Genomic DNA, 56,207 nt, shown 5'->3' with positions numbered 1-56,207 from the left:
CTCGTCGCGCGCCGGATCCTGATTCCGCAGGTGCTGCGCTTCGCGCTGCCGGGCATCGGCAACGTGTGGCAGCTGAGCCTCAAGGACTCGGCGCTGATCTCCGTCACGGGGCTCGCCGAACTGCTGCGCACGAGCCAGATCGCGGCGGGATCGACACATCAATACTTCACGTTCTTCGTCGTGGGCGGCGCGCTGTATCTGCTGATGACGGGCATCTCGAACCGTGTCTTCAACCGTGCGGAAGCGCGGGTCGGCCGGTCGTTCAAGCGCAATTTCGCGCGTAACTGACAGGAACGCCGCCATCATGCATTTCGACTTCGATTTCCTTTTCGACACGCTGCGCCAGCTGCTCGGGGCGGTTCCGGTCACGCTCGGCCTGTTCTTCGCGTCGCTCATCCTGGGCGGGCTCCTTTCGCTCGTGATCGTCACGATGCGCGTGTCGTCACACTGGCTGCCGAACCGCTTCGCGCGTGGCTATATCCTCGTGTTTCGCGGCTCGCCGCTCCTGATCCAGATGTTCCTCGTGTACTACGGGCTCGGCCAGTTCGGCGTGATCCGCGAGAGTTTCATGTGGCCGCTGCTGCGTGAGCCGTACATGTGCGCGGTGCTGTCGCTCGCGCTGTGTACCGCGGGCTATACGGCGGAAATCATTCGCGGCGGCCTGATGGCCGTGCCGGTCGGACAGATCGAGGCGGGTTATTCGATTGGCCTTTCGGGGTTCGCGCTGCTGCGCCGGGTGATCGGCCCGATCGCGCTGCGTCAGTGCCTGCCGGCGTATTCGACCGAAGCAGTGCTGCTCGTGAAATCGACCGCGCTTGCGAGTCTCGTCACCGTGTGGGAAGTGACGGGCGTCGCGCAGCAGATCATCCAGCAGACCTATCGCACGACTGAAGTCTTCATCTGCGCCGCGCTGATCTACCTGTTTCTGAACTTCGTCATCGTGCGACTGCTGGGTCTGCTCGAACGCCGCCTGTCGCACCATCTGCGCGAGGCGCCGGCCGCAGCCGCGCCGCGTCCGGTATCCGCCACCAGCGAAGCTCGTCGCGCTGCGCCCTGAACGGCAGTCATTCTGGAGAATCACATGAACGCTACGGCACCCGTTGCATTGTCGGTCAAGAACATTCACAAGTCGTTTGGCGAGCATCACGTACTGAAGGGCATCTCGCTCGACGCGCACGAAGGCGACGTGATCTCGATCCTCGGCGCAAGCGGTTCGGGCAAGAGCACGTTCCTGCGCTGCCTGAACCTGCTGGAAACACCGGACGACGGCTCGGTCTCGCTCGCGGGCGAAGAGCTGGAAATGAAGCGTCGCGGCGACGGCAAACTGCAGCCGCGCGACCGCCGCCAAGTGGACCGCATCCGTTCGCAGCTCGGCATGGTGTTCCAGAACTTCAACCTCTGGTCGCACATGACGGTGCTCGAAAACCTGATTGAAGGGCCGATGCGTGTGTTGAAGCGCACGCGCGCCGAATCGATCGAAGAAGCCGAAGCGCTGCTCGCGAAGGTGGGTCTCGCGGAAAAACGCAGCCACTATCCGGCGCATCTGTCGGGCGGCCAGCAGCAGCGCGTCGCGATCGCACGCGCGCTCGCCATGCATCCGAAGGTCATGCTGTTCGACGAACCGACTTCCGCGCTCGATCCGGAACTGGTCGGCGAAGTGCTGCGCGTGATGCGTTCGCTCGCCGAGGAGGGCCGCACGATGCTGGTCGTCACGCATGAAATGGGTTTCGCGCGACACGTGTCGAATCGCGTGATGTTCCTGCATCAAGGGCAGGTCGAAGCCGACGGCACGCCGGACGAAGTCTTCGGCGAACTCAAGTCCGAGCGCTTCAGGCAGTTCGTTTCGAGCCACCACCACCGTACCGCAAACTGAGCACTATCATGGCCGTCATCCGTTCCGACCGTCCTCTTGACTGGCGTCAGGTCGCCGCGATTGCCGCCGGCGAGCCACTGGAACTCTCCGCTGCCGCGCGCGGGCGCATCGCTGCCGCGCGGGTGCTCGTCGAGCAGATCGTCGAGCGCGGGATTCGCGCGTATGGCGTGAATACCGGCGTCGGCGCGTTGTGCGATGTGATCGTTTCGCCCTCCGAGCAGCGCACGCTGTCGCGCAATATCCTGATGAGCCACGCGGTGGGCGTGGGCGCGCCGCTGGGCGCCGCCGAAACGCGCGCGATCATCGCAGCCGCCGTCAACAATTTTGCGCACGGACATTCCGGCATTCGCCTTGAGGTCGCCGACCAGCTCGTCGCACTGCTCGACGCCGATTGCCTGCCTGAAGTGCCGGCGTTCGGTTCTGTCGGCTATCTGAGCCACATGGCGCACATCGCGCTGGTGTGTATCGGGGAAGGGCATGCGCGACATCGTGGCGAACGCATCAGCGGCCGCGAAGCGTTGCGCCGGCTTGGGCGCGAACCGCTCGTGCTCGAAGCGAAGGAAGGCTTATGCCTCGTCAACGGCACGCCGTGCGTCACCGGTCTCGCTGCGCTTGCGCTCGCTAGAGCCGAACGTCTGCTCGACTGGACCGACGCCGTCGCGGCAATGAGCTTCGAAAACCTGCGTGGCCAGCTCGCCGCGTTCGACGCCGATTCGCTCGCATTGCGCGTGTCGCCGGGGTTGAACGTGGTCGGCGAACGGATGCGTAACGCACTTGCCGACAGCGGCATTCTCGCGTCGGTCATCGGCCAGCGCACGCAGGACCCGCTTAGCATGCGCACGATTCCGCACGTGCACGGCGCGGCGCGCGACGTGCTCGCAGGTACGGCGGAGGTCGTCAACCGCGAACTCGCTTCGATCACCGACAACCCGATCGTCGCGGGCACGCCCGAAGCGCCGCGCGTGTATTCGCAGGCGCACGCGGTCGGCGCATCGATTGCGCTCGCGATGGACAGCCTCGCCACCGCGATCGCACAGGTCGCGGCAATGGCCGAGCGCCGCCTCGACCGCCTCGTCAACCCGCTCGTGAGCGGCCTGCCGGCGTTCCTCGCGGAGCCGGGTGGCACGTGTTCCGGTTTCATGATCGCGCAGTACACGGCGGCTTCGCTTGTTGCGCAGAACCGCCGGCTTGCGGCGCCCGCGAGTCTCGATGGCGGCATAACGTCGGGGCTGCAGGAAGATCATCTGTGTCATGCGACGCCCGCTGCGCTGAAGGCGCTGGAGATCGTCGACAACGCGGGCCGTATCGTCGCGATCGAACTGCTGGCCGCGGCGCAGGCCTACGACCTGCAAACCATCGACGCCGCCCGTGCGCCGCATACCGATGCGCTATGGCGACGGGTGCGCAGCCTCGTGCCGACGTACCGCGACGATCGCCCGCTTGCAGGCGATATGGCCGCAGCGTTCCGCCTGATTGCGGAAGCGGCGCCCCCGCTTTTTCCGTCACCGGGCAAACCCGCCACGCCGCCCGCGGACGAAACGACGCTCACGCGTGCCAGCAATTCGAACATCGCCGCGACCGACGCTGCTAACATCGCGGCCAACGATCCTCATTCGGTCGCGAGCGCCGGTTGACGGAGCGGCCCAGGCGAGCTCGATGAGTGACTCGATTAGCCCGGCGGCGGCCTGACCGGCCCGTCTGCCGGCACCTTGCGTACAACCCACGAGGTCGACGTGAATCTGAACGAGAGCACAGAACTAAAACAGGATCGGACGGACAGCGCGCCCCCGGCCGTCACGATGAAGGCGCTGCCGGCCTATGAGCAGATCAAGCGCTACGTGGTGAAGCGCATCGCGGAAGGCGTATGGAAACCCGGCGGGCTGATTCCGTCGGAAACGGAACTGGTGAAGGAATTCGGCGTCGCGCGCATGACGGTTTCGCGCGCGCTGCGGGAACTCACGACCGAGCGCGTGCTGACGCGCGTGCAGGGCTCGGGCACGTTCGTCGCGCCGCAGCGCTACGAATCGACCGTGCTGGAGATCCGCAGTATTGCCGACGAGATCGCCGCGCGCGGCCACCGTCACACGGCGCGCCTTCTGACGCTCGAACCGAGCGACGATCCGCTGTCACTCGAAGCGCTCGGGCTCGAATCAGGCCCCGCGTTTCATTCGTGCATCGTGCACGCCGAGGAAGGCGAGCCGATCCAGTACGAAGACCGTTTCGTGAATCCCAAGGTGTTCCCCGCGTATCTCGAACAGGACTTCACGGTCGAAACGCCGAACCATTACATGGTGCGTGTCGCGCCGATCCAGCGCGCCGAGTTTCGCATCTACGCGCAAAAGCCGGACGCCAACGTGCGACGTCATCTGATGATGGACATCGGTGAGCCGTGCCTGATGCTGTGGCGCAGAACGTGGGTCGGCGACGATGTCGCGACGTCGGTGCGCCTGTGGCATCCGGCTTCGCGTTTCCATCTGGCCGGACACGTGTGAGCCTTTTGACGGCGTCTATCCCTGGCGCAGCGACGTATCGGGCGTGAACCGGCAACCCAGCCGGTAACGCGACCCCGGATGCACGAAGCGCGCGAACGTGACCGCGATTCCGCTCGTCCACGTGCGCCGCACGAGCGTCAGGCACGGTTCTTCCGCTGCGATTTCGAGTAGACCGGCTTCGGCACGCGTCGGCAGTCCGGCGTCGACGATATGTTCCACATCGTGTGCCGGGACGATCGCGTATAGATATTCCGAAGGGCGCACCGCGGAGAAATCCTGCTGGATAAAGTCGGGCGCGATTGCCGGATTGACGTACCGGTCTTCGAGCTGCACGGGCAGGCCGTTCTCGCGATGCACGCAGATCACATGAAACACCGACGCGCCCGGTGCAAGCCCAAGTGCGTTCGATACGCCGGCCGGCGCGGTCTCGCGTTGCGTGAGCAACGTATCGCACGTGTATTCGTGGCCGCGCGAGCGGATTTCGTCGCCAATGTGCGCGATCATGAGGAGCGTCGACTGCGGCTTCGCTTCGGCGACGAACGTGCCAACGCCCGACACACGGGTGAGCAGCCCTTCGCTGGTGAGTTCGCGCAGCGCGCGATTGACCGTCATCCGCGACACACCGAGCGAAGCGACGAGATCGAGTTCCGAAGGAATGCGGTCGCCCGGCCGGCGCGCGCCGGATTCGATCGTGTCGCGGATATGGCGCTTCACCTGCTCGTAGCGCGTGGCCCCTGGCGCCGTGGCGAGCTGCGGCGCCGCGCGTGCCGGGGCGCTTCTGCCACCAGTACCGCTTCCGCCACGCGAGGCGCCGCTCGTCACGCGGGTTCTCCGTCGGCGCCGCTGCGCGTCCAGAACGCATTGCGATCGATGTAGTTCTGCAGGAACTGCCGCAGACGCGGCTGCTGCGCGTCATGAAAAACATCGCGCGGATTGCCTTCGACGGCAATGCGGCCCTGATCGATAAAGACGACCTTGTCCGCCACCTGCGCGGCGAAGCCCATTTCGTGTGTGACGACCGCCATCGTCATGCCGTCGCGCGCGAGCTGCTTCATCACCTGCAGCACTTCGCCGACGAGTTCCGGATCGAGGGCCGACGTCGGTTCGTCGAACAGCATGATGTGCGGTTCCATCGCGAGCGCACGCGCGATCGCTACACGCTGCTGCTGGCCGCCCGAGAGCTTCGCCGGATACGCGTCGCCCTTGTGCGCGAGACCGACCGTGTCGAGCATCGCGAGCGCGCGCTTGCGGGCGTCGTCACCCGACAGGTTGCGCACGCGCCGAAGCGCTTCCATGACGTTGCCGAGCGCGGTCATGTGCGGCCACAGGTTGAACTGCTGGAACACCATGCCGACGTTGCGCCGCACGCGATTGATCTCGCTCTGCGAAGCGCGCACGCGTTTGCCGTTTCGTTCGCTATAGCCGAGCAGTTCGCCTTCGATACGCACGTCGCCCTGATCGTACGTTTCGAGCGCGGCGAGGCAGCGCAGCAGCGTGCTCTTGCCCGAACCCGACGGCCCGATGATGCAGACCACTTCGGATTTCCCGATGTCGAGATCGACGCCGCGCAGCACTTCGTTATCGCCGAAGCGCTTCTTCAGGTCGCGCACTTCGACGAGCGGCGCGGCGGCGCGTGAAGAACCTGACGAAGAAAGGGAAGAGGGCATGTCGGTCATTGCATTCATGTTCACGTCCGGTGTCGGGCTTCAGATCACGCCATGAAACGGGAGAGACGGTGCTCGGCCCACATGCCCGCACGCGATGTCAGTTCGACGAGCGCGAGATAGCAGACGCACAGCACCAGCAATGTCTCGACGAATGCGAACGTGGCCGAGCCGATGCCGGTCAGCACAAACGTAAGTTCGGGCACGGTCACGATCGACAGCACCGCAGTTTCCTTGCTGAGCACGATGATCAGATTCGTGAGCGCGGGCACGATCAGCACGAGCATTTGCGGCACCTGGATACGCACAACCGCTTGCCAGCGCGAAAGCCCGAGACATGACGCCGCTTCGAGATGGCCGCGCGGAATGGATTGAAACCCCGAGCGGAAAACCTCTGCAAAATAGGCACTTCCATAAAGGCCGAGCCCCAGCACGCCAGCGGTCATCGGTTCGAGCGTCAGGCCAAACGACGGGCCGCCGTAATAGAGCAGGAACAGTTGCACGAGAAACGGCGTGCCACGAAAGAGTTCGATATACGCGCGCAGCACGCCACGCATCCAGCGCCCGCCAAAGAGTTGCAGCACGGCAATCACGAATCCGAGCGCGAGGCCGATCAGCACGCCTGCGATCCACGTGCCGAGCGTCGTGACGAGGCCTGCTGCGATTGGCTGGAGATTGTGCGTGATGACGGTGGGATCGAACTGCTGCATTTCGACGGCCTCAGGCGTGTTGCAAGCGGTATTCGGCGGCGTGCGCGACAAGCGACAGCACGCCACAGATCACAAAGTAGATGAGCCCCGCGGCCACATAGGCTTCGAGTGGCCGGTACGTGCTCGCTGCAATGTTCTGGGCAGTCCGCGTGATTTCAGCGACGCCGACCACCGAGATCAACGAGGACGCCTTGATGAGCAGCACCATTTCGTTCACAAGCGAAGGCAGCGTCAGGCGGAATGCCTGCGGCACCTGAATCCGGCGCAGCATGTCGAGCGGCGAGAGGCCGAGCATCCGTGCGGCTTCAATCTGTCCGGGGGGAATGCTGAGAAAACCGCCTCGCAGAATCTCCGCGATGTACGAGGCCGAACAGAGCGACACCGTGCTGATTGCAGCGACAAGCGGCGACACGTTGATGCCCACGAACGGCAGCAGGTAAAAGACGAGCAGCAACTGCACCAGCATCGGCACGCCGCGAAAGAAGAACACGTAGGCGCCGCCGGACATGCGTGCAGCGCGATGCGGGGAGAGCCGCGCCGAACACACACCTACACCGACAAAGAAGCCGATCAGAAGCCCGGTCAGCGAGATGCCGACGGTGGCGAGCGCCGCATGAAGCAGCAGCGGCAGGCCCTGTGCAAAGATGGTTGTGCTGAACATGGCACCTGCAGACGAAGTCGGGTTACGCGATGCGTGGGGTGTCGCGGTGTCGCTCGACACGGACACGTATCGCCTGCTGCGTCAGCGCATCAGTAGTTCGGGGTGGGCATCGTGGTCGGTGCATCCATCGCGACACCGAACCACTTTTTCTGCAGCGTGGCGAGACGACCGTCGCCGTGCATCTTCACGAGTGCCGCGTTGAACGCATCGGCGAGCGGCTTGCTGTCGGCGTCCTTGCGCATGCAGTACGCAAAATAAACCTTCGCGCCGAACGGCGGCGTGACGACGGCGAAGGCTTCCGGACGCTGCTTCGCGACGTACGCGATATTCGTCATCGAGTTCGCGACCGCGGCGATGCGGCCGGCGGCGAGGTCAGCGTAAGCCTGGTTGTTGTCGACGTACTCGCGGATTTCTGGCGGCTTCGGCAACGTCGCGACATACGCCTTCAGCTGGTCGAGCTGCGCGGAGCCCTTGCCCGCGCCGACGGTCTTGCCGGCGATATCGGACGACTGCTTGAGGCTTGTATCGTTCGCGCGCTTGAGGAGCGCGTCGGTGGCGTCGGCGACGGGCAGGGTATACGTGTAGCGTTCCATGCGCGCTTTCGTGACCGTCAGCGGGCCGCCCACCATGTCGAACTTGCCGGCTTCGAGGCCAGGCAGCACGCTCGGCCAGGGCAGGTCGATGAAGCGGACCTTCACGCCCAGTTCCTTGCCGACTTCCGCGAAGAGGTCTTTGTTGAAGCCTGCCTGCTGGCCGTTCTCGAGGAAATCGAACGGCGCGAACTGCATTTCCGTGCCGACGACGAGTTCGCCGGCCTTCTTCACTTTCGCGAGTTGATCGTCCGCATACGCGCTGCCGACGCTCGCGGCACACAACGTCAACGCCATCAGACGACACTTCCAGCCTGCAAGGATGCTCATGAGATTCTCCAGTGGGCAAAGCGGTGTCGCGCGAATGAGGGTCGACGCGAGCCATGCGGGGCAGTATATACCGCAGTTCCGGCGCGAAAGAAATAAAGCGTGTGCGGGCGCGAACAGTCTGATCATTGGCCGCTGCAAGGCATTGCGCTGCACCTTGCGAACACGCTTTTGGCGGTATATACAACGTGAGATCCCGCAATCTTTCAGCGCCTGGGCGTCAGCCTTTGCGCGCAGGGCCAAACACGGAGCGTTGCGATGCCACCTGTCACCCGCATTCCGATCATCGACCTCGCCGGGCTGCACGGCGGCGAGGATCCGCAGGCACTCGCGCGCGTGGGCCGCGAGATTTACGACGCGTGCACGACGATCGGCTTCTTCTACATCGTGAATCACGGTGTGCCGCAGTCCGTGATCGACGCGGCGGAACATGCCGCGCGTACATTCTTCGCGTTTCCTGTCGAAACGAAGCGGCGGGCCGCGGTGAACGCGCGTCATCGCGGTTTCAATGCGCTGGGCGACGCCACGATGTATCAGGCGAAACGGCCCGACTACAAGGAGTTTTTCAGCATCGGGCTGGAGTTGCCGGAGGACGATCCGGACGTGCGCGCGGGACAGGCGTTGCGCGGTCCGAACAACTGGCCGGACTTCATGCCTGAACTGCGTCCTTCGCTGTACGGCTATTACGAGGCGGTGGCCGCGTGCGGCGCGGAGCTGTTGCGCGCGGTGGCAGCCGGCCTTGGGATCAGCGAGGATTTTTTCGCTTCGCGCTATACGAAGCGGATGCAGCGCACACAGATGGTGTATTACCCGCCCCAGCCGCCGCAATCCGACGCCGACCAGTTCGGCGTTGCGCCGCACACCGACTACGGCTGCATCACGCTGCTGTGGCAGGATCAGGTGGGCGGCCTGCAGGTGCGCGAGATTGCGAACGACACCTGGGTCGATGCGCCGCCGGTGCCCGGCAGCTTCGTCGTGAATGTCGGCGATCTGCTTGCGCGCTGGACCAACGACCGCTTTCGTTCGACACTGCATCGCGTGATCAACGCGTCAGGCCGCGAGCGCTATTCGATCGCGACGTTCTATGATCCGACGTATGGCGCGCAGGTCGATCCGCGCGATCTGGGTGTGAGCGACGCCGAACGGCGTTATGAACCGGTCGCCGCGGGCGACTACATCCTTGGGCGCATCAACGATTCGATGGGCTACCGTAAAAAACACGCAACCCAGGGAACAGCGGCATGACGAAGGAACACGACGCAACGCTGGCCGCAACCCTCAATGCGCTGCGCGAAGCTATCGGCGACGACGCGGTACGCACGGGCGACGCGATCGGCGAACGGTCGATGACGGACTACACGCGCCACGCGCCGATGCGGCCCGCTGCGCTCCTGCTGCCGCGCACGACGCAGGAGGTGGCGCGCGCGATGATGATCTGCAACGACGCGCATCAGAGCGTCGTGCCGCAAGGCGGCATGACAGGTCTCGCGGGCGGCGCGGTTCCCCGCGCGACCGATATCGCGATCGCGCTCGACCGGATGAGCGGCGTCGAGGACATCGATGTCGCGTCGGCGACGATGAGCGTGCTTGCCGGCACGACGCTGCAGGTCGCGCAGGATGCCGCCGCGCAGGCGGGTTTCGAGCTGACGCTCGATCTCGGCGCGCGCGGTTCATGCCAGATCGGCGGCAATCTCGCGACGAACGCGGGCGGCAATCGCGTGATCCAGTCGGGTACCGCGCGCGACCAGGTACTCGGGCTCGAAGCGGTGCTGGCAACGGGCGCGGTCCTGACTTCGATGAGCCGCGTGATCAAGAACAACACGGGCTATGACCTCAAGCATCTGTTCATCGGATCGGAAGGCACGCTGGGCATCATCACGCGTGCGGTGCTGAAACTGCATCCGCAGCGTGCGTCGCGTCATACGGCGCTCGTCGCGCTCGACGGTTACGATGCGGCGGTCAACCTTTTGCGCAGTCTGGCAAGGCGCTTCGGCAACGATATCGGCGCATTCGAGATCATGTGGCCGGACTTTTTCGACTTCGGTGTGTCGCTAACCACTGAGGCCCGTTCTCCGTTCGAACACGCGCATCCGCTGTACGCGCTGATCGAACACGCGAGTTTCGATGCCCGCGATGACGGCGAGCGCTTCGCATCGGCGCTTGGAGATGCGCTCGACTCGCGGGCGATTCGCGATGCGGTGATCGCGCAATCGGTCGCCGATGCGCGCGCGTTGTGGGCGATCCGCGAATGCACGGCGGAGTTTCCCTCGCGGCTCGATCCGGTGAATTTCGACGTGAGCCTTTCGATTGGCGAGATCGGCCGCTTTGTCGATCAGTGCCGTGCCGCGCTCGATAAAAAGTGGCCGGGCAACCGGTCATATTTCTTCGGCCATATCGGCGATTCGAATCTGCATGTCACCGTCGATGGCCATTCGGTGCCGGGCGTCGAACACCATGCGATTTACGCGTTCGTCTACGCGATGCTGGGGCCGCTGAACGGATCGGTGTCGGCGGAGCACGGCGTCGGACTGCTAAAGCGCGAGTTTCTGCCGATCTCGCGCTCGCCGGAAGAACTCGCGGCGATGCGCGCGATCAAGCATGCGCTCGACCCGAACGGCATCCTGAATCCGGGCAAGCTGCTCTAGACGCGAATGCCGCCTGCGCATCAAGCGCGTCAATGCGCAAGCAGATGCCTCGCGATGGTCGGGTAAACGTCGATCGCGGCCCGCTTGCCGAATACGCAATCGATGTGGCCGTATCCCTTGATGATGTGCCGCTCGAATTTATCCGCCCCGAACGTGTCGACGAGCAGGTTGTACGTCTTTTCCGTGCTCTCGGGCAGATAAACGCGATTCTCCGAACCGTGGATGAACGCAATCGGCAGGTTCATGCCGGCGATATTCGGCATGTAGACGTCGTCGCCGTCGACGTTGACCAGATGCCCCTTGCGGACGATTTCGGCCAGCTGGTCGAAGAGTTCCACGTCGTGTACGCCGAACAGTTCCTGCAGATTCGAATGCAGGATTTCATCGAGTTGCGCGTGTTCGTAGGGCAGGCCATACAGGAACGTCGCGCGATGACACACGGCGTTCGTGCAGTGCTCGTCGTCTTCCACAGGATAGAACTTCAGCGCGTCGTCAATCAGGTTCTTCGGCCACGTGTCGCGCTGTGTGTACGCTGTCATGTCCTTGATACCGAGGTGCTTGAGAAGGTCGGGGACGTGCAGGCCCGCCTTGATCCGCGCGAGCAATGGCGGCACCAGATGCGCGGAGACCTGCGACAGCACCACGGAGCGCACGCCGTTCAGGCCTGACAGCAGCGACATCGTGCAGGCCACGGCGCCGAAGCAGTGCGCGAAGATCTGGATGCTGTCCGCGCCCGACAGCTCGCGTACTTTCGCGACGGCTGCCGGAATGTCGTAGCGCGCGACGGCGTCGGCGGTCGTCGGGTCGGGCGCGCCCGGCAGTTCGATGCTCACCCTCAGATCGACGAGCCATACATCGTGCTGCGTGGCGCACAGGAATTCGACGAGGTTCGTATCGATGAGGTCCGTCGAATAGATGCGGCTCGATACACCGGAACCGTGAATCAGCAGCACAGGTCCCTTGTTGCCGCCGTGAAAGCGTGTGAGCCGCAGCGTCTTGCCGTCTTCGGTCTTGAAGAAAGAGACTTGCGGCACCGGCGCGCGCAACGCGCGTTTCCTGCGCGGCGTGGCGTCGGGATCGAAATACTGCAACGGCGCCGCGACGCCGCCATATTCGTTGAACAGCACGCCGCTGAAGAACTTGCCGAATTTCGCCGCCAGCTCAAGCCGCGTCTTGATGTCGGGCGCGTTGGTGATGTCGTACGTGCGCGATTGCCTCAGGAAATTTTCGAACGTGATGATGAGCGTCGCCGTGCCGATGACGGGTGCGTCTGCCGCGGACGACTCGCGCATCTGGCCGTAGAGCGTATTGGTCTCTTTCCACAGTTCGAGCACCGACGTGTGGGTGATGATCTTTTGTCCGAAGAAATAATACTTTTTGCCTTCTACGGACTGAAGCGTCATCCGGTAGTTCATGTCACGCCGGTCGACGTTGTTCTCGTCGACCACGAAGAGGTTGAAGCGCCCGTCGCTGATCGTGAGCGGTTGCGCCGACAGCGCAAGGCACGTCATCGTGCCGGCCATGCCCGCCTGATGCTGCGGATTCTTCATCATGTCTTCGAGATCATCCGACGTGATGGTCGCCGTGAACTGCATCTTGACGGCATCCTTCGCGCCGGTCGGCGTGTAGTCGCCGATCATCGTTTCCGTAAAGCGGATGCCCGGTTTCGGCTGGGGCGGCGGCGCGGAAGTGCCCGCCGCATCGTAGTCGATGGTCCAGCCCTGGGACGCCGCCAGTTGCGCGCAATTGCGCTCGGCCAGCGCCGAAATTGTCAGGAGCGGATTGACGCCGAGCGACATCGGCATCACGGCGCCATCCATCACGTAGAGCCCGTCGTGCACCGCGTTGCCCGCCGCGCCGCTGAACACGCGGCCCGCCTGATCGACAACGCCGTTAGCGGCATCGTCGGCCATGCCGCAGCCGCCCAGCGGGTGCACGGTCACGAGCCGGTCCTTGAACGCATCGAGCGAAATGGGGTTGCGGATGTATTCGCCGCCCAGCCCGACGGTCGCACGTTCGAGCGTTTTTTCTACTGTGTCGAAAATCGGCTGCTTGCCCGCTTTCGGCCAGCTGATGCGGGGCCGGCCATTTTCGACTGATATTTCTCCGCTTTCGTCGTCGTGAGCCATCACGAGGTACGTCTGCGTGTTGCGCATTGCGCCGCGATACGGCCCGCGCAACACGCTTTCCAGAATGCGCGCTTCGTCCTCGAGCGGACCTTCGCCGGGCAGATCCGGCACGCGCACGCCAGCGAAGGCGCCCGTCGGAGCGAGCACGCCCAGCAGTGCGCCGCCGATTGGTGCTGCGAGCGATCCCTCCTCGATTACAAAGCCATCTTTCACGTTGGGCGTATCGCGATGGTCGATGATGCCGCAGATCGTCGGACCTACCGGCGGGATGTCGCCCGGCTTGTGCGTGCCCCAGCCGACACCGTTGATTTCGGTGTCGGTGTTGAACGCGAACGCGAGTACGTCGCCATTGCCGGTGAAATGATGGCCGAGTTGCGGCGACACAGTGAGTCCCGCTTCCTTCGAGCGCAGCAGGATCGCAGTCGACCCGATCGTGCCGGCCGACAGGATCACGTGATCGGCCAGCACGAAAAGATCGGGCGCGTCGTAGATTTCGCGGCCCACGTCGACGATCTGATATCGCACCCTCCATTTCTGCGTGGCTTCATCGCGCACGACGGAATGCACGGCAGCGCCCGTGAAAATCTGCGCGCCGTGCGCGACGGCATCGGGCAGATAGTTCATGTGCGTCGAATTCTTCGCTTCGTGATTGCAGCCGGAATTGCAGTCGCCGCAACCGATGCACCGTTCCTGATGCACGCCGGCCGCATTCGGTCCGGTGGTGAACGTGACGGTGATCGGTGGCCGGTAAAAGCGGTCTTCCATGCCGAGCGCCTTCGCTGACAGTTCGAGCGCATCGAGCTTCGGCAGGCGCGGATAATCCGCCGGCACGGGCGAAGGGCTCAGCATGGTGAAGGCGCGGGCGTAGCCCTTGTCGAGTCCGTCCTTGTCGTTGCGCACGGCGGCGGGCCAGCGCGGATCGTCCCACAGGCGCGGATCGGGATGCAGCGCGACGTTCGCGTTGATGAGTGACGTGCCACCCAGGCCGCAGCCGACCACCGCGTTCACTTCCGCGTTCAGATGCACTTCCAGCAGCGCGAGCGGCGAGCCGATCCGCTTGAACGCGGTGTTGTACTGCACCTGCTCCACCCCTTCCAGGGGCGTCGCCGGAAACTCGCCCGCCATGAATTCGCGTCCTCGCTCGAGCAGACACACCTTGCGTTTCGCACGCGCCATGCGCGACGCGGCAATGGCGCCGCCGTAACCTGACCCGATGACAACGACCTCGTAATGCGGCTCTATCGACTGAATAGCGCTGGACAAGCGGTTCATACGACCACCTCGCATGCTCGTGCGCAGGGCAGGGAAACCCTGGCAGGACTGGACGGAACGGACGGGAACGCGCAGCGCGGGGGATACGCGGCGCGCCTGTTTATCTTAGACGGCACACGTCAGAACAATTAAAAAAAACGCAGTCCCCCGTGCGGCCGGTCCGCACACGGAAGGACTGCGTCCAGCTGCGCTTCAGTTATGCGGCTGCTTCATTCATTTCCTGCGCGTTCGATTCGGCGGCGAGCAGGTTCAGCGCGACAAGGATTGCGTCGCGGTTGTCGAGACAGATTTCGATGCCGAGCACGTCCACAAGCCAGCGGCCGATCTTCGTGTTGGAAAAATCGCCGGCGTCGGCCGTCTTTTTCATGGTGACGCCGAGTTTGACGGCCCGATAGTGGTACGACGGCACGCTGAACTGCGTGGCAACCGCTGAAAGACCGCCTTTGCATTCGGAACACCAGCCGAGGCTGCCGGCCAGCACGATCTGCTCCGGTTCGTCGAGGCTCGCGATAAAGGCCCGGGCGGCTCGGCGCACGCAGTGCTCGTTGAGACCGTAATCGGTCAGTACGCTGTTGACCGGGTCTTCGAGCGCCTGCGCGTGAAGGTCGATTTCCTGTTCCATGCCGTCGTTTTCCATGGAGACGTTACGTTGATGACTTGCACTGCGCAGACAGTCGATCAGATAACGGCGGAAGTACGCACAGAGCGCGTAGCTGCTCGACGGCGCGCTTTCCGGGCAGGACTGCGATTCGGTGTGGCCCGGTGCGAGACGCAGCACCTTCGTGTAGATGAACTGCGCGACGAGTTCTTCCTTGTCCTCGCCGAGCGCCTGCAGCTCGACGGGATGGTAGGTCCGCAGCGCGCGGCGGACAAGGTCGTACATCGATGCCATTTCGTCGTGCGACAGTTGGGTACGGCGCCGCCACAGGTCGGGCAGGATAGCGTCGTCGAGATGTCGTGCCAGTTCGCGGCCCGCAATGGCGCCCATGAAAGCCTCCGTCGATTTTTGGGGCATGGAGCGCGGGGTGGCGGATAATCCGCCGGGAAGCCTTGAAGCTGGCTGTCAGAAAAGCCCCGAAAGGCTTTGGCCGCGCTGGTAAGTTGGAACCAGTATCGTTTTTGCGGGCGGCTTCGCCTATATGGATTAAGTGGTAGCTGATGGGTAAACTCCCGGGTAAACCATCGGCGCATAACGGGCATGTAACGGGCACAAACGGTAAAACGGGACGTGCAACCCGCACGGTTCGCCATCCAGACCGCCGGCTTCCGGCAAGGAGACCGCACGATGCGGGCCGATCCCATCCAGCGCGCCATTGACGACGATCTCGTACCGGTCCTGTACGCGCAGGATCCGATTGCCTTCGTATCGCACTGGTTTTCGATCGTGGTGCTGGTCGCGATCTACTGGCCCGACATCCCGTCACCGCATCTGTTCGCGCTGTGTTTCGGCTTTTACGGCGTCGCCAACTGCGCCGGGCTCGCCCTCTGGCTGTGCAACCGCCGCTGGCCCACGGGGCTTTCGCCGCGCGCCTGGATCAACCTGCACGCGCTGCGCGGCATGCTGCTCTACTCGGCGCCGGGCGCGGCCATCTGGTTCGCGTTCCAGAGTCCCCACACGGACCTGCCATTGCTGCACACGGTGATGCTTGTCACGCTCGCGGCCGGCGTGTTCATGTCGAACGGTTTCGATTTCCTCAACTTCGTCACCGCGATTCCGTTCCTGCTGCTGCCGTCCATTGCGCTCCATTTCAGCGTCCACACGTTCGACCGCACGATTCTCGCGATCGTCCTCGCGTTTTTCTTCTGTGCGATCAATGTGTATGCGCTGAGTTACCGGAAGCTGTTCCGCCGGGTGGTCGAGGCGCGCGTCGACCAGCAGTATCTGGCCGAGTCGCTGGCCGCCCAGAAGCTGGTAGCCGAAGAGGCGAGCCTCGCGAAAACACGCTTCTTTGCCGCCGCGAGCCACGATCTTCGGCAGCCGTTGCACGCGATCGGGCTGCTCGCCGCGTCGCTGAACGACGGCACCGTCGCGCCCGCGCAGCACGCGAAGACCGCCGACCACATCGTGCGCAACGTCGAGGCGCTCAACCAGCTGTTCAATCAGGTGCTCGACCTCGCGCGGCTGGAAAGCGGCGTGACGCAGGTGATCCGGCTGCATTTCCGGCTCGCCGAGCTGTTCGAGCGCGTCGGCAGCCAGTACCGGCCGCAGGCCGCCGCGAAAGGGCTGGCCTTGCGTATCGCACCGACGACCGTGGTCGTGCATGACGATCCGGTGCTGCTCGAACGCGTGCTGAGCAACCTGCTGTCCAACGCGGTGCGCTATACCGAGGAAGGCGCGATCTGGCTGGGTTACCGACGGGCGGGGCGCCGCTCGGGCGGCTATATCGAAGTGCGCGATTCGGGCATCGGGATTCCGCTGACCGAACAGGAGCGCATTTTCGAGGAGTTCTATCAGGTCGCCAATCCGCAGCGCGACGCGCGCCAGGGCCACGGCCTCGGTCTGCCGACCGTGCGCCGACTGGTGGAACTGCTCGGCGGCGAACTGCAGATGAATTCGGCGCCGGGGCGCGGCTCGACGTTCCGCTTCCTCGTGCAGGCGGGCGATCCGGCGCGAATCGTGTCGAGTCTCGGCGACACGGTTGCCAGCAGCTCGACCACCGAAGGGCGGCGCGTGCTGTGCATCGACGACGATCCGTCGATTCTCGAAGGGCTTTCTGCGTTGCTCGGACGATGGGGCTGCGTCGTGCGCGGCGTGCCGGACGAAATTCAGGCGCTGCAGGCGATCGATGAAGGATTCGTGCCGGATGCCGTGCTGTGCGATTACCAGCTGGCGAACCATCGAACCGGAGCGGAGGCGCTCTTTGCCGTGCGCGATGCGTTGCGCCACGCGGGTCACGGCGAAGTCGTCACGCTGCTGATTACCGGCGACATGGCGTCGCCGGATCTGGAGGCGCTATCGGCAAAGGGCATTCCCGTGCTGCACAAACCGGTGACGCCGGCGCGTCTGCGACGCACGCTCGAAAGCCTGTGGCAGCAGCACACGGCGAAAGGCGGCGAGTCCTCCACCGATGCCGGAACACAGCCGCCTGTCGCCATCGACGGACAGCGTTGAGCGCGCTGCAATACGTTTCGCCCCATCTGCAACAACGAAAAGCGGCTAACGGCGTTATAGCGTCTTGCCGGCTTCGAGCCACCCGTTGATCACGGCGATCGCGGTGGACCGGTTGTGCACGCCCAGCGCCCGGAAAATCACCGACAGATGCACCTTGACGGTTCCTTCCGCGACACCCAGCTCGCGCGCGATCATCTTGTTGGTCCAGCCACGATGTACGAGCCGCATGATGTCCTGCTGGCGCGGCGACAGGTTTTCCAGCAGATGCCGCTGATGCGGCTGCAACTGATGCGCGGGCGGCACGGTTTCGAGGACGGGCGTCGCGACGGCGACACCCGCTTCGGTGCCCGCAGACGAACCTGCGGCTGCCGCGCCGGCCGCGTCGCGCGTGCCGAGCAGACTGAGCGCTTCCATCGGCACATAGGCGCCACCGGACAGCACCAGTTCGATCGCCTTCAGCATCACGCTCGCGGGTTGACGCTTCGGCACGAAGCCGAGTGCGCCGGCCGCGAGCACGGCACGCATTTCGTCGGGCGATTCTTCAGCGGAAAGTACGACGACCGGCAACGCCGGATTCGCCTTGAGCAGAATTTCCAGCGATCCCGCTCCCTCCATGCCAGGCATGTGCAGATCGACAATCGCGAGGTCATGATTGGCGTCGGGCCGCGCGGCGGCGGCGAGCGTCTCCCACGTATCGGCCTCGTCGAACTGGGCATCGGGATCGAGTCCGCGCAGCAGGCCTTTGACGCCCTGGCGGATCAGTTCATGGTCGTCGGCCACAAGAAACTTCATGATGTCTCCGCGTGTGGGCCCTGCCGGTTTGTTTTACTGCTGTTGTTGTCTGACGGGCGGAACCGGTCAGCGCCGCAGTATGGTTATTCTGCCCGATGCGGCGAGCCGATGCGACCGTCTTCTCCCTGTGTCGCCTCGTTGCGTCGTGGGCAAGTGTGAACCGCTTGCAACGAACACAACAGGCCACGCAGACATCCTTGCATGGCTTACCAGGTAGACGAGTGGATTGAAGCGATTTTGAACCGTTCCACGCCTGGCATTGCAGAATATGCAGCGCGCTTCAAAGGGGCGTTTCCTGTGAGGTTTGTCGCCCGTTTTGCGGCGTTATCGTGTGACCGCGAAGAGCGTCGCGTTCATGAAGATCCGGAACACGAAACCCAGCGACACGGCCGCCGCAACGCCGCAGCCCCACAGCAGCACAAACCAGAGCCAGCCTGGCAAACGCAAGCGTGCGGTGCTCTGCTCGCGTGCGCGGAAACGGGTTAGGGCGGTGAGGCGCATAGGGTTAGCGATAGTGTGTGCAACGTGTGTTGCGGTTACGGATTTGTCGCAGATAGTCGGCGGCGGTTTCGCGTGATCAGTGATAGTGGGCGTCGCCGTGGCGAACCTTGCCGCGAAACACCCAGTAACCCATCGTCGTGTACGCGAGGATGACGGGCAGGATGACCGCGGCGCCAACGAGCGTAAACACCTGGCTCGAACGCGGCGCGGCGGCTTCCCAGAGCGTCATGCTCGACGGAATCGCGTACGGCCACAGGCTTACCAGCAGCCCGGCATAGCCGAGCAGCACGAGCCCGAGCGCGAGCGCGAACGGCGTGTTGTGATGACGCTCGCGCACGGCGCGACGCATGAAGACCGCGCAGATTGCAACAAGAAACGGTACCGGCAGCAGGCGATAAAAGAGGCCGTCATGGAACCAGCGCGTGGCGATCGACGGGTCCTGCAGCGGCGTCCACAGACTGACCACGGCGATGAAACCAAGCAGCACGACGGTGAGCGGCCAGACGACGCGATGCAGGCGCCGTTGCAGATCGCCTTCGGTCTTCGCGACGAGCCAGCAGCAGCCGAGCAGCGCGTAGGTGACGACAAGCCCGAGCCCCGTCAGCAGACTGAACGGTGTGAGCCAGCCGAACGCATCGCCCGCGAAGCTGCCGTCCACCACCGGAATGCCCTGCAGGAACGCACCAAGCACGACACCCTGAAAAAACGCCGCGCCCGCCGAGCCGCCAATGAACGCGAGGTCCCACAGATGCTTCGTGCGATTCGCCTTCGAGCGTATTTCAAACGACACGCCGCGAAAGATCAGGCACGCCAGCATGAACACGAGCGGCAGATAGAGCGCGGAAAGCACCGTCGAGTAGACCACCGGAAACACCGCGAAGAGACCGGCGCCGCCGAGCACGAGCCACGTTTCGTTGCCGTCCCACACAGGCGCGACGGTGTTCATCATCAGGTCGCGTTCCTTTTCGTCGGGGAAGAACGGAAACACAATGCCGATGCCGAGATCGAAGCCATCCAGTACGACATACATGAAGAGGCCCAGTGCGATGATCCCGGCCCACACTACGGTAACGTCCATTTCGTTTTAGCCTTGAATTACAGGGGTTTTATGCAGCGTCGATCATTGCGTCGGCGGCGGAGAGCGGCCGGCGCGCGGTGTGGTCGGGTGAGTTGCCGGGCAGGACGTCAGGCGTATGGCCCGGCGGCGTCGGGCCGTTGCGCATCAGCTTCAGCATGTAGTAGACGCCGGTGCCGAACACGAGAAAATAGACGACCACGAACGCCATCAGCGAGATGCCGACCTGCTGCGCAGTCAGGGGGGAAACCGCCTGCACGGTACGCATCACGCCGTAGACCACCCAAGGCTGGCGTCCGACTTCGGTCGTGATCCAGCCCGCGAGCAGCGTGATGAAACCCGTCGGCCCCATCGCGACGACAAAGCGCAGGAACCACTTCGATTCATAGAGGCGATCGCCGCGTCGCAATACCCACGCGACAAGCGACATCAGGATCATCAGCACACCGAGCCCCACCATCACGCGAAAACTCCAGAACACGACCGTCGAATTCGGCCGGTCCTCGCGCGGGAAGCTTTTCAGTCCCCGAATCTCGCCGTCCCAGCTATGCGTGAGGATCAGGCTGCCAAGGTGCGGAATCGATACCGCGTAGCGCGTGGTCTCCGCCTGCATGTCGGGCAGGCCGAAGAGGTTGAGCGCGGTGCCGCCTTTTTCCGTGTCCCACAGGCCTTCGATCGCGGCGATCTTCGCAGGCTGGTATTCGCGCGTGTTGATGCCGTGCTGGTCGCCGACGAACGCTTGCACCGGCGCAAGAACCAGCAGCATCCAGAGGGCCATCGAGAACATCTTTTTGATCGCCGCATCGCGCCGGCCCTTCAGCAGATGCCACGCGCCCACGGCCGCGACGACGAGCGCGCCGACGATGAACGCGGCAATAGCCATATGCGCGAGCCGGTACGGGAACGACGGGTTGAAGATGATCTTGAACCAGTCGAGCGGCACGACCTGGCCATTGACGACTTCGAAGCCTTGCGGCGTCTGCATCCAGCTATTGGACGCGAGAATCCAGAACGTCGAGATCAGTGTGCCGAGCGCGACCATCAGCGTTGCGCCGAAGTGCGCGCGCGGGCCGACGCGCTGCCAGCCGAACAGCATGATGCCGAGGAAGCCCGCTTCGAGGAAGAACGCGGTCATCACTTCGTACATCAGGAGCGGGCCGGTGACGGGGCCCGCGAAACTGGAGAAACCGGACCAGTTCGTGCCGAACTCGTAGCTCATCACGACGCCGGAGACGACGCCCATACCGAAGGCCACCGCAAAGATCTTCGACCAGAAGAGACAAAGGTCTTTGTAGTACGCCTTGCCGGTCTTGAGCCAGCGCCATTCCAGCACGGCGATGAAACTGGCGAGCCCGATGCTGAGCGCGGGAAAGATGATGTGAAAGGAAATCGTGAATGCGAACTGTAGACGGGCGAGGTCGAATGCCGTGAGTGCAGTGTTCATGGGCGGGTTGCGGATATCAGACTACGCGCATCGACCGCTGTCGAAACGCACTGCGATGTGCAGATGGCCGCAAGCGTAGGCGAATGCGCAGGGATTTGCTGCGACGCAGGATGGCCTGCGGCGACGCGCGCAGGGCAGCGTGCACGGACGTTATCGAGATAAGCCCTTGATCGGTATTGGAGTTTTGGGGCAGTGGATTTGTGCGCTGCGGCGCGCTGTCGCAGGGGCACATGCGGCAATCGACCGCGCTCGTTACGCGCGGGCCGTTGCGCTAACTCACGGTGAAGCGTGAGGTTCTGCTGCGACGGGTTTTGAGGCGGGCAAGCGCGTGTGCACACCACGCGGAGAGGACAAACGGCGCGGTCATGGCGGTCCAGCCGAGGTGGCCTGCAAGCTGTTGCAGCAGCACTGATAACGCGATGGCCGCGAGCGTTTCCGCAGCACCGCAGTCCGCTACTGCGAGCGCCGTGAGCGCGCCGTTGAAACCCAGCAGACCGGTATCGAGTGAAGAGAGCGGCGCCCAGCTCAGCAGGTGAGCGCCCGTTGCGAGCGCGGCGCCAGCGAGTGCCCAGCAGGCATGCCGCCGCGATGAGGCTGCAATCCCTGCGATGACCAGTACACCAGGTAACACGCCTCCAGCGAACGTCGTCTGTGCAACGCCAGCGAGAACACCATGCAGTACGTCCATTGACGAAACCGCGTTCGCTGTACTGGCGACGTGATGCGTGTCCGTGTGGGTGGCAGATCCGGCCAGTGCGAGCCACGCCCACGTCACGAGCAGGCAGGGGCTGGAATAGCCGCTGAGCCGAAACCGTCGCAGAAGGCGCGACCATGGATCAAGCATCCATGCGGTGGCGGTCGCGGCGAGGATCGCGATGGCGATAGCGGTCGCATTGTCGGCGATGAACGTGAACGCAGCCAGCGCGGCGAGTGCGCCGTTGAAGCCGTGCAGGCCGCCACGTGTATCCTGCTCGTCATGGCCCGCCAGCACGGCGCTGACGTTCGCGCTGACCGCACCGATGAGCGCTGCGCAGGCGAGCCGCGGATCGCAGATGACAAGCGCCGCGAGTACGCAGGCGCCCGTCGCTGCGTTCCGTTGCAGGACGATCTGCCCGAGACTGCGCAGCAGCGTGCGTAACGCGGCGAATGAGGTCGGGGTGGTCGTTGCGTGCATACGGGATGAGAAACAATCGCGCGCGACGTACCGGCGCAATTGGCAGACTGAAACCGCGAGCATAGGCGAGACGTGCCACGAGCGGCATGTCCCGGCGTTGATAGTGGCTATTTGCAGCTCAGTTGCCGAAATCGAACCACAGGAGGCATCGAAATGCGTGAAGTCCGCTGGACATCGGAAGAAGGAGACGGCATCGAGCATCTCGCGTTCGATGCGCGCAGTGACGGGTTTCGTGTCGAGAGCGCTTTGGTCGGGCAGCGTTATGGACGCCCGTACGGCCTGTTCTACAGCGTGACGTGCGACCTGCAATGGCGCGCGACGCACGCGCGGCTGAAGATCGCGGGCGGCGACGAACTCGAATTGCTCGGCGATGGCGCGGGCCACTGGCGCGACGGTAATGGCCGCACACTGGACGCAATCGAAGGCTGTGTCGACATCGACATCGCGGCCACGCCCTTCACAAATACGCTGCCCATTCGCCGGCTGAAACTTGCGAAGGGCGCACGTCGACCGATTTCCGTGGCGTATATCTCGACGCCCGATCTCGCGGTCAGCCGCGTCGAGCAGGCGTACACGTGTATCGAACCCGATCGCGAGTATCGCTACGAAGGTATCTTCCGGAATTTCTCCGCGAACATGACGATCGACGAAGACGGTCTCGTCATCGACTATCCATCGCTCTTCAAACGCCTGCCGTTGCCTGATCGCTGAACGTGGTGTTGCGCGGCGAAGCGGTCGATACGCGCTGCAATCGCGGCAGGGTCGCGCAGCACGACCCGGTGGCCAGCGTCGATGTCCTCGTGAACGGTGCCTCGGCCCAGGCAGCGCTCAGGCGCGAGCAAAAGCGCCGGCCCGACGTAGCCATCGCGTAGTGGCACGATGAACTGCACTGGCGTAACAGACGACCTCATACAGCAGCGGCAGCTAAAAGAACGCGATGTACCGTGGTTTCAGCGTCTTCTTTCACGCATGAGACGTCCACGTTCAATGCTTGCCGCCGGCGTCCAGCGGAGGCGCGTCGGCGCCCTTGCCGAGCGTGCGTTGCATGAGCGTCGTATCGAGCCACCGTCCGTGCTTGAAGCCGACGGCCCTGAGCGTGCCAGTCAGCTCGAAGCCGAGACTGCCGTGCAGCGACATCGAGCCGCCGCTACCGCCATCGGCGATGACGGCGATCATCTGCCGCCACGGTCCCGCTTCACAACGCTCGATCAGCGCCTTCAGCAGGATGCATGAAATCTGTCCTCGCATTAGCGGTACTTGCGCTTGCAATGAACGTCGGCGCGCAGACAACGGCTCCATCGCCGGCAGGTGCGGCCAGTCCCAAGGTGGCCTCGGGCGCGGTCGCCGGACAGTCGTCCGCGCGCGACAGTCACGTCGAGGAACACATCAGCGAACTCCATTCAGCGTTGAAGATCACGCCGGACCAGGAGGCGCAATGGTCGAAGGTAGCCGACTCGATGCGGGACAACGCGCGCACGATGCACGATCTTTTCGAAGCGCGTCATAACCACTTCGCGAGCGAAACCGCGGTTGAAAACCTGAAGTCGTGGGGCGACATCGCGCAGGCGCACGCCGATGGCAACAAGACGCTGCTCGCGGCGTTCCAGCCGCTCTATGACAGCATGCCCGATGCGCAGAAGAAAATCGCCGATGAGGTTTTCCGGCGTCCCGACACGCACCGGCCGGCGCGCAAGTCATCGAAGAAAAAGTGAGCGGGCGTAACGTCCCGGCCGCGTTGCCAGGCGGGACCGCCGGCGCCGCGTCACTGGCGTCCGGCGAAGCGCTTCAGGTATGCGAATACATGTCCTGATCCGGCGAGCGACGCGTGTAGTGCCGATGCTTTGACTTGTGCTTTTTCGGCGTCTTCGGTGCGGGGTTAGCGCCCTGCGGCGCGGGTTGAGGCTGCGCAGCCGGATGCGTGTTGCCCGGCTGCACGGTGGTCTGGCCTTCGCCGAAGCGGTACGTCTGTGATGTTTGCGCCTGCGCGGTAACGGATACTGCGGCAAGCGCAAGCGCGGCGAATGTCAGGGATTTCGAAAGCTTCATGAGCCCTCCGTTAAAAGCGAGGGCGACAGCATACCGCAAGGGTTTCCGTGCGCGCGCTGCAGTCAGGCCGCGCGCTGCGGCACCGGCGCGCTCTTCGCGAAGCGTCGCGCACCGCCGACGCACGCAACCACAACGACCGTCACTGCGATCATCGCAGGCGGCACCTGTTCGTGCAGCAGCAGCGCGGCGAGCAGGAGCCCGAAGAACGGCTGCAGGAGTTGCAACTGTCCGACGCCTGCGATGCCGCCCAGCGCGAGCCCGCGATACCAGAACACGAAGCCGATCAGCATGCTGAAGAGCGACACATAGGCAAGCCCGCAGAACGCCGCGGGGCTCACGTCCGCAAACGTTGCGGGCCATGCCCACCACGTGAGCGGCAGCATCACCGGTAACGCAAGCACGAGCGCCCACGAAATCACCTGCCAGCCGCCAAGATGACGCGAGAGTCGCGCGCCTTCCGCGTAGCCCAGACCGCACACGACGATCGCGGCCACCATCAACGCGTCGCCGAGCGGTGACGCCGCTACGCCGTTACGCATCGCGAATGCCACGACCGACGCACTCCCGATCGCCGAAAAAAGCCAGAACGCGGGCTGCGGCCGCTCGCCGCCGCGCAGCACGCCAAAGATCGCCGTCGAAAGCGGCAGCAGCCCGATAAACACGACGGCATGCGCAGCGGTGATGTGCTCAAGCGCAAGCGCGGTCAGAAGCGGAAAACCCACCACCACGCCGATCATGACCACGAATAGCGGCAGCAGGTCCGCCCGGACAGGGCGGGTCTGGCGAAACAGCAGGAGTAACGCCAGCGCGAGCGTGCCGGCAATCGACGCGCGCGCGACTGTCAGAAAGAAAGGATCGAGCCCCTGGATGGCGATGCGTGTCGCGGGCAGCGAGCCACTGAAGATAAGTACACCAGCGAACCCGCTAAGCCAGCCGTTGCCTGTCTTTGTCATGTGGAGTGTCCAATGCGGCATGAAAAACATCGAGCATCCTCCGTTGCACGAGGAAGAGTAAGCTACGGATCAGTACAATTCGGACAAACTGTACCGATCAAGGGGCAGTACAGATGGCAGAAGATGACAGGATCAATTCGGCAGCCGCCGGGACGCGCGTCGCGCTCGTCATGAACACGTTGCGCGAGCGCATTGCGAATCGTGCGCTGATGCCGGGCGCCCGTGTGCCGTCGATTCGCGCGATGACCGACACCCTCGGCGTGTCGAAATCGACGGTCGTCGATGCGTATGACCGGCTCGTTGCAGAAGGCGCGATCGTGTCGCGGCGCGGCTCGGGCTTTTTCGTTTCGGGACATGCGCCGCCGTTCGCGCTCGCGGATATCGGACCGCCGCGCGATCGCGATGTCGATCCGCTGTGGCTCACCCGTCAGTCGCTCGAAAGCGATGCAAAGGCGCTGCGTCCGGGCTGTGGCTGGATGCCATCGGCGTGGATGCCGGAAGAGGGCGTGCGTCGCGCGCTGCGAGCCGTCGCACGTGATGTGAACGGGCCACTCGTCGAATACGCGTCGCCGCGCGGCCTGCCTGCGCTGCGCCAGCAGATCGCATGGCGGCTGTCGCAAAATGGTGTCGACGCGCCACCCGAGCAGATCGTGCTGACCGACGGCGGCACGCATGCGCTCGATCTCGTGTGCCGCTTTCTGCTCGAACCGGGCGATACGGTATTGATCGACGATCCGTGCTACTTCAATTTTCAGGCGCTGCTGCGTGCGCACCGGGTGCAGATGGTGAGCGTGCCGTACACGTCGTCGGGGCCCGATCTCGCGCAGTTCGAGCAGGCGCTCGTCAGGCATCGTCCGCGGCTTTACGTGACGAACTCCGCGATCCACAACCCGACCGGCGCGACGCTCGCCCCGGCCATCGCGCATCGTCTGCTCAAGCTCGCGGGCGAGCACGATCTCCTGATCGTCGAAGACGATATCTTTGCCGACTTCGAAGATGAACCCGCACCGCGTCTTGCCGCATTCGACGGCCTTGCGCGCGTCGTGTCGATCGGCAGCTATTCGAAGACGCTGTCGGCGGCTGTGCGCTGCGGATATATCGCGGCGCGCGGCGACTGGATCGAGCCGCTCATCGACCTGAAGCTCGCGACGTCGTTCGGCAACGGCGAACTCGCGGCGGGCGTCGTGCATCGTCTGCTGGTGGACGGAACGTACCGGCGCCATCTCGAAACCATGCGCACACGGCTCGCCGATGCAATGGGCGACACCGCGCGGCGTCTCACGCAGGCAGGCCTCTCCATCTGGACGCGGCCACGCGGCGGCATGTTCATCTGGGCGCAGTTGCCCGATGCGCTCGATGCCGCACAGGTTGCGCGTCACGCGCTGGCGGAGAACGTCGTGTTCGCGCCGGGCAACGTGTTCAGCGCATCGCATTCGGCGACGGGATTTCTGCGCTTCAACGCCTCGCAGTGCACGCGGCCGAGAGTCTATGAAGCATTGCAGCGTGCCATGGAACAGGCGTCACGCGATACGTGACGCGATGGCGAGGCGGGCGATGCCCACGCGGGCATCGTCCATGACGGGTTACTGCTTTCCGCAGAGGAGCAGCAGGCGCTCCTGGTCGGTACACGGGCGCTTCGGCGACTTCGCCGGATCATCCGTCGTTGCCGGAGCTGCGTTGTTCGTCGCCGCTACCGCGGTCTTGTGCGCGAGACACGCGCGCAGGCGCTTTTCCACCGGCGGATAGTACTTCCATCCCTTGCCGAGATTCGGCAGTTCCATCTTCACCTGCTTCCACTTCGGATGGCCGTGTTCCTGGAGATTGTCGAAATTCGTGCACAGCGAATCCGCGAAGCGGTTGAGATTGCCAACCGTGTCGCGCAGGTTGTAGTCGTAGGTGACAAGGAACGCTTTCACCGTGAGCGTCTGCACGTCCTCCTTCAGCCAGCTCGGATAGCTCGACTGACGGATCGTCGCGGGAAAATACGTCTGTTTCGCGCGCGCCGTTTCGGGCGCGGCCGGATCGACCTTGAGCACGCGGATCTGCTGCAGCAGTTCGGGGTTCATGTCGGTGAAGAGCTTGGCCGGCTGCCCCGCGACGACAATCGCGACATCGATCTTCTTCACGATCAGTGCGGCTAGCGCATCTTCATTCGACAGATGCTGTGCGTACTGATCGGGAATCGCCGTGCCGAACATCAGCCGGTACAGCGTCGTTGCGGATTGAGCGGTGCCGCTGCCGATCAGCCCGACGCTCATGTTCTGGTTCTTGATGTCGTTAATGTTCTTCAGCGGCGAATCGGCGCGCACGACGAAATAAATTTCTTCGTCATAGAGCGGCATGATGAGACGCAGCGGACGGATGGTCGTACCTGCATCGGCGTTGCCGCTATTGGCCATGTCGACGTATGCCTGATACACATCCGACTGCACGAGCGCGAGTTTCACGCCGGCTTCGAAACGCATGCGCTGCACGTTTTCAGCCGAGCCTTTGGACGGCATCACTTCGAGGTCGATGCCCGCCTGCGGCGCGACCCATTTCGCGAGATCGGCGCCGATCTGGATGTACGTGCCGCGTTCCGGTCCTGTGACGATCTTGTAGTGCGCGTTGTCCGCGAACGCCGCCGACGACGCCAGCGCCAGTCCGACGCATCCCGCCAGAATGATCTTGAACATGGTCTCCACCTTTTGTGTGTGGTTGTAACTGACACTCGCGCAGTGTCACGCGTAGCGTCGAATCAGGTCCGTTATTTCGTCAGCGTGGTGTCCTGGCCTGTGCATGCTGGTTGAGGTGCAAGGTGTCCTGTGTCATCGCGTGATCGCGTCAACGCATGCGTCAATGTGCCGACGAGGCCGCCGCGGCCGCCGCGGCCGCCGCCGCGCCGCCCGTCGCCGGATGACTCCAGCCCGTTTCGCGGATCGCGCGTTCTCGTGCGTCGACGCTGCCCGCATCGGTTGCCGGTGTCGCTGCAGGCGCTGGCGATGCGGGCGCCGGCAACGCGGAGACCGTGGGCGCGGGTGTGGGCGCCATGGCCGGTGCGGCAGGCGCGGGCGGCGTGGCCATGGCGGTCGCGGGTGCGGGCACCTTTGCCGGTGCCGCGGCGGCCGGTGCGCGTCGCGTAACGGGTGCGCGCGGTGCGCGTGCGGGGGGCGCCGCAGCAGCAACCGCCGCACCGGGCGCAGTGGCCTGCGCACCGCCGCGCGCCGTCGGCAGCGCGGGCGCGTTCCAGCCCGCTTCGCGGATCGAGCGTTCGAGGAGCGCCTTCGCGCCGGAGCTGGATGCATCGACCTTCAGCGCATCGGATGCGTTGTGCCGGACGCAACTCCACAACTGGTCCTGCACGCAGGCATTCGCCGCGCGTACAAACGCGTCGCGCTTGAGCAGGCGGGCAAGCAGATCCTGCTGCATGAGCCGTGCGTCGGCGTTGTCGGGCTGCGCGGCGAGCGCTTCGGAAAGCGCCGCCTGCGCGCCCGCCAGGTCGTTTGTCGCGAGGCCCGCACGCGCCGCCTGCAGGCTTTCGGGCAGATCGCGATGTCGCGTGAGCGTGCGCACGGGCAACGGCGGGACTGCCGGCGTGACCACGACGGGGGCGGTGGGCGCCGCGCCCGTGCCAGGCAATGGCGGCAGCGTTGGAATCGGCGGTATCGCGGACGAAGTAGCGGCTGTCTGGCGCCGTGTCGATGGCGCCTGCGCGACGGGTGCCGCGGGTGTCGCGGGCGCGGCCGGCGGCGGCGCAATGGCGGGCGCAACGGGCGCGGCCGAAGTCACGCTTTGCGACGGCCGCGCGGTCGACGGTCCCTGATACGGCTGGATACTGCCGCTCGTGGTGCTGGTGGCGGGTTCGTCGGCAACCGTATCGGACTTGTGTTCGCTAAAGAGCGTGTATCCCGCGTAGCCGAGCGCGAAAAGAAAGAACGTCAGCACGAGCCCCTTGCTCAGAATCCAGCGGCCCACGCTGCGCCAGACGGGTTCGGGCATATCGAGAGGAGGAATCGGCGTGTCGGGCAGCATGAGCGGCTGCGCGTGTCCGGCGGGCTGCGCGATGTCGGCGGGCATGCCTGGCGGCGCCATGTCCGGTGACATCGACGCGTGGTCCTGCGCATGCGAAGCCGCCTTCAGGCGTATGCCGTAGGCGACAGCGTGACTCGCGCCGCACCACGGACATGTTTCGTCAGGCGGATACAGTGCGCCGCCGCACCGTTTGCATGGCGTCGGGAAAGTCTGGCCGGGACTCGTCTGGGTGGACATGCGTTGAACCCACCAGTTATTCGCGGTGCCCTTAAAGCGGCACGTTACGGATCGCTGTCAGGCGAACCGCAGCATCTGCGTGATTCACGGTACACATGCACGGGTCAGCGGACGTACCGAAAGCATTTCGGGGGTCGCCTGAATGCAATATGTGTCGTTTCCGCGCCAACGTCAATCGCCGTTGTCACCTAATGCACACATTGGGCCCGGACACGTCAGGAGAACGATTAATACCGACAGCTTTTGTACGCGGGGCCTCACAATATGGCGGTTTTTGACGATCTGTTCAGATGAATGTCGACTGGCCGCACGACCGGACACGTTGTGCGTCCGGTCGTGCGGAAGTCGGGGGAGGCGGCGTGCCGGCGCGGCTCAGTGATGCTTGCGCAGCGGAATGTCCTTGAGCATCCATGCGAGTACGAACGCGAGCACAACCACGCAGGCGGCAACGAAGTACACCGTATGCAACGCGCCCGCGAAAGCCTGCAGGTAATCGTCGCGAAGTGCGGCGGGCAACTGGTGGATCGTGGCTGGCCCGAGCGACTGCGGCAATTCCGTACCGGCCGGAATGAGCTCGGCGAGCCGCGAGTGAAGCTGCGTCGTGAATACCGCGCCAAATGCCGCGACGCCCACCGAGCCGCCGATGGAACGGAAGAGCGTCGCACCGGAAGTCGCCACGCCCATGTGGCGGAATTCGACTGCATTCTGCACCGCGAGGATCAGCACCTGCATCACCATGCCGAGTCCGCAGCCGAGCAGTCCCATGTACAGATACATCACATACAGCGGCGTGGAAATCTCCAGACGGGCGAGCAGGATCATCGCCACAGCAACGAGGAACGTGCCGGCAATCGGAAACATCCGGTACCGTCCGATCCTGCTGATCACGCGCCCTGTGATGACAGACATCACAAGCAGACCGCCCATCATCGGCAGCATCTGCATGCCGGCTTCGGAAGGCGTGGAATTTTTGACGACCTGCAGGTACACCGGCAGGAAGGTGACGGATCCAAACAACGAAACGCCGACGATGAACCCGATCAGGCAGCTCAGTAAAAACGTGCGCTCCCTGAAAAGTTCGAGCGGCATGATCGGCTCTTCAGCCAGACGTTCTTCATAAATGAAGCCGCCAATGCACACGAGGCCAACCGCGAGCGTGAACCACAACTGCGGCGAACTCCACGGCAGTATCGTGCCGCCCTGACTGGTGAACAGGATGATGCAGGTCAGCGCGGTGGCGAGGAATCCGGCACCCATGTAGTCGATGGCGTGTTTGATGTGCTGCGTACGCGGCTTGAAGACCGCGGCGATCACGAGCAGCGCGCCGATGCCGAGCGGCAGGTTGATGTAGAAAATCCAGCGCCACGACAGATGCTCGACGAGAAATCCGCCCAGCAGCGGGCCGATGACCGTCGCGAGACCGAACACCCCGCCGAACATGCCCTGATAACGACCACGCTCGGCCGGCGGAATCACGTCGCCGATGGCGGCCATCGTGACCACCAGCAGACCGCCGCCGCCGAGGCCCTGAAGCGCGCGCAGCACGATCAACTGCGTCATGTTCTGCGCGGCGCCGCACAGCGCGGAGCCGACGAGGAACAGCACGATCGCCGTCTGCAGCACGATCTTGCGGCCGAACAGGTCGCCGAACTTGCCGTACAGCGGCACGACAATCGTGGAGGCGAGCAGGTACGCCGTGACGACCCACGACAGATTCTCGAGACCACCCAGTTCGCCGACAATGGTGGGCAGGGCGGTCGAGACGATCGTCTGGTCGAGCGCAGCCAGCAGCATGACAAGCAGCAGCGCGGGAAACAGGATGCGTAGCGGCGGATGCGCGGCCGCAGGCGAACCGACGCGGTTCTCGCCGATGGCGCTTTCTCCGGCGCTCAGTGAAGTAGGCTGATCCATGTGCAAGTAGGTCGCTTGATATTAATTAACATGGAGATTAATATATGCGATCAGAGACGAATCGTCAAACGGGAATCGCCGAAACGGACATGGCACAGAAAAAACTGGTTGATGGGGTGCGCGACGTGGAAAAAGGGGCGCATGTCGCGCCACCAGCGGGTGACGACAGCCCGACGGCTGCATTCGGTGCCGCGCCGCGCCGCCCCGGCCGGCCGGCCGGCAGCACGCGCGGGCCCGCGCAGCGCGAGCGCCTGCTCGACGTGGCGCTCGCGCTGTTCGCGCGCCAGGGCATCGTCGACACGACGCTGGGCGCCATCGCGCGCGAAGCCGGTGTCACACCGGCGATGGTCCATTACTACTTCAAGACGCGTGACCAGTTACTCGACGTACTGATCGACGAGCGCTTCGTGCCGCTGCGCGCCGGACTGGGCGGGGCGTTCCAGGCCAATCCGGACGATCCCGTCGCCGCTATTACGCAACTGGCGCGGCATCTCGTGGACATATCGACCGAATATCCGTGGTTTCCGTCGCTTTGGGTGCGCGAAGTGATCAGCGAGGGTGGGCTTCTGAAGCAGCGCATGCGTGCACGGTTCGGCGACATGCACCAGAAAGCATCGATCGAGTGCATCGCAAAGTGGCAGAAAGCGGGGCGGCTGAACGCGGCGCTGGAGCCATCGCTCGTATTTCTGTCCTTACTCGGCCTGACGGTCCTGCCGCTCGCAACCTCAAAGGAGTGGCGCAACGATCCGATCCGTCGCCAGATCGGGGCCGACGACATCGCGCGTCACGCCATCGCGCTGCTTGTGCAGGGCGTCGGGCCCGATCGCGCCGCGCGCTGAGCGCAGGCGCGTGGGAAACCCGTCGAGGGATTCGCAGGGTAATACGGCACGCATCGTGCTAAAAAGAAATAGATTCAGGACGTCGACTCGCTGGCTGCCGGATAGGTCCCCGGTGCCATGCGCCGCGCCTGTGCCGCAAAATGCGGCCTGGTGCGGAGTTCGAACCCGCCGACGCGCTGAAAGAGACCGGCCGTGCCGTTTTGATCGACCGGATAATGACGACGGCAATCCGTGAGAGGGACACCACGACGACATGGGACCCTGTAAAAAAGGCGTACAGTGCGCCTTTTTTCACGCGGTTTTTTCCGGTGCGTTTTCATGTCTTCGTCTTGATCCCGCGTTATCGTCCGCTGCGCCTGATCCATTGGCGCGGTGTCGGCAACCCGCCGGCGACGGTCGGTAACGCGATGCGGCTCGCACGCCGCGCAACGCAAAATGGCTGCAACCCGTCGCGCGAAAGCGGGTCTATCCGAACGAAGCGCACCGGTTCGCCCAGATAACAGCTGCGCGTGACCGCCTAAACCTGTCTACAAGCAACAAAGCAAAATGAACGGAGAGTTGAGACTCGATCAGGCAACCATCGTACTCGTCGAGGACGACCCGCAGAGCCGGGAGTCACTTGCGAGCCTGCTTGAATCGGAAGGGGCACGCGTCGTCGCGGTCGCCGACGCGGAAGAGGGTGTCGAGGCGGCGGTCCGGTTGTTACCGGATGCCATCGTCTGCGATATCGATCTGCCCGCCATGGACGGTTTCTACCTGATCCAGCGGCTGCGCGACCACGAGATTCGCGATGACCTCGCCCCTTCGGTGGCGGTGGCGCTCACCGGCCACACCGACGACGCCTATCGCCTGCGAAGTATCGGCGAAGGTTTTCAGCATTTCATGACCAAACCGGCACGGCCTGAAGCGCTCGTCACGCTGTTGCGCGATGCAATCGAGGCGCGCGCGGCGGGTTGAGTCCTGAGGAGAGCGGGTGGGACGCGAGGGACGTGATGTAGCGGCACGCCGCGCGGTGGCCGCGGTGCCGCTGTGTGCCCGGCAAATCTGGCGTGACCGTCGCCGCGTGTTCCGCGCTGCGCGTGATCAGCCGGTCAGCCGCGTGCGACTTCCGCGTTCTTTGCGGGTTTGCCTTCGGGTGACGCGTTTTTCGCTGCGTTTTCCGCCTGGCAGGCGGCGCACAGCCCTTTGAGCTCGATTTCGTCGCTGGCGAGGCTGTAGCCCGCGTCTTCGATCTGTGCGACGAGCGCCTGGCGCAGTTTCGGCTGATGCAGTTCGGTGACGTTGCCGCACTGCTGGCACACCACCAGGATGCCATGCTGACATTGCGTCAGGTCGTGGCACACCGTGAACGCGTTGATCGATTCGATCCGGTGCACGAGCCCTGCCGACAGCAGAAAATCCAGCGCGCGGTACACCGTGGGCGGCGCCGAGCCGGGATGGATCTGGCGCATGTCGTCGAGGAGCGAATACGCTTTCGTCGCCCGGCCCGAAGCCAGCAGCAGTTCCAGCACCTTGCGGCGGATGGGCGTCAGCTTCTCGCCGCGTTCACGGCAATATTCTTCTGCCAGCGCGAGCGCGGCTTCCGGCGAGCCCGCGCCGGCGGGCTCATGGTCGTGAACGTGGTCGTGCGCAGTCGTTGGGGAAGCGTTCTTCATGCGTCGATTATACGGGGCATCGCGAACTTCGATCGAACGTCCCGCCGAAGCCGGGATTCCCGCCCGCCGCGCGTCAGAGGCGCGGCGGCCGCGCCGGTTACGTCAGCGGCAGATCGACGTACTTCCGGAACCCCGGGCGGTTTTCGAGCCGCGAATACCAGCGTTCCAGATTCGGCATGGAGCCGCGTTCGATGCCTTCCAGACCGAACCACCGTTTCGCGTACGCGCCGAGCACGATATCGGCGAGCGTGAACTTGTCCGTCTCGAAGAAGAAGCGGCCTGCCAGATGCATGTCGAGCTGCTTCCACAGCTGGCCTGCCGCCTGCACGTCCCGCTCGAGCGCGGCGAGGTCGCGGGAAGCGGCCGGCGTGCGCACGATCGACCAGAACACCGGGCGCTCGGCCGGCTGCAAGGTGGTGAGCGTCCAGTCGAGCCAGCGGTCGATACCCGCGCGGATTTTCGGGTCGGCCGGATACAGGACGCCCGACGGCGGCCCATACTGCAACACCAGATAGCGCAGGATCGAGTTCGATTCCCACAGCACGTAATCGCCGTCGACAAGCGTCGGAACCTTGCCGGTCGGATTCATCGACAGATAATCGGGGTCGGTATTGCGGCCAAACTGCATGCCGGCGTCGATGCGTTCGTACGGCAGCGACAGTTCATCGCAACACCACAGGACTTTCTGGACGTTGACGGAATTCGCCCGTCCCCAGATCGTGATCATTCGGCAGTTCTCCTCGAAGGCAAAGCGCCGCGCATGACTGCGGCGTCGAACCGTAAACGATACACGAAGAAGGCTGTTTTTACCGATTGCAGCCGCATCGCTGCGTACAATATACCCACTTCAATGTGACGAGGCATCGCATGGCCCGGATAGTCCCCGATGACTGGAAAAATCTTGCTGCCACCGGCGCCGCTGCGCGCGAGCGCGAGACGCTCGCGTTGCTCGAACACGCGTTGTCTGACGATTACACCGTCTATCACGGCGTGCACTGGACGCGTCTGAACCAGGGCTTTTCGGTGTTTGGCGAAGCGGATTTCGTGATCGTCAGTCCTTCCGGCCGCGTGATGATCGTCGAGCAGAAAACCGGCTTTCTGCGCGAGACGCCCAAAGGGCTCGTGAAAGTGCACATGCAGACCGAGCGCAACGTCGCGATCGCGCTGGCGCGCACGGTCGAAGGCATGCACCGCCGGTTCACCGCGGCGCTCGGCGCGAGCACGTTTTTCATCGAGGAACTGCTGTACTGCCCTGATCACGTCGTCAAGGACGCTGCGATTGCCGGCGTGAATCCGGCCCGCATCGTCGACGCGACGCGCAAGGACCGCCTTGCCGCAATCATCCGCGAGGCATTGCCCGCCGACGAACCGCGCCTCGCCTGCGCGACGAAGATCCACCACTTTCTCGCCGATGAACTCGCGCTGACGCCCGATGCGAGCGCGCTCGTCGGTCAAGCCGGCACACTTGTCACGCGGCTCGCGGGCGGGCTTGCGACGTGGGCCCGGCGGCTCGAATTCACGCCGTTCCGCCTGCGGGTGAGCGGCACGGCGGGTTCCGGCAAGACGCAGCTCGCCGTGCAGGTCATGAAGGACGCGCTTGCCGAAGGCAGGCGCACGTTGTATGTGTGCTTTAACCGGCCACTCGCGGATCACATCGCGCGCGTCGCGCCGCCCGAGGCGAAAGTCGCGAATTACCATCAACTGTGCGACTGGATCGCGCGCGATGCGGGCCGCGCGCCGGACTTCGATGCGCCGAACGTGTTCGAGCAACTCGAAGCCACGTTCGCGCAAACGCCGATCGATGCGCGCTGGCAGTTCGATGTATTGATCGTGGACGAAGGCCAGGACTTCCAGCAGCCGTGGGTCGTGGCGCTCGAGCGTCTGTTGCGGCCCGGCGCCGCCTGGTGGTGGCTCGAAGATCCGCTACAGAACCTGTACATGCGCGAACCGGTCGCGCTGCCTGACTGGACGACGCTTCGCGAAACCACGAACTACCGCAGCCCGCGCGACATCCTCGACTACGTGCGCGAACTCGTCGGCACATCGGCGCCGTTCGCGGCGGGGCTCGCGTCCGGCAGTCCGTTCGACGGCTCGGACATTTCGTTTTCCACCTACGACGAAGCGAACGCAACGGAGGGCGGCATCGACGCGACCAAGCGCGCGATCACGCATGCACTCGGCCTCGGTTTTCGCAAGCAGGACATTGCGGTGCTGTCGTTTCGCGGACGCGAGGGTTCGGCGATGACATCCCTCGATCACCTCGGCCCGCATCGGCTGCGCAGTTTCACGGGCCGTTATGACCTGTTCGGCAATCCGGAATATCGCGAGGGCGACGTGCTGCTGGAGTCGATCTATCGCTTCAAGGGGCAATCGGCGCCGTGCGTGATTCTCACTGAAGTCGATTTCGAACAGTTCGACGAGCGCATCGCGCGCAAGCTCTTTGTCGGTGCGACCCGCGCGACGATGAAGCTGATGATCGTCGCGACAGAACGTGCGGCGCGGCATCTGCGTGCGCCGCAGGCCGACTGACGATTCACACAACCACGCGCGAGCCCGATTCCGCTTCCGCTTCCGCTTCCGCTTCGCAGTGAAGCGTCACGCCCACGCCGACGAGGCCACGAGCGTTCCCGTACGCGCGATCGCGTCCCACCAGATCACGCGCAGCAGTGGCGCTTTCTGCGCGATCAGGATCGCCTGCACCGGATCGCTTTCGATGAAGTGCGTCACGCCACAGCGCAACACGGCGGTCGCCTTGTGCGCCGCCGCACCAGCGGGCGTGTGATCGTGAATCTGCGCCTCGCGCATCACGAGTTGCAGATGGCCGAAGCCGTGCCGGTCGAGCCACGTCTGGGTCCGGGCGCGATCCATTTCGGGCCGTCCGGTCACGATGGCGCGGGTGTGCCGGAGGTCGATGCCGGGCAGCGTCTCGAACGGCAGCAGCAAGTCGCGTTCGTTCAGCGCAGCTTCGAGATCGGCTTCGTAGCGCGCTGAAGGTACGTCCGGCAGCAGGATCCCGTCGAGATCGATCGCGTAGGTGGCATATACGTGGTCGTCGGCCATGGGCGCCTCGCGGCCTGCGTCGCTTGCGATCCAGTCCTGCCGGTACCGTTCGGTGTGCGCCTGGCGCTCCCACGGAAACAGCGCGAAATAGCCGCGGGCGTCGATGGAGTAGTCGGGCTTGATGCGGCTGAGGTCGTCGTGCGCAGCGGTCAGCGTGCGTACGACAAGCCCGTGCTGTTCGAGAAAGGTCATGCAGTCGGCGAGCGTGAAGCCGCGCCCCGCGATGTCTTCGCACAGCAGGATTTTCGAGCCGGGCGCGGGCATCGGCAGCGACGAATCCCACGTAACCTCACGCGTCGCGCGTTCGTACCGCAGGAAGACGACCGGCGTGCCCGCCGCGTGCGACACCATCAGCGCGAGCGGCGCGCCGCCGCGCAGAATGCCGGCGACGACAGTAAAACGCTCATCGATCAACGCGGGTTGCAGCGATTCGATCCAGTGATCGAGCTGTTCGTACGTCAGGGGAAGAACCGGTTTGTTCATGAGTCGGCGGGCTGGCCGCGTGCGATTGGTGTGCGCCGTGTTCGGTAGCGTTACGGGCATTGGTTGACCCGTGGCGTTTGGCGATAGTACGCAGTTTTATTTAAAATCAGGCGCCTGGCCAGTCCGCTCCAGACACCGTGGGCAGCCCTTGCGCAGCGTTCATTCATTTTATCCGCTCGCACGGTATTGCGTGCATGGGTTGGTCCTGAAGATTACCTGGATGGCGCGCAAGGCGTGGCGCGACGCTGAAACACCAGAAGGCCGATGCTTCACGCCGACACGCGGCGCTCACGGAAAGCATGCGGCGCGCTCAATGCAGCAATCTCATTGCTCGACGCTGAAGTCGCACAGGTACTGGAAGGCAGGCGTCATGGAATCGTATTGTGCAGACCTTTCTTGACGCGATCGCCGGAACGCTAAAGTTTTCGCGTGAAAAGACCGTTAACAGACGGGAGCGGGCCATGTTACTGGCGCCCGATTTAGCCTTCAACAGAACGGTTAAGGGCTGCCCATGGCCAGACCGGCAGATCATGCACACCCACTACGATAACCTCAAGGTCACGCGCAACGCGCCCGCTGAAGTGATACGCGCGGCGTACAAGGCGCTGGGCCAGCGCTATCACCCGGACAGGAACGCGAGCCCCGATGCGCCGCGTATCATGCGCCTCATCAACGAAGCGTATGCCGTGCTGGGCAATCCGGAGCGGCGTAGCGCTTACGATCGCGAACTCGATGCGGCCCCGGCCGGCGCAGCAAATCCCGGCGCTACCTATGACGCCGAGGTGCGCATCGAACCCGAATGGGGGATGTCATCGCGCGACGATGCAAGCCACACACCTTCTGCTGCGATTTCCCCATCCGCTTCGCCACTCGCGCGTTTCTTCGCCCGCACGTTTGACGCATGGTGGCTGGTTACGCTGCTCAGTTCGCTTGCGACGTACTACCTCAGCAGGAATTCGCCCGAATTCGTTCGATGGAGCAATGTGCCTTCGAGCGGGATGCTGTTCGGTTTGCTCTGTCTGCCGGTTGCGATGATCTTCGACGCAGCGATTTATGGCGTCTTTGGAAACACGCCCGGCAAGGCAATACTGGGTCTGAAAGTGACGGGCCTCGACGGCCGGCGTTTGACCTGTACGGAGTACGCGCGGCGCAATCTGTCGGTGTGGGTGCGGGGATGGGGCCTCGGCATTCCGTTCGTGTCGCTCGTGACGATGTTTGTCCAGTACCGCACGTTACGCCGGGAAAAGCAGACCTGGTACGACGCAGAGTCCGGATTCCGGATGAACGCAACGAAGACGGGTGGGGTGCGCAAAGGCGTCTTTGGCATCGTCTTCGTGATGATTGCCTGTATCGGTCTGATCCTGAACGCAGGCCGTGACGAACGTGGTCGCCAGATTCAGGCGAATCTCGCACAGTCGGCCTATACGTGGACCAATCCTGCAACCACTGCGAGCGCGAAGATCGATGGAATCTGGAAACTCTCCGTGACACATGCTGAAGACGGTCAGCCGCTCTATACATTTACCGAAGCGTCGGGCCATGCAGCGATCGTGTTTGCACGCGAGGTCATTCCGGATGCGGGCATGAACACGTATGTTCCCGCCTACGTGAAGCACAACGCCGCAAAGACACCGTTCATGGCACCGGGTGTACGCGAGAAAGTAGACGGGCACGATAGCTGGTCCGCCGAAGGGCATCTCGCAACGAATGCGGATGTGAGGACGCGGGTGGAAGTACGCCAGATCGGCTTTTCGTTCTGGCGCGTAGTCACTGTGCAGGCGCTGCCCTACACCTATACGAACGACGCAGCGGCCACATTGCGACAACAGCTATGGGGCACGGTTGCCGGGCAATAGCCAGCCAGGCAAGGGGCCGTCAACCTGGCCCAACTGGGCGATAACCCGATTCCTTTGCGCACCGCCCACGCCAAGACCGAAGCACGACAGCGCGTTCGTATAGAGAAGGTCGTTGATGCTGGGGAAAAAGCTGCCGAGATTTTTAAGCACGTCCACCGGGTATGTTTCCCATCTGGACTCCCGCGAGAGCATGTCCCAGTCCGTACCGAACATGAGCCGCTTTGCCACATCAGGGTTCTTCGAGAAAGCCGCCTTGATCCGCTGTTTCGCGACCGTGCAGCTTTCATTCGAATTCTGGCAGTTCATGATCTGATCCCAGTAGGCGAGGTCTCCATAGAGCCGGCGCCCCTGCGGGGTTGCCATCATCTGGGCGAAGTCGCGGGGCCAGTTATTCGATGGATCGGTGGCATCGCTTTCGCCGCCACCGAAATGTGCGAGCGTTGCGATGACGGGTGTCTTCGCACCCATTTTCTTTAGCAGCGCATTCCATCCCACCGGTCCGCCAAACACATCGCTCGCATTGTCGCGACCATTTGACTCGGCCGAATGGGCCATCAGCGGGACGTTGTTGCTGGCGCACCATGAAGCGAGCCGGAACATCTTTGCATCGAGTTCGACAAGATCCGGATGCGGTTCGCTGCTCGCATAGGGAAGCGAGCTGTTCCCATAAGGATAAAACCCCGTGGGCGGGTAAATCTTGACGCCGACGAATCCAAAGTTCATCACGGCGTCTTTCACGAGCTCAAACGATGCGTCGCGGTCATTGAGGTCGGTCCATGGGTTATACGCGACGATGGGCAGCATGTACCCGCCACTCAGTTTCGACAGGAATGCGTGCAGTTTCATCTGCTCCGCCTGCGGCGACTTCGTTGCAGGCGCCAGCCAGTAATCGAAGTTGACGAATGATGCGAACATTGCATCGATACCAAACGCCGCTGCGTTTTCCGTATAGGCCCGCGTGTAGTCCCTGAGATTCATCCACCGGTACGAGAGCATATGTCCCGTGAACTCAAGCATTCCGGCGGGATTAAAGGCGTTGACGACCCCGGGCAAACCATGAAATTGACGCTCGTATTCGTTAATGCGGCGTTCCGGATCGATTGCGTTCAGGACGGTTTTTTCGTCGAAGACGGTGGGTGGGTTGAGTGGCGCAGCTTCTTCCTTGTATGTAGTGCGCATCTGTTCGATGAAGATGCCTTGTAGCATCAGATACAGCTTGTCGAGGTCTCTCGACTTCATCTGACGCGCGATCGCCGAGGCGATATTTCTGCGGTGACCGTTCGCCATATCGTCCAGAAATTTTCTGACGTTCTCGTCGCTGACGCCTTGCAACTTTTCCAGCCATTCCACGAGAAGTTGATGTTCCCGAGCGGCCGTGACGGCGAAATCGTCACGGAGGATACCGGCAACGTCGGCCAGTCCTTCTATCAGCCTGCGAACGAACGGGTTCTGGTACGCATGCCCAACGTCCTTTTTCATGAAGCCGACGACGTCTATGTCGCTCGCGTTGAACAGATGAGCGTGAACGTCAATGCAGTACGGCACCGGCTTGCTCACGTTGCCGATGCGCGAGGGCCGCAGTAAAGGGCGGATCTTCCCGGCGGGTATACCTTGCGGCGATGGCGGGAGACCGCTGGCGGTTGCCGCAGCAAAATTCCGTGACGGGAAAGCAGGGCTGCCAGCGCCCAGCAAGGCGGTGCCTGCGAGCAACTGCAATGCGCGTCGTCGGCTGATCGGCGATACCGGATTCATGGCGCCTCCTGTTGAGGACACGCGGTGGGTCACGCGAAACGCCCGGGAGGCGGTCGCTTTCCGGCGTCATGTCGCATCCCGTGACAAGCCGGCGACGCATGATCGATGTGCCGTCGGGTTACGTGCTGATGAAGGCCTGGAAAGAATAGGCCGACGGAAAACCTCGTTGTGTGCGATATCGAACCATCCTGAGCGCTCGTCGGTCCTTCACGGCACGCGCTTTGTCTCTGCACGCGCGACCGCGATATTGGTGGAACCCGGTCATATGTCCATCCTCGACCGGGTTTCGATCAGTCACGGACCTGGCGTGTCCGCGATCTGCGCGGAATCACGTTGGGCGTTTGAAGAAGTCTTTGCTTCGGCGATGGCGCGGCGTCGTCCCTGTGTTATCGATTCGCTCCGGTGGACAAGGCGCGGGCACTGGGGACGATCGATCGCAGGATTGTGCTGCGGATCGTAACTGTGATTTCGCGCTATCGGTATAGAGAAAAGATAGTCTGCTCCTACACTGGTTCTTGTCGGCGGCGCACTTCCACCCCGGAACGCGACGCTCCCAGGCTACCCAAATGGAGTTACATCATGAACAAGATCCTCGCAGCGTTGCTCATCGCCATTTCTGCTTCGGTTGCAGCGCCGGCATTCGCCAGTGGTTACGGTCCGGCACCGTTTTATCGTCCTTCAGTCGGTGCGCCGGCTTCGCAACGTGGTCAGAGCCCGCAGACAGTGGCGGCTGAGCAGCATGGTGTCGCAACGTCGGCGGAATCGTACGGTGGGGTCGTGAGCACCTCGTCGGAATCGGGTGGCCGCGAACGGGCGGAACAGGCTCGCCACATCTACGCAGGCCATTGATCGGGTGCGTTGTTCCCGCCATGTGCGACCGTTGCCGTGAGGTATCGAAATGCTGAAGATTCTGATGGGCGGAGCTTACATCGCCGCGTTAATGCTCTACCTGGCGCCGGCAATGATTGCGGATGCGCGGGGGCGTAAAGATGCGTTTGTCGTCACGATGGTCAATATACTGCTCGGATGGACGGTGATTGGGTGGTTCGCGGCGCTTGCCTGGGCCCGCCATCCGGTCAACGAGCGTCGCATGAGTTCCGTCACGAAGCGGGCACAGCGTGCGGTTGCCCGTATCACGATCGATTCGATTGTGGAGCGGGCGCACAGCCGGAGCGGCTTCGGCCTCTCGCTTCAACCTCGCCTTGTACCCGTGCCGGTGCGGATATCAGATTGGGAGCGTCGTCGGATTCGATGATCGAGTGCAGGATGCAGAGAACAGGGGCGCGTTGAAGCGCCCCTGTTGTCGTTTACGGTGTTGCCATTGTGCGACTTTGCCGGGCGCGAGTGACCGCCGACGGCAAATGCTCATACGAACCCGTCAGCCGTTGGCAATGCTGACCAGTCGCTGCTTCGATTCACCCGTCCAGCGCTTGACGGTGCCAGTATCGATGTCGAACAGATCGAGCACGCGTCCGAGCGTGTGATCGATCATCGATTCGAGACTGTCGGGCCGGGCATAAAACGCAGGCACGGGAGGGTAGATAATTGCGCCCGTTTCCGTTGCGGCCGTCATGTTGCGCAAATGTCCCAGATGCAGTGGGGTCTCGCGCACCATCAGCACGACCCGCTTGCGCTCCTTGAGCATCACGTCCGCCGCGCGCGACAGCAGTGAGCCCGTATTGCCCGTCGCGACGCCGCGTTCGGGCGCCCACGATAAGCATGCTGCAGCGTTGGGACGGGCCAGTTACCGGCCGTCACTTTGAGCGCGCGATGTGATCATTGGCACCGGACGCGCTTCCTATAGTTGCGCGTATTCCCTGGGAAGACAATCTGCGCGAGCAGATCTACGCATGTTGAAGCGAGCGGTATCATGCCGGGCTAATGGGCAGAGACGCGGTCGTATTGCGTTGCGCCAGCTCAACAAGGTGAGGACCAGCATGCCAGTACCACATGAAAAACCCCCGGCGCCCAGCCCGGCGCCAGAGAACGTCAGGCCGACGCGAATGCGTATTGCCACGCGCAATGTGCTGATGATCATCGTCGGCGTCCTTGTTTTCGCCATCGTCTCGGGCATCGTCTTATACGACACGATCCTTTACGGCGATATGGTCCCCAATTTCGGAATCGTGCTGATGCTGACTGTGCCGCTTATAGCCGGTGTAGCGTTCCGCGTCGGACTGGATGCCTGGTTGGACAGGGGGCAGTAGTGGCTGCCCGAGCCGAGGTTTGCAGGTACCCCGTCTGATCATGATTTGAGCGTTGCGTCCGTCAGGGAAATTGCCCAATACGAAACGAAGCCGACATGCAAGGAACCACGCTCGCATTTGCGGCACAGCAGCAAATCCCGCCCAATCCGCTTTTGTTATCACCGCATCCAATACTCGAATTGTTGAGCTATCGGTCTCCCCGTATATTGGCCACATAAACACTCAAGCCAATTGCAGGAGACAGCAATGAACCGTATCGATCTGGACAACCGCGTCGTCGTCATCACCGGCGGAGCGCGCGGTATCGGCTACGCCGTAGCGCAGCGGGCGTTGCAGTCGGGCGCATCCGTCGCCCTCTGGGACGTCGATGGCGAGCGTCTCGCGCGCAGCCAGCGCGAACTGGACGAGCACGGGAAGGTCACCTCCGAAGTCGTCGAGCTGACGAGCGAAGCGTCGGTCGCGCAGGCCACTGCGCGCACCGTCGAGCAACACGGCGGCATCCATGTACTGATCAACTGTGCCGGCATTACCGGCGGCAACGGCAAAACATGGGAACTCGAGCCGGACGTGTGGCGCCGCGTGATCGACGTGAACCTGATCGGCCCGTATCTGACGAGCCGCGCGATCGTTCCGCAGATGCTCAAACAGGGTTACGGACGCATCGTCAACATTGCCTCGGTCGCGGGCAAGGAAGGCAACCCGAACGCGTCGCACTATAGCGCTTCGAAGGCAGGCCTCATCGGGCTCACGAAGTCGCTCGGCAAGGAACTCGCCACCAGCAATATTCTCGTCAACGCGGTCACGCCCGCTGCGGCTAAAACTGAGATCTTCGATTCGATGGCCCAGGAGCACATCGATTACATGCTGTCGAAGATCCCGATGAACCGCTTCCTGTTGCCGGAAGAAGCGGCATCGCTGATTCTCTGGCTCTCTTCCGAAGACTGCGCGTTCAGCACAGGCTCGGTGTTCGATCTGTCCGGCGGGCGCGCGACGTATTGATGCGCGCCTGAGCCTGTCGCCAGACTGCACACCAGAAGAAGGCAGACGAGCCGGCCAGGAAGCTGGACGAATCAGGAGATACGATGAACACGATTTCCTCGACTGAGGCAGTCATCGGCAAGGTCATGTGGCGGCTCTTGCCGTTTCTGCTGCTGATGTACGTGCTGGCCTTTCTCGATCGCGCAAACATCGGCTTTGCGCAGAAGGCGCTGCAGCACGACACAGGCCTTTCGGATGCGGCGTTTGCGTTCGGCGCAGGCGTGTTCTTCGTGGGCTATGCGCTCTTTGAAGTGCCGAGCAACCTGCTGCTGCATCGCGTCGGCGCGCGCCTGTGGATGTGCCGCATCATGGTTACCTGGGGCATCGTTTCCGCGTGCATGTCGATGGTGCACACGCCGTTTGCGTTCTACACGCTGCGTTTCCTGCTTGGCGTCGCCGAGGCGGGCTTCTTTCCCGGCATCATCTATTACCTCACGCACTGGTTCCCACAATCGGCGCGTGCGCGTGCAGTTGGCGTGTTCTATTTCGGCGCACCGCTCGCGTTTATTTTCGGCAGCCCGTTATCGGGCCTGCTGCTCGATCTGCACGGGGCGCTGGGTCTCGCGGGCTGGCAGTGGCTCTTTTTGATCGAAGGCGGCCTTGCTTCGGCGGTTGGCGTGTGGGCGTTCTGGTATCTCGACAACCGTCCCTCGGAAGCCTCATGGCTCAACGATGAACAGCGCAGCGTGCTTGCAGCGGCGCTCGATGAAGACGCTCGCGAGGCAGCAGCACACGGCCCGCGCGGCGTGCTTGCCGCGCTGTGCGATCGCCGCGTGCTGGCGCTTTCGTTTATCTATCTGCTGATCCAGACCAGCGTGTACGGCGTGATCTTCTATCTGCCGCAGCAGGTTGCTGCGTTGCTCGGCACGAAAGTGGGGCTGCGCGTCGGGCTTGTCATGGCGTTGCCGTGGCTCTGCGCAGTCGCCGTCACGTGGTATGTGCCGCGTCGTGCAGACAGCACCGGAGGGCATCGCCGCTGGGCCGTGCTGCTGCTGGTGATTGCGGGTTGCGGCATTGGCCTGTCGGGATTGCTGCATAGCCCGGCGCTTGCGCTCGTTGCGCTGTGTTGCGCGGCGAGCGGCTTTATCGCGGCACAACCGCTTTTCTGGACATTTCCGACGCGGTATCTGACAGGCGCAGCCGCCGCGGGTGGCATCGCGTTGATCAATTCGCTGGGCAGCATCGGCGGCTTTATCGCGCCGACCCTGCGCACGCAGGCCGATCTGGCGTTTCCGTCGACACAGGCTGGGCTCATCGTACTGGGTGCTGCCAGTGTGCTCGCGGCACTGTTGATCGCAACGCTGTTTCGCCACGGAAAAGACAGTTCGACATCGCTCTTTCATCACCCGGTTCATCACTCCCGCTAACGCAGGCCCGGCGCGAACCGCTGCAGACCGGCGCGCCAGGCCGCACTTCAAATACGGACACTACGGAGCCCATCCTCATGGCCATGCCCACTATCCGGCACGTGCGTGCCTTCATTGTTCGCGGCGGCGGCGCCGATTACCACGATCAGGCCGACGGCCACTGGATCGACGATCACATCTCGACGCCCATGGCGCGTTACCCTGAATACCGGGAGAGCCGCCGCTCGTTCGGCATCAATGTGCTCGGCACGCTTGTCGTCGAAATCGAGGCGAGCGACGGCACGGTCGGCTTCGCAGTGACGACGGGCGGAGAGATCGGCGCGTTCATCGTCGAAAAGCACCTCGCGCGTTTTCTGGAAGGGCAGCTTGTCACCGATATCGAGAAGATGTGGGATCAGATGTACTTTGCCACGCTCTATTACGGGCGCAAGGGTGTCGTGCTCAATACGATTTCCGGCGTCGATCTCGCGTTGTGGGATCTGCTTGCCAAGGTGCGCAAGGAGCCGGTGTTCCAGCTATTGGGCGGACCGGTGCGTGACGAACTGGTGTTCTATGCGACGGGCGCACGTCCCGACCTCGCGAAGCAGATGGGCTTTATCGGTGGAAAGATGCCGTTGCAGCATGGTCCCGCTGAAGGCGAAGAAGGACTCAAGAAGAACATCGCGAAGCTGGCCGACATGCGCTCGAAAGTTGGCGACGATTTCTGGCTGATGTTCGATTGCTGGATGAGTCTCGACGTGCCCTATGCAACGCGTCTCGCGCAGGCCGCGCGCGAATACGGGCTGAAATGGGTCGAAGAGTGTTTGCCACCGGATGACTACTGGGGTTACGCCGAACTGCGCCGCAACGTGCCACGGGGCATGATGGTGTCGACGGGCGAACATGAAGCGACGCGCTGGGGTTTTCGCATGCTGCTCGAGATGCAATGCTGCGATCTGATCCAGCCGGATGTGGGCTGGTGTGGCGGCATGACAGAGTTGATCAAGATTTCGGCGCTTGCCGATGCGCACAACGTCATGGTGGTGCCGCATGGTTCGTCGGTGTACAGCTATCACTTCGTGGTGACGCGCCATAACTCGCCGTTTGCGGAATTCCTGATGATGGCGCCGAAGGCGGATCAGGTGGTGCCGATGTTCACACCGTTGCTGCTGGATGAACCGGTGCCCGTGAACGGCCGCATGAAAGTGCCTGAAACGCCGGGCTTCGGTGTGCGACTAAACCCCGAATGCGCGCTGGCGCGGCCTTATACGCACTGACCGCACGCTTATCGCCAGAACGTGGAGGAAAAGAAGTGCTGCTCAAGGACAAGGTAGTCATCGTCACAGGTGGGTCGCGTGGTATTGGTCGCGCGATTGCTGTTGCTTGCGCAACTGAAGGCGCCGATGTGGCGATCAACTTCTGGGGCGACAACGACGCATCATATGGACGCCGCTCGGCAGTTGAAGAAGTGGTGAGCGAAATCGAGGCGCTCGGGCGTCGCGTGATCGCGGTCGAAGGCAACGTCGCACAGGCGGAAACGGGCACGGAACTCGTGCGTCGCACCGTCGAAGCATTCGGCAAGGTCGACGTACTCGCGAGCAACGCAGGCATCTGCCCGTTTCACGCCTTTCTCGACATGCCGCCTGCAGTGCTCGAAGCAACCGTCGGCGTGAACCTGAACGGCGCGTTCTACGTCACTCAGGCGGCTGCGCGGCAAATGAAAGAGCAGGGCACCGGCGGCGCGATTGTCGCGACGAGTTCGATCAGCGCGCTGGTAGGCGGCGGTATGCAGACACACTACACGCCGACTAAAGCCGGCGTGCATTCGCTGATGCAGTCGTGTGCGATCGCGTTGGGGCCTTACGGCATCCGCTGCAATTCGGTGATGCCGGGCACGATCGCCACGGATCTGAACGCGGAAGATCTCGCCGACGAAACCAAGAAGGCGTACTTCGAAAAACGCATTCCGCTCGGCAGACTGGGGCGACCGGAAGATGTCGCGGACTGCGTGGTGTTTCTTGCTTCCGATCGTGCCCGCTATGTGACAGGTGCTGCGTTGCTCGTGGACGGTGGCCTGTTCGTCAACCTGCAATGAGTGTTCAATGCGCGGGAAGCGGCGCTGGAATGTGAGCCTCCTCGCGCGCAAGCGACCTTGAAACGCCGCGCAGCAGATCGACGAAATGTTCCGCGGGCTCGGCAAGCGGTTCACCCTTGCGGGTGAGAATGCCGAAACCCGGCAGGCTTTTGCCGATCTCGACGGGCAGCGCGACGAGCAGTTTGCCGCGCACGTGATCGCGTACGACGGATTCCGGCAGCATCGCAACGGCGTTGTAGTTTTCGAGGAGCTGAAGCGTCGCGAAGATCGACGCGCATTCGGTCAGGTTCACGGGCGTCGCGAGTCCGGCGCGCGCGAGTTCTTCTTCAAAGAGCACGCGGGCAGGGCTGGAAATCGGCTGCGCGACCCAGGGCCAGTCGATCAGCTCGCGAAGTGTGACCGACGTGCAGCCGGCAAGCGGATGCGCGCTGCGCACGACGAGCAGCAGCGGCTCACGCGCCAGCATCTCGAAGTTGAAGTCGTTGTGCTGCAGGGGACTTGTCAGTCGCCCAAGCGCAAGATCGATTTCGCGGCGATGCAGCAACTGCACGACCTGATCGCTGGTTTCGCCCAGTATGCGTATGTTGAGCAGCGGCCGTTCTGTCTTGAGCGCGGAGACGGCCATGGCAAGCAGATCGGGCGCCGCACCCATGATCGCGCCGACGGTCAGCTGGCCGTGACCGCCTTTACGTTTGACGTCGAGGTCTTCGGCGAAGCGGGTGAGTTCGGCGAGCGCGCGGCGCGCGTAGGCAAGCGTGACGACGCCAAGCGGCGTCGGTTGCATGCCGCGGGCGTTGCGTTCGAAGAGCAGGAAGCCGAACGCTTCCTCGATGTCGCCCAGCATGCGGCTTGCACTGGGCTGCGCGACGTTGATGGCTTCGGCGGCCTGATGGACATTGCGCGCGTCGTCGAGCGCAACGAGAAGCGCCAGGTGTTTGAACTTGAGCCTGTTGACGAGGGCGACCGTAGAAGCGTTGTGGTTCATGGACCTGTGCGATTCGGTTTCAGTATCGCCCAATCCCAACTTCGGATTGAGATGCTATCGACGCCGGAATTATAGTCGTTCCAGACGCTTCGCCCGAGAAAGCGCAGAACACAACTGGAGACACGAGGGAATGGAGACAGTGGCTTTCCGGATGATGCTCAATCCCGGCATGCGCGAAGAATATGAGCGCAGGCACCGGGAGATCTGGCCGGCGCTCGTTGACGCACTGCACAACGCCGGTGTACGTGACTACCGGATCTTCCTCGACGAAGCGACGTATCAGCTGTTCGCCGTGCTCAGCCGTCCAGCAGATCACACCATGGACCAGCTGCCCGAACTCGAAATCATGCGCAAATGGTGGGATCACATGGCGGACATCATGCAGACGGCGCCCGATCACACGCCGTTGCAGCAGCCGCTCGTGTCTGTGTTTCATCTTCCCTGAACGATCTTTAAACCGTCAACGGGCGGAGGGTATTCCATGCAAGTCGTCGACCCGCACATTCATCTGTGGGACCTGAAAACGCATCATTACCCGTGGCTTGCAAACCCGGGCGTGTCGTTCGTCGGCGATGCACGTGAGTTGAAGCACGACTATCTGATTGACGACCTGCAGGCGGATGCGCGCGATATCGAAGTGCTGAAAGTCGTGCACGTCGAAGCGAATCACGATCCGGCCGACCCGGTCGAAGAGACGCGCTGGCTGCAGGCGGTTGCCGATGCAGGTGGTTCGCGCGGCATGCCTCAAGGTATTGTTGCGGCAGTAGACCTGTCCGCACCGAACGCTGCACAGGTCCTTGAAGGCCATGCAGCGTTCGCGAACACGCGTGGCGTGCGGCAGATTCTGAACGTGCACGAAAAGCCGCTCTATGACTATATCGGCCGGCATCTGATGCGCGATCCGCTCTGGCGCGAGAACTTTTCGCTGCTGCGGCGGCACGACATGTCGTTCGACCTGCAGCTCTATCCGTCGCAGATGACGGAAGCCGCCGCGCTCGCACATGCACACCCGGGCACGCAGTTCGTCATCAATCATGCGGGAATGTTCGTGGACCGCAGCAGTGTCGAGGGCTTTCGTGCATGGCGCGACGGCATGCGCCTGCTGGCGACGTGCGAGAACGTCGCGGTCAAGATCAGCGGCCTTGCGATGTTCGACCATCGATGGACGGTTGAGAGCCTGAGGCCTTATGTGCTTGAAACAATCGACGCGTTCGGAACATCGCGCGCGATGTTCGCTTCCAACTTTCCCGTTGACAGGCTGTTCGGCTCGTATGGCGATTTGTGGAACGCGTATGCGGCGATCGTGGAAGATGCTAGCGACGCTGAGAAAGATGCGCTGTTCAGGCATAACGCCGAACGCGTCTATCGTATCTAGCGCGCTTGCCGGTTTATCGCGACGCTAAAAAAACGTCGCCTGATGGAGGAGACACGCAGTGCAGCAACAACCTTCCGGCGTACCGCGGCTTGAATTGAAGCATGCGAGCAAATCATTCGGCCGTGTGCGGGCGCTTTACGATGCGAGCCTCGCGCTCTGGCCTGGCGAAGTGCATGCGCTCCTGGGCGAAAACGGTGCGGGCAAGTCGACGCTCGTCAAGATTCTGGCCGGCGTCCATCAACCGGATTCGGGCGAACTGCGGGTGGACGGTGTTGCCCGTCAGTTCGCCACGCCTGCTGAGGCGCGCAATGCGGGCCTCGCGGTAATCTATCAGGAACCGACACTGTTCTTCGATCTCTCGATCGCCGAGAACATTTTCATGGGACGCCAGCCGGTAGACCGCCTGGGTCGCATTCAATACGATGCGATGCATCGTGAAGTGCGCGATCTGCTCGCTTCGCTGGGCGTGGATCTGCGCGCGGATCAACTGGTGCGCGGTCTTTCGATTGCCGACCAGCAGGTCATTGAAATTGCCAAGGCGCTTTCGTTGAATGCGAACGTGCTGATTATGGACGAGCCCACAGCGGCGCTGTCGTTGCCGGAGGTCGAGCGGCTCTTTACGATCGTTCGGCGTCTGCGTGAACGCGACGTCGCGATTCTTTTCATTACGCACAGGCTCGACGAGGTGTTTGCGTTGACGCAGCGCGTGACCATCATGCGCGACGGTTCAAAGGTGTTCGATGCACCCACTTCGGAAATGGATACCGCATCGATCGTCGCGAAGATGGTCGGCCGCGACCTCGAAAGTTTTTATCCGAAGGCTGACGTGAAGCCAGGCGAAGTGCGGCTCTCCGTGCGCGGTTTGACGCGTGTGGGCGTGTTCAAGGACGTTTCTTTCGAAGTACGCGCAGGCGAAATCGTTGCGCTTGCCGGGCTCGTGGGTGCCGGCCGTAGCGAAGTGGCGCGCGCGATCTTCGGCATCGATCCGCTCGATGCGGGTGAGATCCGCGTCGCAGGCAAGCCGCTGAAACCTGGCCGTCCTTCAGTGGCCGTGCAGGCGGGCCTGGCTCTCGTGCCGGAAGATCGCAGGCAACAGGGCCTTGCGCTTGAGTTGAGCATTGCGCGTAACGCGTCGATGACTGTGCTCGGCCGGCTCGTCAAACACGGCCTGATTTCCACAAAGAGCGAACGAACGCTCGCCACGCAATGGGGCACGCGGTTGCATCTCAAAGCAGGCGATCCGTCCGCGCCAGTCGGCACGCTGTCGGGCGGCAACCAGCAAAAGGTGGTGCTCGGCAAATGGCTCGCGACGAATCCCAGGGTGCTGATCATTGACGAACCCACGCGCGGCATCGACGTCGGTGCGAAGGCGGAAGTATACGGCGCGCTCGCTGAACTCGTGCGCGACGGCATGGCGGTACTGATGATTTCAAGCGAGCTGCCGGAAGTGCTCGGTATGGCCGACCGTGTGCTCGTGATGCACGAAGGGCGCATCAGCGCCGACATCCCGCGCGCCGAGGCGAACGAAGAGCGGATCATGGGCGCGGCGCTGGGCCAGTCCACGGTGAACCTGGGGCACGCAGCATGATGCGCCATTCGACAACCCCTACGCACGCGGCGCACATGCAATCCACCGAGGCGAAACATCGAACATCCGGTGCGGGAGGCCTGATCAGCACGATCGCGAAGAGTCGCGAGACAACGCTCTTTGTCGTGCTGATCCTGCTGGTCGTGGGCACTGCGCTCGCCAGGCCGCAGTTCCTCAATCTGCAGAATCTGCGCGACGTCCTCTTGAACGTGTCGATTGTCAGCCTGCTGACGGCGGGCATGACCGTCGTGATCCTGATGCGGCACATCGATCTGTCGGTCGGATCGACGGTGGGCGTGAGCGCGTACGCGGTCGGCAGTCTGTTCGTCGCGTTTCCGCACATGCCGGTGATTGTCGCGCTCGCCGCGGGGCTCGCGATCGGTCTCGTCGCGGGCGGCATCAACGCGCTGCTCGTCGCGGTGGGCCGGGTGCCTTCGCTGGTGGCAACGCTCTCGACGCTCTACATTTTTCGTGGCGCCGACTACGCGTGGGTACACGGCGGGCAGATCAATGCGACGAGTCTTCCCGAATCGTTCTCGCGGCTCGCGACGGGCGCGGTGCTTGGCGTGCCGTCGCTTGCGCTGATTGCCGCTTTCGTGCTGATCGGACTTTCGATTTATCTGAAGCAGTTTCGCGGGGGCCGCGAACACTATGCGATTGGTTCCAATCCGGAGGCCGCGCGGCTTGCCGGCGTGAGCGTCGAGCGGCGGGTGATGGCAGGCTTCCTGATCAGCGGTGCGATTGCAGGCTTTGCGGGCGCGCTGTGGCTTGCGCGCTTTGGCACCGTCGACGCAAGCACGGCCAAGGGCATCGAATTGCAGGTCGTGGCGGCAGCGGTAGTGGGAAGTGTGGCGATTACGGGCGGCGTCGGAACGATTCTTGGCGCGACGCTTGGCGCGCTGGTGCTGGGGGTGATCAGCATTGCGCTCGTTGTTCTGCACGTATCGCCATTCTGGGAGCAGGCCATCGAAGGCGCGCTGATCGTCGTAGCGATTACCGCCGATACGTTGCTCGCCCGCTCCGTCGCCAAACGCATGATGAGGAAACGCGATCATGGCTAAACCTGATTCCGCTCTCTTGACGCGCAAGCGCGAAACGCCGTTGCAGTGGGAAGTGCTGCTGGTCGTCGTGTTGATTCTGGCGTTGATTCTCGGGCGCGTGCTGTCGCCGGTATTCCTGACTTCAGCCAATCTGGGCAACGTACTTGCCGATCTCACCGAAATCGCGCTGATGGCGCTGCCGATGACGCTCATCATCGTGGCGGCGGAAATCGATCTTTCCGTCGCTTCGGTGCTGGGCGCGTCGAGCGCTCTGATGGGCGTCCTCTGGCATATGGGACTGCCGATGCCGGTCGTGATCGTGCTGGTGCTGGTGTTCGGTGCACTGGCCGGTTTGCTGAATGGTCTCGTGATCGTGAAACTGAACCTGCCTTCGCTTGCCGTGACGATCGGTACGCTCGCGCTCTTTCGCGGCCTCGCGTATGTGCTGCTTGGCGACCAGGCCGTGGCCGATTTTCCGGCCGCATATACGGCGTTCGGCATGGACACGCTGTGGTCGAGCTTTATGCCGCTGCCGTTTGTGATCGTGATTGTCTGCGCGGTGGTCTTCACCGTGTTGCTGCAGGCCACGGCCTTTGGGCGCAGCCTTTACGCAATCGGAGCCAATTCCACGGCGGCTTCGTTTTCTGGCATCGACGTCGCGAGGATCCGTTTGCGTCTGTTCGTTACATCGGGTGTGCTGAGCGCACTCGCAGGCATCGTGTACACGCTGCGCTTTACGAGCGCCCGCGGCGATAACGGCGAAGGTTTCGAACTGTCGGTTATCGCAGCGGTGTTGTTTGGCGGTGTGAGCATCTTTGGCGGACGCGGCTCGATGTACGGCGTGCTGCTGTCGCTGCTGATTGTCGGCGTGCTGAAGAATGCGCTGACGCTCGACGACGTATCCAGCGAAACGCTGACTATCGTAACGGGTGTGCTGTTGCTCGCATCGGTACTGATTCCGAATCTGGTCGCACGCTGGCGCGCGATGCGCGACCGGCGCTTCATCGCCCGCTCGGGTTGATTACGCAGTAGCTGGATGACACACGGAAATTTGACATCAGGACGATCAACAACCCCGGGTATAAAAGAGCCGGGACTATAACCAGGAGACTTGCCATGAGAAGACCCCTTCGTTGCGCGGGCGCGGCAGCGCTATGTGCAGCACTGCTAGGCCTGAGCTGTGCGGCGGGCGCGGCCGATGTCAAAAGCGGGCTGAAAATCGCCTTTCTGCCCAAGCAGATCAATAACCCGTACGAAGTCATCGCCGATGACGGTGGCATGGCCGGCATCAAGGAATTCAACGGTATCGGCAAGGTGGTCGGACCTTCGGACGCAGGTGCATCGTCGCAGGTGCAGTACATCAATACGTTGATCACGCAGAAGCAGGATGCGATCGTCATCGCCGCGAACGATGCGAACGCGGTCGTGCCGTATCTGAAGAAAGCGATGTCGCAGGGCATCAAGGTCGTGACGTTCGATTCGGACACGGCACCTGAAGGACGCCAGCTCTTTGTGAATCAGGCTAACGCCGAAAGTATCGGACGTGGCCAGATTCAGCTCGTCTCGAAGCTGATGGGCGGCGAAGGTGAATTCGCGATCCTGTCGGCAACGCCGAACGCAACCAACCAGAATACCTGGATCAAATGGATGCAGGATGAGCTGAAAAAGCCGGAGTATTCGAAACTCAAGCTGGTGAAGATTGCGTACGGTAATGACGACGACCAGAAATCGTTCGTCGAGACGCAAGGTCTGCTGCAGGCGTATCCGAACCTCAAGGCGATCGTCGCGCCGACGTCGGTGGGTATTGCGGCTGCAGCACGCTACATCTCGACTTCGTCGAGCAAAGGCAAGGTCGCGGTGACGGGCCTCGGCACGCCGAACCAGATGCGCGCGTTCGTCAAGAACGGTACGGTCAAGGCGTTCCAGCTGTGGGATCCGGGTCAACTCGGTTATCTCGCCGCTTTTGCTGCTGCGAACCTCGCGTCGGGCACGATTACGGGCAAGGAAGGCGAATCGTTCGAAGCGGGCAAGCTCGGCAAGCGCACGATCGGTCCTAAGGGCGAAATCATCCTTGGACCGCCGACGACGTTTGACGCAAGCAATATCGACAACTTCAACTTCTGACGGTACGGCGATACGCCTGAACGCTTGACGGTTCAGGCGTAAGCGCCCAGCTGCCTGGCAAAGCGTCGCGCGCATTCGAGTCCGAATGCCGTTGGCGCGATGCCGCGGTCATGCAGCACTTCAAATCCCATACGCCATGCCGCAATCCGCTTGCCATAGCAGGTCAGCGCGTCGAGCGACTGCATCACGAATACGATCGCGGGCAATATCTCTGCATAGAGCGCCTCTGCTCGTACTTCATCGCCGGCCGCAAAAGCGCGTTGAATGACGATCTGTCTGTCGAAGGTGTCCGGCGCCACGATGAGGCCCGCGCAACCCGCGCGCAGATTGTCGATGAGTTCCTGACCGCCGCGACCGTTGAAAACGGGAAGCGGATTTCCATGCGCGCGCAGCTGGTCGATGGTGTTCCTGATCGTAATGGCGGGTCCTTCGCCCTTGAGCCAACGAAAGTTCTGGCGTAGTTGCGCGAGTTCGACGATGGATTCTGCCGACAGCCCGACACCCAGATATTCCGGCGCGTTCTGTATTCCTGTTGGCGCTTCTACGCGCTGCATGACGTCGGCGAAAAAATCGAAGTAGAACGATTCGGGTTCGGTACGTGTGGAGGGCGGTTGCAGGATCAGCCACGACGCGCCACGCGTGACGGCGTAACCGGCAAGGGCGACCTGTGCATCGACTGTGTCTCCTGTGATCGTGACGGCGAGCGGCACGCGTCCCGCGATGTCCTCGCAGGCCCAGTCGATGACCTGATGTTTTTCGGCGAGCGACATGCGATGCACTTCGGTGGCGAGGCCCAGTATCACGACGCCAGGTGCACCCGCGTTGATCGTCGCTTCGACCTGTGCGCGCATTGCATTGCGGTCGAGCCGGTTCGATTCGTCGAAGTAAGCGTACAGCACGGGCCAGATTCCGCCTGGCGGTTGCGGATCGATTGCCTGCATGGGTATGGTCCTTTGCGGCGTATGTGAGTGGGCGCCTAGTGCGAGTCGCGTGGTACGGGCGCGCCGCTCGATCCCACGAGGAAGTCCAGATCGGCGCCCTGATCCGCCTGCAGGACGTGTTCGACGTAGAGCTTGTAGTAACCGCGCTTCGGCGAATCAGGCGCCTGCCATTCGGCTCGGCGACGCGCGAGTTCTTCGTCGGAA

General features: G+C 63.0%; 52 protein-coding genes and 2 pseudogenes (1 of these 54 running past the window's edge). 29 read left to right on the top strand and 25 right to left on the bottom strand.

Annotated features, from left to right (window positions below; all coding sequences use genetic code 11):
• From LPA36_RS28305 to hutC (LPA36_RS28285), 5 genes are all read left to right on the top strand, one after another.
• Positions 1-288, top strand: partial view of an ABC transporter permease gene (locus LPA36_RS28305; RefSeq protein WP_228883815.1) — the 3' portion only. It extends 435 nt beyond the left edge of the window; 288 of the gene's 723 nt are visible here — the last part of the coding sequence; its start codon lies beyond the left edge, outside the window; the stop codon is at positions 286-288.
• A 16-nt stretch (positions 289-304) separates the two neighbouring features.
• Positions 305-1,057: an ABC transporter permease gene (locus tag LPA36_RS28300; RefSeq protein ID WP_228883814.1), complete on the top strand. Its 753-nt coding sequence runs from the start codon at positions 305-307 to the stop codon at positions 1,055-1,057.
• 24 nt (positions 1,058-1,081) lie between these two features.
• The gene (locus LPA36_RS28295; protein ID WP_228883813.1) at positions 1,082-1,873 is read left to right on the top strand and encodes an ABC transporter ATP-binding protein; all 792 of its coding nucleotides are present in this window, start codon (positions 1,082-1,084) and stop codon (positions 1,871-1,873) included.
• An 8-nt stretch (positions 1,874-1,881) separates the two neighbouring features.
• A complete protein-coding gene (locus tag LPA36_RS28290) occupies positions 1,882-3,507 on the top strand; it encodes an HAL/PAL/TAL family ammonia-lyase (RefSeq protein ID WP_228883812.1) in 1,626 nt (541 codons plus the stop codon).
• Positions 3,508-3,672: 165 nt separating this feature from the next.
• Complete coding sequence (gene hutC, locus LPA36_RS28285; protein WP_228883855.1) at positions 3,673-4,365, top strand: histidine utilization repressor; 693 nt, start codon at positions 3,673-3,675, stop codon at positions 4,363-4,365.
• Between the two features lie 15 nt (positions 4,366-4,380).
• Here hutC (LPA36_RS28285) and hutC (LPA36_RS28280) read toward each other — a convergent pair whose 3' ends face one another.
• From hutC (LPA36_RS28280) to LPA36_RS28260, 5 genes are all read right to left on the bottom strand, one after another.
• Positions 4,381-5,079, bottom strand: coding sequence for a histidine utilization repressor (gene hutC / locus LPA36_RS28280; RefSeq protein WP_228883854.1), 699 nt, complete (start codon positions 5,077-5,079; stop codon positions 4,381-4,383).
• Between the two features lie 104 nt (positions 5,080-5,183).
• Complete coding sequence (locus LPA36_RS28275) at positions 5,184-6,050, bottom strand: amino acid ABC transporter ATP-binding protein (RefSeq protein WP_324250991.1); 867 nt, start codon at positions 6,048-6,050, stop codon at positions 5,184-5,186.
• A 26-nt stretch (positions 6,051-6,076) separates the two neighbouring features.
• Positions 6,077-6,739, bottom strand: coding sequence for an amino acid ABC transporter permease (locus LPA36_RS28270; protein ID WP_228883811.1), 663 nt, complete (start codon positions 6,737-6,739; stop codon positions 6,077-6,079).
• A gap of 10 nt (positions 6,740-6,749) precedes the next feature.
• On the bottom strand, positions 6,750-7,400 hold the full coding sequence (locus LPA36_RS28265) for an amino acid ABC transporter permease (protein WP_228883810.1): 651 nt from the start codon (positions 7,398-7,400) through the stop codon (positions 6,750-6,752).
• Between the two features lie 89 nt (positions 7,401-7,489).
• Positions 7,490-8,320, bottom strand: a complete 831-nt coding sequence (locus LPA36_RS28260; protein ID WP_228883809.1) for a transporter substrate-binding domain-containing protein — start codon at positions 8,318-8,320, stop codon at positions 7,490-7,492.
• A 255-nt stretch (positions 8,321-8,575) separates the two neighbouring features.
• On the opposite strand from LPA36_RS28260, the gene LPA36_RS28255 reads away from it, so the two are divergent.
• Positions 8,576-9,562 (top strand): isopenicillin N synthase family dioxygenase, encoded by a 987-nt coding sequence (locus tag LPA36_RS28255; protein WP_228883808.1) that lies wholly within the window; start codon positions 8,576-8,578, stop codon positions 9,560-9,562.
• Positions 9,559-10,962: an FAD-binding oxidoreductase gene (locus LPA36_RS28250; RefSeq protein WP_228883807.1), complete on the top strand. Its 1,404-nt coding sequence runs from the start codon at positions 9,559-9,561 to the stop codon at positions 10,960-10,962. The genes LPA36_RS28255 and LPA36_RS28250 overlap by 4 nt, the downstream gene beginning before the upstream one ends.
• A 29-nt stretch (positions 10,963-10,991) precedes the next feature.
• Here the strand turns inward: LPA36_RS28250 and LPA36_RS28245 are convergent, their stop codons facing one another.
• Positions 10,992-14,363, bottom strand: coding sequence for an alpha/beta fold hydrolase (locus tag LPA36_RS28245; protein WP_228883806.1), 3,372 nt, complete (start codon positions 14,361-14,363; stop codon positions 10,992-10,994).
• A gap of 196 nt (positions 14,364-14,559) precedes the next feature.
• A complete protein-coding gene (locus LPA36_RS28240; protein ID WP_228883805.1) occupies positions 14,560-15,351 on the bottom strand; it encodes a hypothetical protein in 792 nt (263 codons plus the stop codon).
• A 297-nt stretch (positions 15,352-15,648) separates the two neighbouring features.
• Here LPA36_RS28240 and LPA36_RS28235 point away from each other — a divergent pair, with 297 nt between their 5' ends.
• Positions 15,649-17,475 (top strand): ATP-binding response regulator, encoded by a 1,827-nt coding sequence (locus LPA36_RS28235; protein ID WP_228883804.1) that lies wholly within the window; start codon positions 15,649-15,651, stop codon positions 17,473-17,475.
• 54 nt (positions 17,476-17,529) lie between these two features.
• Here the strand turns inward: LPA36_RS28235 and LPA36_RS28230 are convergent, their stop codons facing one another.
• The 5 genes from LPA36_RS28230 to LPA36_RS28210 all read right to left on the bottom strand — a co-directional run bounded on the left by LPA36_RS28230 (position 17,530) and on the right by LPA36_RS28210 (position 22,461).
• Positions 17,530-18,267, bottom strand: coding sequence for a response regulator transcription factor (locus LPA36_RS28230; protein ID WP_228883803.1), 738 nt, complete (start codon positions 18,265-18,267; stop codon positions 17,530-17,532).
• A 324-nt stretch (positions 18,268-18,591) separates the two neighbouring features.
• Positions 18,592-18,768, bottom strand: a complete 177-nt coding sequence (locus LPA36_RS28225) for a hypothetical protein (protein WP_228883802.1) — start codon at positions 18,766-18,768, stop codon at positions 18,592-18,594.
• Between the two features lie 76 nt (positions 18,769-18,844).
• A complete protein-coding gene (cydB, locus tag LPA36_RS28220) occupies positions 18,845-19,846 on the bottom strand; it encodes a cytochrome d ubiquinol oxidase subunit II (protein WP_228883801.1) in 1,002 nt (333 codons plus the stop codon).
• Between the two features lie 28 nt (positions 19,847-19,874).
• Positions 19,875-21,287: a cytochrome ubiquinol oxidase subunit I gene (locus LPA36_RS28215; protein ID WP_228883800.1), complete on the bottom strand. Its 1,413-nt coding sequence runs from the start codon at positions 21,285-21,287 to the stop codon at positions 19,875-19,877.
• Positions 21,288-21,558: 271 nt separating this feature from the next.
• Positions 21,559-22,461, bottom strand: a complete 903-nt coding sequence (locus LPA36_RS28210) for an urea transporter (protein ID WP_228883799.1) — start codon at positions 22,459-22,461, stop codon at positions 21,559-21,561.
• Between the two features lie 153 nt (positions 22,462-22,614).
• Here LPA36_RS28210 and LPA36_RS28205 point away from each other — a divergent pair, with 153 nt between their 5' ends.
• A complete protein-coding gene (locus tag LPA36_RS28205) occupies positions 22,615-23,172 on the top strand; it encodes a putative glycolipid-binding domain-containing protein (protein ID WP_228883798.1) in 558 nt (185 codons plus the stop codon).
• Between the two features lie 273 nt (positions 23,173-23,445).
• Here the strand turns inward: LPA36_RS28205 and LPA36_RS28200 are convergent.
• Positions 23,446-23,685: pseudogene (locus LPA36_RS28200) on the bottom strand (N-acetyltransferase family protein); the annotation flags it as partial.
• A gap of 5 nt (positions 23,686-23,690) precedes the next feature.
• Between LPA36_RS28200 and LPA36_RS28195 the strand changes: the two are divergent.
• Positions 23,691-24,173 (top strand): Spy/CpxP family protein refolding chaperone, encoded by a 483-nt coding sequence (locus tag LPA36_RS28195; RefSeq protein WP_228938786.1) that lies wholly within the window; start codon positions 23,691-23,693, stop codon positions 24,171-24,173.
• A 73-nt stretch (positions 24,174-24,246) separates the two neighbouring features.
• Here LPA36_RS28195 and LPA36_RS28190 read toward each other — a convergent pair whose 3' ends face one another.
• Together LPA36_RS28190 and LPA36_RS28185 are read right to left on the bottom strand one after the other, a co-directional pair.
• Positions 24,247-24,507, bottom strand: a complete 261-nt coding sequence (locus LPA36_RS28190) for a hypothetical protein (RefSeq protein WP_228883797.1) — start codon at positions 24,505-24,507, stop codon at positions 24,247-24,249.
• Positions 24,508-24,569: 62 nt separating this feature from the next.
• Positions 24,570-25,460: a DMT family transporter gene (locus LPA36_RS28185; RefSeq protein ID WP_228883796.1), complete on the bottom strand. Its 891-nt coding sequence runs from the start codon at positions 25,458-25,460 to the stop codon at positions 24,570-24,572.
• A 113-nt stretch (positions 25,461-25,573) separates the two neighbouring features.
• Here LPA36_RS28185 and LPA36_RS28180 point away from each other — a divergent pair, with 113 nt between their 5' ends.
• A complete protein-coding gene (locus LPA36_RS28180; protein ID WP_228883795.1) occupies positions 25,574-26,995 on the top strand; it encodes an aminotransferase-like domain-containing protein in 1,422 nt (473 codons plus the stop codon).
• Between the two features lie 48 nt (positions 26,996-27,043).
• Here the strand turns inward: LPA36_RS28180 and LPA36_RS28175 are convergent, their stop codons facing one another.
• The 3 genes from LPA36_RS28175 to LPA36_RS28165 form a co-directional block, all read right to left on the bottom strand.
• Entirely contained in the window at positions 27,044-28,135 is a 1,092-nt protein-coding gene (locus LPA36_RS28175; protein WP_228883794.1) for a TAXI family TRAP transporter solute-binding subunit, read from the bottom strand.
• 160 nt (positions 28,136-28,295) lie between these two features.
• Complete coding sequence (locus tag LPA36_RS28170; RefSeq protein WP_228883793.1) at positions 28,296-29,708, bottom strand: tetratricopeptide repeat protein; 1,413 nt, start codon at positions 29,706-29,708, stop codon at positions 28,296-28,298.
• Between the two features lie 372 nt (positions 29,709-30,080).
• Positions 30,081-31,619, bottom strand: a complete 1,539-nt coding sequence (locus LPA36_RS28165; protein ID WP_228883792.1) for an MDR family MFS transporter — start codon at positions 31,617-31,619, stop codon at positions 30,081-30,083.
• An 89-nt stretch (positions 31,620-31,708) separates the two neighbouring features.
• Here LPA36_RS28165 and LPA36_RS28160 point away from each other — a divergent pair, with 89 nt between their 5' ends.
• From LPA36_RS28160 to LPA36_RS28150, 3 genes are all read left to right on the top strand, one after another.
• On the top strand, positions 31,709-32,458 hold the full coding sequence (locus LPA36_RS28160; protein ID WP_228883791.1) for a TetR/AcrR family transcriptional regulator: 750 nt from the start codon (positions 31,709-31,711) through the stop codon (positions 32,456-32,458).
• A 140-nt stretch (positions 32,459-32,598) separates the two neighbouring features.
• Entirely contained in the window at positions 32,599-32,958 is a 360-nt protein-coding gene (locus LPA36_RS28155; RefSeq protein WP_228883790.1) for a hypothetical protein, read from the top strand.
• Positions 32,959-33,004: 46 nt separating this feature from the next.
• Positions 33,005-33,415, top strand: coding sequence for a response regulator (locus LPA36_RS28150; protein ID WP_228883789.1), 411 nt, complete (start codon positions 33,005-33,007; stop codon positions 33,413-33,415).
• Between the two features lie 134 nt (positions 33,416-33,549).
• On the opposite strand, the gene LPA36_RS28145 is transcribed toward LPA36_RS28150, so the two are convergent.
• Together LPA36_RS28145 and LPA36_RS28140 are read right to left on the bottom strand one after the other, a co-directional pair.
• Positions 33,550-34,113 (bottom strand): Fur family transcriptional regulator, encoded by a 564-nt coding sequence (locus tag LPA36_RS28145; protein WP_228883788.1) that lies wholly within the window; start codon positions 34,111-34,113, stop codon positions 33,550-33,552.
• A 97-nt stretch (positions 34,114-34,210) separates the two neighbouring features.
• The gene (locus LPA36_RS28140; protein WP_228883787.1) at positions 34,211-34,840 is read right to left on the bottom strand and encodes a glutathione S-transferase family protein; all 630 of its coding nucleotides are present in this window, start codon (positions 34,838-34,840) and stop codon (positions 34,211-34,213) included.
• Between the two features lie 140 nt (positions 34,841-34,980).
• Here LPA36_RS28140 and LPA36_RS28135 point away from each other — a divergent pair, with 140 nt between their 5' ends.
• Positions 34,981-36,642, top strand: a complete 1,662-nt coding sequence (locus LPA36_RS28135) for an ATP-binding domain-containing protein (protein ID WP_228883786.1) — start codon at positions 34,981-34,983, stop codon at positions 36,640-36,642.
• 66 nt (positions 36,643-36,708) lie between these two features.
• On the opposite strand, the gene LPA36_RS28130 is transcribed toward LPA36_RS28135, so the two are convergent.
• A complete protein-coding gene (locus tag LPA36_RS28130) occupies positions 36,709-37,656 on the bottom strand; it encodes a phosphoribosyltransferase (RefSeq protein WP_228883785.1) in 948 nt (315 codons plus the stop codon).
• Positions 37,657-38,186: 530 nt separating this feature from the next.
• Here LPA36_RS28130 and LPA36_RS28125 point away from each other — a divergent pair.
• Complete coding sequence (locus LPA36_RS28125; protein ID WP_228883784.1) at positions 38,187-39,512, top strand: DnaJ domain-containing protein; 1,326 nt, start codon at positions 38,187-38,189, stop codon at positions 39,510-39,512.
• Here the strand turns inward: LPA36_RS28125 and LPA36_RS28120 are convergent.
• Complete coding sequence (locus LPA36_RS28120) at positions 39,486-41,264, bottom strand: amidohydrolase family protein (protein WP_228883783.1); 1,779 nt, start codon at positions 41,262-41,264, stop codon at positions 39,486-39,488. The genes LPA36_RS28125 and LPA36_RS28120 overlap by 27 nt on opposite strands.
• Before the next feature lie 576 nt (positions 41,265-41,840).
• Between LPA36_RS28120 and LPA36_RS28115 the strand changes: the two genes are divergently transcribed.
• Positions 41,841-42,113, top strand: coding sequence for a hypothetical protein (locus tag LPA36_RS28115; protein WP_228883851.1), 273 nt, complete (start codon positions 41,841-41,843; stop codon positions 42,111-42,113).
• Between the two features lie 49 nt (positions 42,114-42,162).
• Positions 42,163-42,519, top strand: a complete 357-nt coding sequence (locus LPA36_RS28110; RefSeq protein ID WP_228883782.1) for a superinfection immunity protein — start codon at positions 42,163-42,165, stop codon at positions 42,517-42,519.
• A gap of 123 nt (positions 42,520-42,642) precedes the next feature.
• On the opposite strand, the pseudogene LPA36_RS28105 reads toward LPA36_RS28110, so the two are convergent.
• A pseudogene (locus LPA36_RS28105) lies at positions 42,643-42,957 on the bottom strand (UbiX family flavin prenyltransferase); the annotation flags it as partial.
• A 244-nt stretch (positions 42,958-43,201) separates the two neighbouring features.
• On the opposite strand from LPA36_RS28105, the gene LPA36_RS28100 reads away from it, so the two are divergent.
• From LPA36_RS28100 to LPA36_RS28080, 5 genes are all read left to right on the top strand, one after another.
• Positions 43,202-43,471 (top strand): hypothetical protein, encoded by a 270-nt coding sequence (locus tag LPA36_RS28100; RefSeq protein ID WP_228883781.1) that lies wholly within the window; start codon positions 43,202-43,204, stop codon positions 43,469-43,471.
• Positions 43,472-43,717: 246 nt separating this feature from the next.
• A complete protein-coding gene (locus LPA36_RS28095; RefSeq protein WP_228883780.1) occupies positions 43,718-44,470 on the top strand; it encodes an SDR family NAD(P)-dependent oxidoreductase in 753 nt (250 codons plus the stop codon).
• Between the two features lie 83 nt (positions 44,471-44,553).
• Positions 44,554-45,876 (top strand): MFS transporter, encoded by a 1,323-nt coding sequence (locus LPA36_RS28090; protein WP_228883779.1) that lies wholly within the window; start codon positions 44,554-44,556, stop codon positions 45,874-45,876.
• Between the two features lie 77 nt (positions 45,877-45,953).
• Entirely contained in the window at positions 45,954-47,132 is a 1,179-nt protein-coding gene (rhmD, locus tag LPA36_RS28085; protein ID WP_228883778.1) for an L-rhamnonate dehydratase, read from the top strand.
• Positions 47,133-47,167: 35 nt separating this feature from the next.
• Positions 47,168-47,950, top strand: coding sequence for an SDR family NAD(P)-dependent oxidoreductase (locus LPA36_RS28080; protein ID WP_228883777.1), 783 nt, complete (start codon positions 47,168-47,170; stop codon positions 47,948-47,950).
• Positions 47,951-47,954: 4 nt separating this feature from the next.
• Here the strand turns inward: LPA36_RS28080 and LPA36_RS28075 are convergent, their stop codons facing one another.
• Positions 47,955-48,935 carry a LysR family transcriptional regulator gene (locus tag LPA36_RS28075; RefSeq protein ID WP_228883776.1) on the bottom strand — a complete coding sequence of 327 codons (981 nt, stop codon included), beginning with the start codon at positions 48,933-48,935 and terminating at the stop codon, positions 47,955-47,957.
• A gap of 130 nt (positions 48,936-49,065) precedes the next feature.
• Between LPA36_RS28075 and rhaM the strand changes: the two genes are divergently transcribed.
• From rhaM to rhaS, 6 genes are all read left to right on the top strand, one after another.
• Positions 49,066-49,380 (top strand): L-rhamnose mutarotase, encoded by a 315-nt coding sequence (rhaM, locus tag LPA36_RS28070; protein WP_228883775.1) that lies wholly within the window; start codon positions 49,066-49,068, stop codon positions 49,378-49,380.
• A gap of 36 nt (positions 49,381-49,416) precedes the next feature.
• Positions 49,417-50,310, top strand: coding sequence for an amidohydrolase family protein (locus LPA36_RS28065; RefSeq protein ID WP_228883774.1), 894 nt, complete (start codon positions 49,417-49,419; stop codon positions 50,308-50,310).
• A 58-nt stretch (positions 50,311-50,368) separates the two neighbouring features.
• The gene (locus LPA36_RS28060) at positions 50,369-51,898 is read left to right on the top strand and encodes a sugar ABC transporter ATP-binding protein (RefSeq protein ID WP_228883773.1); all 1,530 of its coding nucleotides are present in this window, start codon (positions 50,369-50,371) and stop codon (positions 51,896-51,898) included.
• Complete coding sequence (locus LPA36_RS28055; protein WP_228883772.1) at positions 51,895-52,959, top strand: ABC transporter permease; 1,065 nt, start codon at positions 51,895-51,897, stop codon at positions 52,957-52,959. Before LPA36_RS28060 ends, LPA36_RS28055 begins: the two co-directional genes overlap by 4 nt.
• Complete coding sequence (locus tag LPA36_RS28050) at positions 52,952-53,959, top strand: ABC transporter permease (protein ID WP_228883771.1); 1,008 nt, start codon at positions 52,952-52,954, stop codon at positions 53,957-53,959. Before LPA36_RS28055 ends, LPA36_RS28050 begins: the two co-directional genes overlap by 8 nt.
• Before the next feature lie 95 nt (positions 53,960-54,054).
• Entirely contained in the window at positions 54,055-55,062 is a 1,008-nt protein-coding gene (gene rhaS, locus LPA36_RS28045; RefSeq protein ID WP_228883770.1) for a rhamnose ABC transporter substrate-binding protein, read from the top strand.
• Between the two features lie 32 nt (positions 55,063-55,094).
• Here the strand turns inward: rhaS and LPA36_RS28040 are convergent, their stop codons facing one another.
• Positions 55,095-56,003, bottom strand: coding sequence for a dihydrodipicolinate synthase family protein (locus tag LPA36_RS28040; protein WP_228883769.1), 909 nt, complete (start codon positions 56,001-56,003; stop codon positions 55,095-55,097).
• Positions 56,004-56,207: the final 204 nt, after the last annotated feature.

Origin of the sequence: Paraburkholderia saeva (genome assembly GCF_907164555.1) — a bacterium.
GTDB classification, from domain to species: Bacteria; Pseudomonadota; Gammaproteobacteria; order Burkholderiales; family Burkholderiaceae; genus Paraburkholderia; species Paraburkholderia saeva.
Note: the sequence above shows the minus strand (reverse complement) of the source record. Positions and strands in the feature narration are given on the sequence as shown.

What these genes read in the sequence shown, in the direction of transcription:
- LPA36_RS28260 (WP_228883809.1), bottom strand. Translation starts at nt 8,320, where the DNA reads ATGAGCATCCTTGCAGGCTGGAAGTGTCGTCTGATGGCGTTGACGTTG.
- LPA36_RS28185 (WP_228883796.1), bottom strand. Translation starts at nt 25,460, where the DNA reads ATGACAAAGACAGGCAACGGCTGGCTTAGCGGGTTCGCTGGTGTACTT.
- LPA36_RS28225 (WP_228883802.1), bottom strand. Translation starts at nt 18,768, where the DNA reads ATGCGCCTCACCGCCCTAACCCGTTTCCGCGCACGCGAGCAGAGCACC.
- LPA36_RS28135 (WP_228883786.1), top strand. Translation starts at nt 34,981, where the DNA reads ATGGCCCGGATAGTCCCCGATGACTGGAAAAATCTTGCTGCCACCGGC.
- LPA36_RS28255 (WP_228883808.1), top strand. Translation starts at nt 8,576, where the DNA reads ATGCCACCTGTCACCCGCATTCCGATCATCGACCTCGCCGGGCTGCAC.
- LPA36_RS28215 (WP_228883800.1), bottom strand. Translation starts at nt 21,287, where the DNA reads ATGAACACTGCACTCACGGCATTCGACCTCGCCCGTCTACAGTTCGCA.
- hutC (WP_228883855.1), top strand. Translation starts at nt 3,673, where the DNA reads ATGAAGGCGCTGCCGGCCTATGAGCAGATCAAGCGCTACGTGGTGAAG.
- LPA36_RS28235 (WP_228883804.1), top strand. Translation starts at nt 15,649, where the DNA reads ATGCGGGCCGATCCCATCCAGCGCGCCATTGACGACGATCTCGTACCG.
- rhaM (WP_228883775.1), top strand. Translation starts at nt 49,066, where the DNA reads ATGGAGACAGTGGCTTTCCGGATGATGCTCAATCCCGGCATGCGCGAA.
- LPA36_RS28210 (WP_228883799.1), bottom strand. Translation starts at nt 22,461, where the DNA reads ATGCACGCAACGACCACCCCGACCTCATTCGCCGCGTTACGCACGCTG.
- cydB (WP_228883801.1), bottom strand. Translation starts at nt 19,846, where the DNA reads ATGGACGTTACCGTAGTGTGGGCCGGGATCATCGCACTGGGCCTCTTC.
- LPA36_RS28195 (WP_228938786.1), top strand. Translation starts at nt 23,691, where the DNA reads ATGAAATCTGTCCTCGCATTAGCGGTACTTGCGCTTGCAATGAACGTC.
- LPA36_RS28250 (WP_228883807.1), top strand. Translation starts at nt 9,559, where the DNA reads ATGACGAAGGAACACGACGCAACGCTGGCCGCAACCCTCAATGCGCTG.
- LPA36_RS28275 (WP_324250991.1), bottom strand. Translation starts at nt 6,050, where the DNA reads ATGAATGCAATGACCGACATGCCCTCTTCCCTTTCTTCGTCAGGTTCT.
- LPA36_RS28110 (WP_228883782.1), top strand. Translation starts at nt 42,163, where the DNA reads ATGCTGAAGATTCTGATGGGCGGAGCTTACATCGCCGCGTTAATGCTC.
- LPA36_RS28100 (WP_228883781.1), top strand. Translation starts at nt 43,202, where the DNA reads ATGCCAGTACCACATGAAAAACCCCCGGCGCCCAGCCCGGCGCCAGAG.
- LPA36_RS28050 (WP_228883771.1), top strand. Translation starts at nt 52,952, where the DNA reads ATGGCTAAACCTGATTCCGCTCTCTTGACGCGCAAGCGCGAAACGCCG.
- rhmD (WP_228883778.1), top strand. Translation starts at nt 45,954, where the DNA reads ATGGCCATGCCCACTATCCGGCACGTGCGTGCCTTCATTGTTCGCGGC.
- LPA36_RS28140 (WP_228883787.1), bottom strand. Translation starts at nt 34,840, where the DNA reads ATGATCACGATCTGGGGACGGGCGAATTCCGTCAACGTCCAGAAAGTC.
- rhaS (WP_228883770.1), top strand. Translation starts at nt 54,055, where the DNA reads ATGAGAAGACCCCTTCGTTGCGCGGGCGCGGCAGCGCTATGTGCAGCA.
- LPA36_RS28130 (WP_228883785.1), bottom strand. Translation starts at nt 37,656, where the DNA reads ATGAACAAACCGGTTCTTCCCCTGACGTACGAACAGCTCGATCACTGG.
- LPA36_RS28125 (WP_228883784.1), top strand. Translation starts at nt 38,187, where the DNA reads ATGCACACCCACTACGATAACCTCAAGGTCACGCGCAACGCGCCCGCT.
- LPA36_RS28300 (WP_228883814.1), top strand. Translation starts at nt 305, where the DNA reads ATGCATTTCGACTTCGATTTCCTTTTCGACACGCTGCGCCAGCTGCTC.
- LPA36_RS28155 (WP_228883790.1), top strand. Translation starts at nt 32,599, where the DNA reads ATGCGGCCTGGTGCGGAGTTCGAACCCGCCGACGCGCTGAAAGAGACC.
- LPA36_RS28190 (WP_228883797.1), bottom strand. Translation starts at nt 24,507, where the DNA reads ATGAAGCTTTCGAAATCCCTGACATTCGCCGCGCTTGCGCTTGCCGCA.
- LPA36_RS28075 (WP_228883776.1), bottom strand. Translation starts at nt 48,935, where the DNA reads ATGAACCACAACGCTTCTACGGTCGCCCTCGTCAACAGGCTCAAGTTC.
- LPA36_RS28290 (WP_228883812.1), top strand. Translation starts at nt 1,882, where the DNA reads ATGGCCGTCATCCGTTCCGACCGTCCTCTTGACTGGCGTCAGGTCGCC.
- LPA36_RS28205 (WP_228883798.1), top strand. Translation starts at nt 22,615, where the DNA reads ATGCGTGAAGTCCGCTGGACATCGGAAGAAGGAGACGGCATCGAGCAT.
- LPA36_RS28040 (WP_228883769.1), bottom strand. Translation starts at nt 56,003, where the DNA reads ATGCAGGCAATCGATCCGCAACCGCCAGGCGGAATCTGGCCCGTGCTG.
- LPA36_RS28175 (WP_228883794.1), bottom strand. Translation starts at nt 28,135, where the DNA reads ATGTTCAAGATCATTCTGGCGGGATGCGTCGGACTGGCGCTGGCGTCG.
- LPA36_RS28145 (WP_228883788.1), bottom strand. Translation starts at nt 34,113, where the DNA reads ATGAAGAACGCTTCCCCAACGACTGCGCACGACCACGTTCACGACCAT.
- LPA36_RS28230 (WP_228883803.1), bottom strand. Translation starts at nt 18,267, where the DNA reads ATGAAGTTTCTTGTGGCCGACGACCATGAACTGATCCGCCAGGGCGTC.
- LPA36_RS28120 (WP_228883783.1), bottom strand. Translation starts at nt 41,264, where the DNA reads ATGAATCCGGTATCGCCGATCAGCCGACGACGCGCATTGCAGTTGCTC.
- LPA36_RS28265 (WP_228883810.1), bottom strand. Translation starts at nt 7,400, where the DNA reads ATGTTCAGCACAACCATCTTTGCACAGGGCCTGCCGCTGCTGCTTCAT.
- LPA36_RS28180 (WP_228883795.1), top strand. Translation starts at nt 25,574, where the DNA reads ATGGCAGAAGATGACAGGATCAATTCGGCAGCCGCCGGGACGCGCGTC.
- LPA36_RS28245 (WP_228883806.1), bottom strand. Translation starts at nt 14,363, where the DNA reads ATGAACCGCTTGTCCAGCGCTATTCAGTCGATAGAGCCGCATTACGAG.
- LPA36_RS28150 (WP_228883789.1), top strand. Translation starts at nt 33,005, where the DNA reads ATGAACGGAGAGTTGAGACTCGATCAGGCAACCATCGTACTCGTCGAG.
- LPA36_RS28295 (WP_228883813.1), top strand. Translation starts at nt 1,082, where the DNA reads ATGAACGCTACGGCACCCGTTGCATTGTCGGTCAAGAACATTCACAAG.
- LPA36_RS28240 (WP_228883805.1), bottom strand. Translation starts at nt 15,351, where the DNA reads ATGGGCGCCATTGCGGGCCGCGAACTGGCACGACATCTCGACGACGCT.
- LPA36_RS28160 (WP_228883791.1), top strand. Translation starts at nt 31,709, where the DNA reads ATGGCACAGAAAAAACTGGTTGATGGGGTGCGCGACGTGGAAAAAGGG.
- LPA36_RS28055 (WP_228883772.1), top strand. Translation starts at nt 51,895, where the DNA reads ATGATGCGCCATTCGACAACCCCTACGCACGCGGCGCACATGCAATCC.
- LPA36_RS28170 (WP_228883793.1), bottom strand. Translation starts at nt 29,708, where the DNA reads ATGTCCACCCAGACGAGTCCCGGCCAGACTTTCCCGACGCCATGCAAA.
- LPA36_RS28090 (WP_228883779.1), top strand. Translation starts at nt 44,554, where the DNA reads ATGAACACGATTTCCTCGACTGAGGCAGTCATCGGCAAGGTCATGTGG.
- LPA36_RS28065 (WP_228883774.1), top strand. Translation starts at nt 49,417, where the DNA reads ATGCAAGTCGTCGACCCGCACATTCATCTGTGGGACCTGAAAACGCAT.
- LPA36_RS28270 (WP_228883811.1), bottom strand. Translation starts at nt 6,739, where the DNA reads ATGCAGCAGTTCGATCCCACCGTCATCACGCACAATCTCCAGCCAATC.
- LPA36_RS28095 (WP_228883780.1), top strand. Translation starts at nt 43,718, where the DNA reads ATGAACCGTATCGATCTGGACAACCGCGTCGTCGTCATCACCGGCGGA.
- LPA36_RS28165 (WP_228883792.1), bottom strand. Translation starts at nt 31,619, where the DNA reads ATGGATCAGCCTACTTCACTGAGCGCCGGAGAAAGCGCCATCGGCGAG.